Annotated in this window: 56 protein-coding genes and 1 other annotated feature (1 of these 57 running past the window's edge); of the genes, 17 read left to right on the top strand and 39 right to left on the bottom strand. The window is 46.4% G+C overall.

Going from position 1 to position 57,185, the window contains the following annotated elements; translation table 11 throughout:
* Nucleotides 1-62: 62 nt before the first annotated feature.
* Nucleotides 63-1,400 (bottom strand): CitMHS family transporter, encoded by a 1,338-nt coding sequence (locus ACYVD3_RS07845; RefSeq protein ID WP_460641962.1) that lies wholly within the window; start codon nucleotides 1,398-1,400, stop codon nucleotides 63-65.
* Between the two features lie 127 nt (nucleotides 1,401-1,527).
* Entirely contained in the window at nucleotides 1,528-3,735 is a 2,208-nt protein-coding gene (locus ACYVD3_RS07850; protein ID WP_460641963.1) for an ATP-binding protein, read from the bottom strand.
* Nucleotides 3,736-3,817: 82 nt separating this feature from the next.
* Here ACYVD3_RS07850 and ACYVD3_RS07855 point away from each other — a divergent pair, with 82 nt between their 5' ends.
* On the top strand, nucleotides 3,818-4,504 hold the full coding sequence (locus tag ACYVD3_RS07855) for a response regulator transcription factor (RefSeq protein WP_460641964.1): 687 nt from the start codon (nucleotides 3,818-3,820) through the stop codon (nucleotides 4,502-4,504).
* Here ACYVD3_RS07855 and citC read toward each other — a convergent pair.
* The 11 genes from citC to ACYVD3_RS07910 form a co-directional block, all read right to left on the bottom strand.
* On the bottom strand, nucleotides 4,494-5,522 hold the full coding sequence (gene citC, locus ACYVD3_RS07860; protein WP_460641965.1) for a [citrate (pro-3S)-lyase] ligase: 1,029 nt from the start codon (nucleotides 5,520-5,522) through the stop codon (nucleotides 4,494-4,496). The two genes, ACYVD3_RS07855 and citC, sit on opposite strands and share 11 nt — an antisense overlap.
* Complete coding sequence (gene citG, locus ACYVD3_RS07865) at nucleotides 5,489-6,421, bottom strand: triphosphoribosyl-dephospho-CoA synthase CitG (RefSeq protein ID WP_460641966.1); 933 nt, start codon at nucleotides 6,419-6,421, stop codon at nucleotides 5,489-5,491. The genes citC and citG overlap by 34 nt, the downstream gene beginning before the upstream one ends.
* A gap of 3 nt (nucleotides 6,422-6,424) precedes the next feature.
* Nucleotides 6,425-7,987 (bottom strand): citrate lyase subunit alpha, encoded by a 1,563-nt coding sequence (gene citF, locus ACYVD3_RS07870; protein ID WP_460641967.1) that lies wholly within the window; start codon nucleotides 7,985-7,987, stop codon nucleotides 6,425-6,427.
* A gap of 1 nt (nucleotide 7,988) precedes the next feature.
* Nucleotides 7,989-8,888, bottom strand: a complete 900-nt coding sequence (locus ACYVD3_RS07875) for an aldolase/citrate lyase family protein (RefSeq protein ID WP_460641968.1) — start codon at nucleotides 8,886-8,888, stop codon at nucleotides 7,989-7,991.
* Nucleotides 8,885-9,187, bottom strand: coding sequence for a citrate lyase acyl carrier protein (gene citD / locus ACYVD3_RS07880; protein WP_460641969.1), 303 nt, complete (start codon nucleotides 9,185-9,187; stop codon nucleotides 8,885-8,887). Before citD ends, ACYVD3_RS07875 begins: the two co-directional genes overlap by 4 nt.
* Before the next feature lie 105 nt (nucleotides 9,188-9,292).
* Nucleotides 9,293-9,826, bottom strand: a complete 534-nt coding sequence (gene citX, locus ACYVD3_RS07885) for a citrate lyase holo-[acyl-carrier protein] synthase (protein ID WP_460641970.1) — start codon at nucleotides 9,824-9,826, stop codon at nucleotides 9,293-9,295.
* A gap of 151 nt (nucleotides 9,827-9,977) precedes the next feature.
* Entirely contained in the window at nucleotides 9,978-11,201 is a 1,224-nt protein-coding gene (gene tyrS / locus ACYVD3_RS07890; RefSeq protein ID WP_460641971.1) for a tyrosine--tRNA ligase, read from the bottom strand.
* Nucleotides 11,202-11,388: 187 nt separating this feature from the next.
* Nucleotides 11,389-11,644: a binding site (T-box leader), on the bottom strand.
* Between the two features lie 83 nt (nucleotides 11,645-11,727).
* Entirely contained in the window at nucleotides 11,728-13,053 is a 1,326-nt protein-coding gene (locus ACYVD3_RS07895) for a 6-phospho-alpha-glucosidase (RefSeq protein WP_460641972.1), read from the bottom strand.
* A gap of 31 nt (nucleotides 13,054-13,084) precedes the next feature.
* Complete coding sequence (locus tag ACYVD3_RS07900; RefSeq protein ID WP_460641973.1) at nucleotides 13,085-14,677, bottom strand: PTS transporter subunit EIIC; 1,593 nt, start codon at nucleotides 14,675-14,677, stop codon at nucleotides 13,085-13,087.
* A gap of 189 nt (nucleotides 14,678-14,866) precedes the next feature.
* Entirely contained in the window at nucleotides 14,867-15,676 is an 810-nt protein-coding gene (locus ACYVD3_RS07905) for a MurR/RpiR family transcriptional regulator (protein ID WP_460641974.1), read from the bottom strand.
* Between the two features lie 6 nt (nucleotides 15,677-15,682).
* A complete protein-coding gene (locus ACYVD3_RS07910; RefSeq protein ID WP_460641975.1) occupies nucleotides 15,683-15,967 on the bottom strand; it encodes a hypothetical protein in 285 nt (94 codons plus the stop codon).
* 173 nt (nucleotides 15,968-16,140) lie between these two features.
* Between ACYVD3_RS07910 and ACYVD3_RS07915 the strand changes: the two genes are divergently transcribed.
* Both ACYVD3_RS07915 and ACYVD3_RS07920 read left to right on the top strand, forming a co-directional pair.
* Nucleotides 16,141-17,169, top strand: coding sequence for a 3-deoxy-7-phosphoheptulonate synthase (locus ACYVD3_RS07915; RefSeq protein ID WP_460641976.1), 1,029 nt, complete (start codon nucleotides 16,141-16,143; stop codon nucleotides 17,167-17,169).
* A 281-nt stretch (nucleotides 17,170-17,450) separates the two neighbouring features.
* Nucleotides 17,451-17,696 (top strand): HPr family phosphocarrier protein, encoded by a 246-nt coding sequence (locus tag ACYVD3_RS07920; RefSeq protein ID WP_460641977.1) that lies wholly within the window; start codon nucleotides 17,451-17,453, stop codon nucleotides 17,694-17,696.
* A gap of 95 nt (nucleotides 17,697-17,791) precedes the next feature.
* On the opposite strand, the gene ACYVD3_RS07925 is transcribed toward ACYVD3_RS07920, so the two are convergent.
* From ACYVD3_RS07925 to ACYVD3_RS07945, 5 genes are all read right to left on the bottom strand, one after another.
* Complete coding sequence (locus ACYVD3_RS07925; RefSeq protein WP_460641978.1) at nucleotides 17,792-18,625, bottom strand: undecaprenyl-diphosphate phosphatase; 834 nt, start codon at nucleotides 18,623-18,625, stop codon at nucleotides 17,792-17,794.
* 18 nt (nucleotides 18,626-18,643) lie between these two features.
* On the bottom strand, nucleotides 18,644-19,318 hold the full coding sequence (locus ACYVD3_RS07930) for a uracil-DNA glycosylase (protein ID WP_460641979.1): 675 nt from the start codon (nucleotides 19,316-19,318) through the stop codon (nucleotides 18,644-18,646).
* 84 nt (nucleotides 19,319-19,402) lie between these two features.
* Nucleotides 19,403-20,164 carry an imidazole glycerol phosphate synthase subunit HisF gene (gene hisF, locus ACYVD3_RS07935; RefSeq protein WP_460641980.1) on the bottom strand — a complete coding sequence of 254 codons (762 nt, stop codon included), beginning with the start codon at nucleotides 20,162-20,164 and terminating at the stop codon, nucleotides 19,403-19,405.
* A gap of 10 nt (nucleotides 20,165-20,174) precedes the next feature.
* Nucleotides 20,175-20,783, bottom strand: coding sequence for an imidazole glycerol phosphate synthase subunit HisH (gene hisH, locus ACYVD3_RS07940; protein WP_460641981.1), 609 nt, complete (start codon nucleotides 20,781-20,783; stop codon nucleotides 20,175-20,177).
* 71 nt (nucleotides 20,784-20,854) lie between these two features.
* Nucleotides 20,855-21,472, bottom strand: coding sequence for an SIR2 family NAD-dependent protein deacylase (locus ACYVD3_RS07945; RefSeq protein ID WP_460641982.1), 618 nt, complete (start codon nucleotides 21,470-21,472; stop codon nucleotides 20,855-20,857).
* Nucleotides 21,473-21,736: 264 nt separating this feature from the next.
* On the opposite strand from ACYVD3_RS07945, the gene ACYVD3_RS07950 reads away from it, so the two are divergent.
* The 3 genes from ACYVD3_RS07950 to ACYVD3_RS07960 are packed head-to-tail and all read left to right on the top strand — an operon-like array spanning nucleotide 21,737 to nucleotide 23,906.
* The gene (locus ACYVD3_RS07950) at nucleotides 21,737-22,165 is read left to right on the top strand and encodes a DUF4430 domain-containing protein (RefSeq protein ID WP_460641983.1); all 429 of its coding nucleotides are present in this window, start codon (nucleotides 21,737-21,739) and stop codon (nucleotides 22,163-22,165) included.
* Entirely contained in the window at nucleotides 22,165-22,686 is a 522-nt protein-coding gene (locus tag ACYVD3_RS07955; protein ID WP_460641984.1) for a hypothetical protein, read from the top strand. Before ACYVD3_RS07950 ends, ACYVD3_RS07955 begins: the two co-directional genes overlap by 1 nt.
* A 14-nt stretch (nucleotides 22,687-22,700) precedes the next feature.
* Nucleotides 22,701-23,906: a class I SAM-dependent rRNA methyltransferase gene (locus ACYVD3_RS07960; RefSeq protein ID WP_460641985.1), complete on the top strand. Its 1,206-nt coding sequence runs from the start codon at nucleotides 22,701-22,703 to the stop codon at nucleotides 23,904-23,906.
* 185 nt (nucleotides 23,907-24,091) lie between these two features.
* On the opposite strand, the gene ACYVD3_RS07965 is transcribed toward ACYVD3_RS07960, so the two are convergent.
* The 11 genes from ACYVD3_RS07965 to ACYVD3_RS08015 all read right to left on the bottom strand — a co-directional run bounded on the left by ACYVD3_RS07965 (nucleotide 24,092) and on the right by ACYVD3_RS08015 (nucleotide 32,534).
* Entirely contained in the window at nucleotides 24,092-25,243 is a 1,152-nt protein-coding gene (locus ACYVD3_RS07965) for an aldo/keto reductase (protein ID WP_460641986.1), read from the bottom strand.
* A gap of 512 nt (nucleotides 25,244-25,755) precedes the next feature.
* Complete coding sequence (locus ACYVD3_RS07970) at nucleotides 25,756-26,628, bottom strand: hypothetical protein (protein ID WP_460641987.1); 873 nt, start codon at nucleotides 26,626-26,628, stop codon at nucleotides 25,756-25,758.
* 17 nt (nucleotides 26,629-26,645) lie between these two features.
* Nucleotides 26,646-27,353, bottom strand: coding sequence for an ABC transporter ATP-binding protein (locus ACYVD3_RS07975; RefSeq protein ID WP_460641988.1), 708 nt, complete (start codon nucleotides 27,351-27,353; stop codon nucleotides 26,646-26,648).
* Nucleotides 27,350-27,724 carry a GntR family transcriptional regulator gene (locus tag ACYVD3_RS07980; RefSeq protein WP_460641989.1) on the bottom strand — a complete coding sequence of 125 codons (375 nt, stop codon included), beginning with the start codon at nucleotides 27,722-27,724 and terminating at the stop codon, nucleotides 27,350-27,352. Before ACYVD3_RS07980 ends, ACYVD3_RS07975 begins: the two co-directional genes overlap by 4 nt.
* A 116-nt stretch (nucleotides 27,725-27,840) precedes the next feature.
* Nucleotides 27,841-28,044, bottom strand: coding sequence for a hypothetical protein (locus tag ACYVD3_RS07985; RefSeq protein ID WP_460641990.1), 204 nt, complete (start codon nucleotides 28,042-28,044; stop codon nucleotides 27,841-27,843).
* Between the two features lie 44 nt (nucleotides 28,045-28,088).
* Nucleotides 28,089-29,048, bottom strand: a complete 960-nt coding sequence (locus ACYVD3_RS07990; protein WP_460641991.1) for a polysaccharide deacetylase family protein — start codon at nucleotides 29,046-29,048, stop codon at nucleotides 28,089-28,091.
* A 141-nt stretch (nucleotides 29,049-29,189) separates the two neighbouring features.
* A complete protein-coding gene (locus ACYVD3_RS07995) occupies nucleotides 29,190-29,906 on the bottom strand; it encodes a PHP domain-containing protein (RefSeq protein ID WP_460641992.1) in 717 nt (238 codons plus the stop codon).
* Nucleotides 29,887-30,237 carry a hypothetical protein gene (locus ACYVD3_RS08000; RefSeq protein WP_460641993.1) on the bottom strand — a complete coding sequence of 117 codons (351 nt, stop codon included), beginning with the start codon at nucleotides 30,235-30,237 and terminating at the stop codon, nucleotides 29,887-29,889. The genes ACYVD3_RS07995 and ACYVD3_RS08000 overlap by 20 nt, the downstream gene beginning before the upstream one ends.
* Nucleotides 30,215-31,627 (bottom strand): [Fe-Fe] hydrogenase large subunit C-terminal domain-containing protein, encoded by a 1,413-nt coding sequence (locus ACYVD3_RS08005; protein WP_460641994.1) that lies wholly within the window; start codon nucleotides 31,625-31,627, stop codon nucleotides 30,215-30,217. Before ACYVD3_RS08005 ends, ACYVD3_RS08000 begins: the two co-directional genes overlap by 23 nt.
* Nucleotides 31,628-31,764: 137 nt before the next feature.
* Nucleotides 31,765-32,187, bottom strand: coding sequence for an ATP-binding protein (locus tag ACYVD3_RS08010; RefSeq protein WP_460641995.1), 423 nt, complete (start codon nucleotides 32,185-32,187; stop codon nucleotides 31,765-31,767).
* A complete protein-coding gene (locus ACYVD3_RS08015; protein WP_460641996.1) occupies nucleotides 32,187-32,534 on the bottom strand; it encodes a DRTGG domain-containing protein in 348 nt (115 codons plus the stop codon). Before ACYVD3_RS08015 ends, ACYVD3_RS08010 begins: the two co-directional genes overlap by 1 nt.
* Nucleotides 32,535-32,743: 209 nt before the next feature.
* Here ACYVD3_RS08015 and ACYVD3_RS08020 point away from each other — a divergent pair, with 209 nt between their 5' ends.
* The 5 genes from ACYVD3_RS08020 to ACYVD3_RS08040 are packed head-to-tail and all read left to right on the top strand — an operon-like array spanning nucleotide 32,744 to nucleotide 37,780.
* Nucleotides 32,744-33,238, top strand: coding sequence for an NADH-quinone oxidoreductase subunit NuoE family protein (locus tag ACYVD3_RS08020; protein ID WP_460641997.1), 495 nt, complete (start codon nucleotides 32,744-32,746; stop codon nucleotides 33,236-33,238).
* 12 nt (nucleotides 33,239-33,250) lie between these two features.
* On the top strand, nucleotides 33,251-33,808 hold the full coding sequence (locus tag ACYVD3_RS08025) for an ATP-binding protein (protein ID WP_460641998.1): 558 nt from the start codon (nucleotides 33,251-33,253) through the stop codon (nucleotides 33,806-33,808).
* Between the two features lie 31 nt (nucleotides 33,809-33,839).
* The gene (locus ACYVD3_RS08030; protein ID WP_460641999.1) at nucleotides 33,840-34,217 is read left to right on the top strand and encodes a (2Fe-2S) ferredoxin domain-containing protein; all 378 of its coding nucleotides are present in this window, start codon (nucleotides 33,840-33,842) and stop codon (nucleotides 34,215-34,217) included.
* A 12-nt stretch (nucleotides 34,218-34,229) separates the two neighbouring features.
* Nucleotides 34,230-36,017, top strand: coding sequence for an NADH-quinone oxidoreductase subunit NuoF (nuoF, locus tag ACYVD3_RS08035; protein ID WP_460642000.1), 1,788 nt, complete (start codon nucleotides 34,230-34,232; stop codon nucleotides 36,015-36,017).
* A gap of 17 nt (nucleotides 36,018-36,034) precedes the next feature.
* Nucleotides 36,035-37,780, top strand: a complete 1,746-nt coding sequence (locus ACYVD3_RS08040; RefSeq protein WP_460642001.1) for an NADH-dependent [FeFe] hydrogenase, group A6 — start codon at nucleotides 36,035-36,037, stop codon at nucleotides 37,778-37,780.
* Between the two features lie 95 nt (nucleotides 37,781-37,875).
* On the opposite strand, the gene ACYVD3_RS08045 is transcribed toward ACYVD3_RS08040, so the two are convergent.
* The 5 genes from ACYVD3_RS08045 to ACYVD3_RS08065 form a co-directional block, all read right to left on the bottom strand.
* Nucleotides 37,876-39,810, bottom strand: a complete 1,935-nt coding sequence (locus ACYVD3_RS08045; RefSeq protein ID WP_460642002.1) for a DUF2264 domain-containing protein — start codon at nucleotides 39,808-39,810, stop codon at nucleotides 37,876-37,878.
* Between the two features lie 24 nt (nucleotides 39,811-39,834).
* Complete coding sequence (locus ACYVD3_RS08050) at nucleotides 39,835-40,674, bottom strand: sugar phosphate isomerase/epimerase family protein (RefSeq protein WP_460642003.1); 840 nt, start codon at nucleotides 40,672-40,674, stop codon at nucleotides 39,835-39,837.
* A gap of 16 nt (nucleotides 40,675-40,690) precedes the next feature.
* Nucleotides 40,691-41,521 (bottom strand): carbohydrate ABC transporter permease, encoded by an 831-nt coding sequence (locus ACYVD3_RS08055; RefSeq protein ID WP_460642004.1) that lies wholly within the window; start codon nucleotides 41,519-41,521, stop codon nucleotides 40,691-40,693.
* An 11-nt stretch (nucleotides 41,522-41,532) separates the two neighbouring features.
* A complete protein-coding gene (locus ACYVD3_RS08060) occupies nucleotides 41,533-42,423 on the bottom strand; it encodes a carbohydrate ABC transporter permease (RefSeq protein ID WP_460642005.1) in 891 nt (296 codons plus the stop codon).
* Nucleotides 42,424-42,493: 70 nt separating this feature from the next.
* Entirely contained in the window at nucleotides 42,494-43,849 is a 1,356-nt protein-coding gene (locus tag ACYVD3_RS08065) for an ABC transporter substrate-binding protein (RefSeq protein ID WP_460642006.1), read from the bottom strand.
* Nucleotides 43,850-44,176: 327 nt separating this feature from the next.
* Between ACYVD3_RS08065 and ACYVD3_RS08070 the strand changes: the two genes are divergently transcribed.
* The 6 genes from ACYVD3_RS08070 (at nucleotide 44,177) to ACYVD3_RS08095 (ending at nucleotide 50,780) form a co-directional block, all read left to right on the top strand.
* Nucleotides 44,177-45,793 (top strand): sensor histidine kinase, encoded by a 1,617-nt coding sequence (locus ACYVD3_RS08070; RefSeq protein ID WP_460642007.1) that lies wholly within the window; start codon nucleotides 44,177-44,179, stop codon nucleotides 45,791-45,793.
* A 33-nt stretch (nucleotides 45,794-45,826) separates the two neighbouring features.
* Nucleotides 45,827-47,368, top strand: a complete 1,542-nt coding sequence (locus tag ACYVD3_RS08075; RefSeq protein ID WP_460642008.1) for a response regulator transcription factor — start codon at nucleotides 45,827-45,829, stop codon at nucleotides 47,366-47,368.
* Nucleotides 47,369-49,045 (top strand): glycoside hydrolase family 2 protein, encoded by a 1,677-nt coding sequence (locus tag ACYVD3_RS08080; protein ID WP_460642009.1) that lies wholly within the window; start codon nucleotides 47,369-47,371, stop codon nucleotides 49,043-49,045.
* Nucleotides 49,046-49,108: 63 nt separating this feature from the next.
* Nucleotides 49,109-50,206 carry a glycoside hydrolase family 88 protein gene (locus ACYVD3_RS08085; RefSeq protein WP_460642010.1) on the top strand — a complete coding sequence of 366 codons (1,098 nt, stop codon included), beginning with the start codon at nucleotides 49,109-49,111 and terminating at the stop codon, nucleotides 50,204-50,206.
* Nucleotides 50,207-50,347: 141 nt separating this feature from the next.
* Entirely contained in the window at nucleotides 50,348-50,521 is a 174-nt protein-coding gene (locus ACYVD3_RS08090; RefSeq protein ID WP_312446786.1) for a hypothetical protein, read from the top strand.
* A 13-nt stretch (nucleotides 50,522-50,534) separates the two neighbouring features.
* Nucleotides 50,535-50,780: a spore coat protein gene (locus tag ACYVD3_RS08095; RefSeq protein ID WP_460642011.1), complete on the top strand. Its 246-nt coding sequence runs from the start codon at nucleotides 50,535-50,537 to the stop codon at nucleotides 50,778-50,780.
* A 55-nt stretch (nucleotides 50,781-50,835) separates the two neighbouring features.
* Here the strand turns inward: ACYVD3_RS08095 and ACYVD3_RS08100 are convergent, their stop codons facing one another.
* The 5 genes from ACYVD3_RS08100 to ade all read right to left on the bottom strand — a co-directional run.
* On the bottom strand, nucleotides 50,836-52,287 hold the full coding sequence (locus ACYVD3_RS08100; protein ID WP_460642012.1) for a 4Fe-4S dicluster domain-containing protein: 1,452 nt from the start codon (nucleotides 52,285-52,287) through the stop codon (nucleotides 50,836-50,838).
* Between the two features lie 55 nt (nucleotides 52,288-52,342).
* On the bottom strand, nucleotides 52,343-53,524 hold the full coding sequence (locus ACYVD3_RS08105; protein WP_460642013.1) for a SpoIIE family protein phosphatase: 1,182 nt from the start codon (nucleotides 53,522-53,524) through the stop codon (nucleotides 52,343-52,345).
* Nucleotides 53,524-55,257 carry a [Fe-Fe] hydrogenase large subunit C-terminal domain-containing protein gene (locus ACYVD3_RS08110; RefSeq protein WP_460642014.1) on the bottom strand — a complete coding sequence of 578 codons (1,734 nt, stop codon included), beginning with the start codon at nucleotides 55,255-55,257 and terminating at the stop codon, nucleotides 53,524-53,526. The genes ACYVD3_RS08105 and ACYVD3_RS08110 overlap by 1 nt, the downstream gene beginning before the upstream one ends.
* Before the next feature lie 2 nt (nucleotides 55,258-55,259).
* Nucleotides 55,260-55,499, bottom strand: a complete 240-nt coding sequence (locus ACYVD3_RS08115) for a (2Fe-2S) ferredoxin domain-containing protein (RefSeq protein WP_460642015.1) — start codon at nucleotides 55,497-55,499, stop codon at nucleotides 55,260-55,262.
* Nucleotides 55,500-55,607: 108 nt separating this feature from the next.
* Nucleotides 55,608-57,185, bottom strand: the 3' portion of a protein-coding gene (gene ade, locus ACYVD3_RS08120) for an adenine deaminase (RefSeq protein WP_460642016.1). Its footprint extends 174 nt past the window's final position; only the last 1,578 of its 1,752 coding nucleotides appear in the window; the start codon falls outside the window, past its right edge — the gene reads right to left on this strand; its stop codon occupies nucleotides 55,608-55,610.

The following is a 57,185-nucleotide window of genomic DNA, read 5'->3' on the forward strand; positions in this document are numbered from 1 at the left end:
AGAAAAAACGCCGGAATCGGATTCCGGCGTCTTTTCTATTTGGATTTTATTTTAGGATTCTGTTAAACAGTCAGTACACCAAGTAAAAGGCCAGCCACCAGACAAACAAAGCTCACTCCCCATATCCACAGGAAGCAGGTCTTAATATGGTCTTTGATCTCCACACCCGCTAAGCCGATTCCAAGGAAGGTGGCCGGTACAACAGGGCTGATAAAGGTGGCACAGTTTCGGCATACCACCATGGAAATTGCAATATGCACAGGATCTACGCCAAAACTGTTTCCTACACTGATCAGGACCGGAAGAAGTCCATAGAAATAGGAATCTGTACAGAACATCAAGGTCAGGGGCACAGACAGCACTCCGATGATCAGCGGCAAGAAACGGCCCATGGACTGGGGTATGAATGCAGCCAGTATACTGGCCATATGGTTCATGATCTCACTGTCTTCCAGCACTCCCAGAAATACACCGGCAGCAAGAATGGTAGAAGCCATCATAAGTGCAGGGCCTGCATGGGACTTAATGATCTTATTCTGCATTTTTGCACCCGGATAGTTAACCAGAAGCGCAATGACACAGCCGATCATAAACGTATAATAAGACGGCACCGGCAGGAAAACAAGACAAACAATGATAAATAATGTGAGGATTACGTTAAAGGCAAACAGCTTTGGTCTTGCCAGTTCTCCGATTTCAGCGGCAGAAGCGCTTTCTTCCAGCCCCTCAGTATCTTCCATTATCAGGGTGCTGTTGATTCCAGCCCCTCTTTTCTTTTCAATAATTCCCCAGAAAAATGCGGTAAACAGAGCCACTCCGATGCCCACGATCTGCATGGGCAAAAGCTTCATCCACAGGACATTGGCTTCTATTTCCAATACGGAGGCCGCACGCATGGTTGGGCCGCCCCATGGAAGCAGATTCATGACGCCCATGGAGGTGACGCATATTAAAAGCAGGGTTGTGGGGCGCATTTTTAATTTCTTATAAACCGGCAGCATGGCCGGAATGGTGATCAGGAACGTGGAGGCACCCCCTCCATCCAAATGGCCGATGATGGCAATAATGCAGGTCATAAATGCCACTCCCACCACATTGTTCCCCACTTTTTTCATAAGGGCGTTTATGATGCGGTCAAACATTCCTGCATCGGTCATAATTCCGAAAAACAGAACGGAAAATATAAACAGCGCAGCCGTAGAGTGTACCCCGGACACCCCCTTCTTAATAAAATCCCCAACTTCACTGACTGTAAAAGTTCCGGTCAAAACCAGGATCAGGGCACTTACGGTAGATACTCCGATAAATGCCAGAGCCGGAACAGTAACATTTTTCAGCAGCAAAACAATGATCATGATAATGGTTGCAAATCCCAATAATGCAAGCATTGTCTCATTCATGTTTTCTTCCTCCTCTATTCTTTTTATTTATAGGAGCAGTATAAAAGCCCAACCTTACAACCTCCCTCTTTCTCTCTTTCATTTCTTTAAGAGAAAAATTAAAAGTTATTAAGATTCGGCTTTTCTGTTACATTCTTTCCTTACAGTTCTTTACCGCTTTTAAAATAGAGGAATCGGAAACCGGTTTATCTATGTATTCATCGATTATTTTCCGCCTCTTTGCTTCCAGGATTTCCTTTGTCACCCTGTCTGTCATAATGATCCTGATAATATCCGGATATTGGCCCTGGAGGGACATGCAGAAATCCGTTCCACTTTTTCCTCCAATATAATGCTCCGCCACAATGGCATCCATTTCCTGATCTCTTAAAATCCTCCTGGCCTCTTCAAAGTCCATACATGAAACCAAAGGCACATGAAGCCTGCTGAAATTCTTTTCCAGAAGCCTTAATACCTTTGGATTGTCATCGATGACCAGAAGCCTTAAAATATCTCCGCTTTCCTCCTCTGTTTCCTGCTGCCCTTCCTGCTCTTTCTGTTCATTTACAGGAAAGTAAATATGAAAGACGCTGCCCTCTCTCAGCCTGCTTTCCGCGAAAACATATCCTTTGTGGGAATGAACGATCTGTTCCACCAGAGACAGCCCCAGTCCCGTTCCAGTCCCATTTTTCTTTGTGGTGAAAAACGGATCGAAAATCTGCTTTAACACCTCTTTGCTCATTCCTTCCCCGTCATCCCCAATATCAATCCGGATATAGTGGTCCCACTCTTCCGGAACGAAAGAAAGCTTGTACTGCTTTAAGTCCTCCTTCCCTATCCTATTCCCCGTAATGGTTATATTTCCTTCCTTGTGGCCGATTGCGTGGATCGCATTCACGCAGATATTTAAAATGACCTGATTCATCTGGGTTTCGTTACCCAGAAAGCATTCCCCGGATAAGGCAATTTCTTTCTTTAAGTGCACATGAGGCGGACATACGGAACTTACCATTTTTATGGCACGGCCCAGTACCTTTGCGGCATTTATGTTTTTAAAGGCGGTTTCCATATTTTTTCTGCTTAAGGATGAGATCTGCTGGATGATCTCTTTTGCCTTTTGGGAAGCCTCATATATCTCCGATGCGCTGTCATAGCCCTCCGAATTCTTTGGAAGGTCAAGCATCAGCAATTCGGCATATCCCATGATCGGTGTCAGCAGGTTGTTAAACTCATGGGCAATGCCTCCGGTCATGGTTCCCATAACCTGCAGTCTCTGCTGGTGGGCAATTGTTTCTTCACTCTGATGCAGTTCTTCTAAAATTTTATTAAGCTCCCACAAATAGGCGATTTCTTCTGTATCCTTCCTCTTCTGGACCCGCAAATCACCAATATAAAATACCATCCCAAGGACCACTGCAACAATTCCGAAAAAGACCAGGCCCAGTTTGAAAAAACCTGCTGCAACCGGGATATAAATATCATTGTAGTCGATCACCGCACTGACTACCAAAAAACCGTCTCCTATAACAGCCGGAGAATAGGCGCTGATTTTTTTCACTTCCGGAACACCAGGGTCCAGCCACCAGTAGGAATAGTACTCGGAGACTCCTGCCTCTCCTCTGTTCTGCTTTTCTATCATCTGCTCCAGGCTGGTTAAATCCTTATCCGGAAACATCTCCTGCCGGCCTGAAATCACATTGATCCCCCACTGGCTTTCCTGAGGGTGAATGAGGATGATACCTTTTGAATCCTTAACTACCACATACCCATTGGTTCCCAGACGAATATTGGATACCAGTGACTTGTAATAATTCTTTTCATTTAAGACAATGGAAATGGAACTGCCGTTGAAAAGCATTTTCTTTAAAATCAGATACAATTCCCCATTTTCCAGCCTGCACTGCCGAAAGCTTACATCCGGGCTGATCTCTGTGACAGAATAGGTCGACTTAACCCCATAACCATTGATGCTTTCTAACAGCTCTCCGTTTTCATCCTCTAAAATGACATCATAAACAAACCGGCTGTGATAAGTCACATAATCCTGAAGCAGGGACCAATCCTTCCTGCCGGCTTTTTTTAAATTTTCATCTTCCATGGAACACAAGGTGTTTAAATCCGCCTGATAGCCTTCGATAAAAACCTTTAAACTTTCTCCAATGGACTGAGTGGTTAAAATCATCTGTTTCTTCTGATTATCTATGATGGCTTCTTTATATTCCTTCCAGATGCTGAATACAAGACAGCAGAAAATAAGCAGTACGGCTGCCATGGCACAAGACATAAATACCGCTCCATATCTCTTATTCCTGTTTGCTTTGTTCATAAATCCATCCCCTGTCTGCCTGTTCCTCATTGACTTGTCTCCCTGTTAATACTATAATAATTTTAGATTTATTTCGATCTGTTTCTACATAAATATTAATTTGGGGGAAGCTATGTCTGATAAAGTGTTAATTGTAGATGACGATCCGTCTGTTTGTAAGTTATTGGAAAAAGTCATGCACAGCAACGATCTGGAACCCACCATTGCGGACAGCGGACTTGCAGCACTGAATTATCTTAAGAACCACACCTACGATATGATCCTCATGGATGTCATGCTGGGTGATATGGAAGGCTTTGAGGTCATCAAACGGCTGCGCAGCCAAGGCGTCCAGACTCCGGTCATGATCATAAGCGGAAGAAACGAGGATTACGATTCTCTCTACGGTCTGTCTCTGGGTGCAGATGATTACATCACCAAGCCATTCCGCCCTCTGGTCCTGGGAGCCAAGGTAAAGGCGCTGATCCGCCGCAACAAAAATCAGGTGCTGGACAGCTCGGAGCTTCTGGAATGCGGACCTTTTACTTACAATACTTCCACTATGCGGTTTTATAAAAACGGAGAAGAAATTGTTCTTTCTTCCAAAGAAAGCAGTCTGATGCTGTTGTTCTTAAAGCATCCGGGCCAGGTATTTACAAAAGACATGATCTACGAACATGTGTGGGGAAACAGCGTAGCAGTGGACGATAATGCCATTATGGTGTACATTAACCGCCTGCGGGGAAAAATCGAAGAGGACCGGCAAAAGCCGGCCCATATCGTAACGGTCAGAGGCCTGGGATATCGGTTTATCCCGTAGGCCTCCGGCCTTTTTTTCTATTCACCAGATATTCCAGTGTCGTATCAGGTACCAGACCTTTTAACCGTTCAAAATCTTCTTTTTCATAACATTCCCGGACTGCGGATGCACTGATGGCCTCTCCCCGGAAATCCTTCCTCTTGATTTCCTTCACTAAGATTCCATACCGGGGCAGAATCTTCTTCATTTCCTCATTGTAATGACCGGTAACAGCACATACCGGTTCTGTTCCCACAAAGCGCTTTGTAATCCCAAGCGCCGGAGCAATGCGCCTGCCGAAAAGCTCTAAATCCAGACTGCAGCCGGCCTTTTCTGCAACACCCTTTTCCTTCATGAAATAGGTTGGAAAGGTAGCTGCAGATATCACAAAATCAGAAGCCTGATGGACGATGGCCCGAGGCAGATCCCTGATCCCTTCCTTGACCATGAAAAAGCGTTCCTCTGCTCCAAAACTGCTCCGGTTATCGGCAAGAACCAGCACATGGACGTAGTCACAGCAGTTAAGGGCCTGTTCAATCAAATACCGGTGGCCATAAGTAAACGGATTGCAGTTGACAACCATGGAGCCGATGACCATACCTTGCTTCAATGCCTTTGCCGGAGACTCTGAGATCAGGCGGTTCACAAATTCTTCAAACCCGTTTTTCCTGTTTTCCATGAAAAGAACATCATCGGTCATGAGAACCGTATAATACCCAAGATCCTCAAACATTTCTCTGTTTTCAGGCTTTGTGTACATAAGAATATGGGACCTGCCGTTTTCAAACTCATACTGGGTAAGGCAGGAAATGATGGCCCCGGATAAGCCAAGCCCTCGTGCGCTTTCATAAACTGCAATGCATTTTAAGACATTCTGCTCCGCCGAGCCGGAGGCCAGAATCTGGTAATCCTCATCAAGCAGGCATACGCTGTATTCAATTCCCTGGTCATAGTCCAGATCATTTTGGTTTAAAAAATCCTTTAACCGTTCCAGATCTTTTCCTTTTAACGGCCTTCCCTCCAGCTTCCTGAATTCCATAAAGTTCTCCCTTTCCCCGGTCCTTTTACCAGTTCAGCTATGAATATGGCCAAAGCCAGAAGATCCGCACACCCTCCGGCGCTTATATTCTTCTTTATAAAATCCTCATCCATTTGTTTCAGCGTCAACATGCTTTTGTTTGTGTAGGCTCCTCCGGCACGCAGGAAATCCCTTGCAATATTCTGGACCTCCATAAGGACGGTTGGATTGTGTCTTGCAAGAATGTTGGAATCCTCCACCCGGCTCATGAGCACAAACAGGGTTTCCAGCTTGATCCGGTTCCAGTCCTGCCCTTCTCTTAAGCCTTTTTCCATTGTCGGAAGGGCAACTCTTCGTACGGAGGCATAGCCGTTTATGGCTTCCCCCCTGGCACCGGCGGTTCCGTATTGATGCAGATTTTTTTCCCCATTGCTGGTAAATTCCTGCATTTCCTCCACTTCCTTTATCAAGGTCTCTCTTACCATGGCCTGCTCCATTTCCATCAGCCACCTTGGGGTCACGGCCCCATAGGCTTTCATACATGCCCCTGCTGCCGCGCTTAAGATCCCCATGTGAAAGATCAGCCCCTTGTGGGTATTTACCCCGGCCGTGGCCCTGTACATGGCCTGTTCCGCAGACAGGCCGATCCTGCGTATGCGGTCAAACAACAGCTTGGGAGCGTCCGAAAACCTCAGGCCTTCCAGGGCCATGGCGGCAAAATATGGCTCCAGAGCCGCAGCGCTCCGCTCAAAGGAAGCAACATTCATATCCTTATGGGCACCTGCAGAATACAAGTCCACCAGTCCGGGCTTAGGGGAGGTATAAACCTCCTCAAGCATTGCCCGGCAAGCCATGCTGCCGATATGAAAAGCGGTCTTTTCCACTGTCCTTTGGGGATTCATACAAGAAACGGCTGCCATCTTCTATTCTCCTTTAAACTGAAATTCCCTGATCTTACGTACCACATCCATGATGGTTCCATCCCGGCTCTCAATGATTCCCACGATCTTATCATCAAATTGTACCTTTTCCGGCTCTCCTGCGATGGAGTATGCGATATCTCTCAGCTCTTCCATGGTTTTAAACGGCAGGTCCACGTCTTTCATGGATTGGATTAAGTCCTGCCTTCCCGGATTGATGGCAATGCCGTAATCCGTGATCACCGCATCAATGGATTCTCCGGGAGTCGTAACCGTGGTGACTTCCGAGCAGACCACCGGAATCCTTCCCTGCAGCAGCGGAGCGATCACAATGGTGCATTTTGCTCCCGCCGCAGTATCCGGATGCCCTCCCTGGGCACCGGTGATCACGCCGTCAGAACCCACCACCACATTGCAGTTAAAATTCACATCCACTTCCAAAGCTGCAAGGATCACAAAATCCAGTTTGTTCACAACAGCCCCCTTGTTAAAGGGATCGGCATATTCCCCTGCACTGATCCGGAAATGCCTGGGATTGATCACCGATTCCACTGCATCTAAATCAAAATCCTGGGTATCCAAAAGGGCATCAACCTGATCGTTCTCCAATAAGTCGCACAAGGGCTTTGTCAGTCCTCCCACCCCAAAGCGCATTCGCACATTTCTCTCCTTCATGATTTTTGCAAGAGAAATGGTGGAAGCGATGGAAGCTCCGCCTACTCCAGTCTGGTAAGAAAACCCATCCTTAAAATAAGGGGTATTCACAACAAAACGGGTACAATAATCGGCCATCATGAGCTTACGCATGTCCGTGGTCGGCTTTGCGGCACCGGTGGCAATCTTCTCAGGATTTCCGATTTCATCTACAACTACCACATAATCCACCTTTGTCATGGAAATATGGGCGGGGAAGTTGGGGAAGGGAACCAGGCAGTCTGTGACTGCCACCACCTTATCGGCATAGTCTGCATCCACCATGGAATAGGAAAGCACGCCGCAGTCTGATTTTCCGCCGATGCCCCGGCAGTTTCCATAATCATCGCAGGTAGGCGCACCGATAAACGCAATATCGATCCTCACCTCTCCTGTTTCAATGGCGCGGACCCTTCCGCCATGGGAACGCATAACAGCCAGCCCCTTTAATTTACCTTCCGATATGGCCCTGCCGATCTTCCCGCGGACACCGGAGGACTGGATTCCCACAATGGTTCCATCCTCAATGTAATCCACCAGCTTATCATGGGCCTTGCCAAGGGAACTGGCACAGATGGTGATATCCCGGATCCCCATGTTGTGAACCTCCTCCATCACCATATTTACCACATAATCTCCTTCCCGGAAATGATGGTGAAAGCCCAGAGTCATACCATTACGGATCCCACACTTTACCAGGCAATCGTGAATGCTGTCCGCCAGCTTGCTTCCCTGGGAATTGATCACGCACTTGGTGACCGGACCGTCCTTTTTGTACTCATATCCATCAAAATGATGAACTCCCTTAAATGGCTCCTTTCCTGTCAGTTTTAAGATTTCTTCCGGAATCTCTCTCCCTGCTGCATTAATCATCTTACAAATCTCCTTTATACGAACCGGAAGCCTTGGCCAGCTCTATGGTTCTTTTCGCTCCGTCATAGAACGCGATGTCGATCATCTTACCGTCTACGGTAAAAACACCGATTCCCTTTATCCTTTTATCCTCAATTTCCCTAACCACCTTCTCAGCAAAGGTAATGTCCTTTTGCGCAGGTGTAAAAATCTCATGAACAATGGGTATCTGGCGGGGATTGACAATGGATTTCCCGTCAAATCCCATGAAATGAACGGTTTCCACCTCCCGGCGGAAGCCTTCCATATTATCAAGATCGGTATAAACCGTATCAAAGCACTGGACCTTTGCTGCTCTGGCAGCAATGATCATGTTCTGTCTTGCTCCCATCAGTTCGATTCCGGTTCCAGTAATTTGAGTCTGAAGATCCTTTGTGTAATCTCCGCCGGAAAGTGCGATTCCAAATAAACGTTCCGAAGCTTCACAAATATCCAGCGCCTTCATCACCCCTCTTGCGGATTCAATGGCAGCCATAATAAGGGTTCTTCCTTCCGGAATGCCGAAGTCTTCTTCTGCCATCCGGATCTCCTCTTCCACTGCTTTTATATCCTCTGGTCTTTCTGTTTTGGGAATCCGGATGGCATCACAGCCGCCTGCAACCGCACAGCGAATATCCTCCCTCCAATAAGCAGTATCCAGGCCGTTGATCCGGACCACCCGTTCACAGCCTCTGTAATCGATCTCCTGAAGGGCATGATAAAGAGAAAACCGGGCTGCATCCTTCTGATTTTCTGCGACCGCATCCTCTAAATCCAGCAAGAGGGAATCCGGCTTATAAATATACGGATCCTTAATAAGGCCTGGTTTTTGGGCATTTAAAAACATCATGGTTCTTCTGAGCCTTTTCTTATTTAAATTCATGGTTTCCTTTTGTCCCCCCACAGAATATTTTCAAACTGGTCTGTGGAACGTAATACCGCCGCCTCCACACGCGCCTTAATGGTACAGTCCAGCGCGCCCTTATCCACAACCATGATCCTCACATTGTGGATTCCAAGACTCTTAAGGGCCTCCATGACCACCTCCCGGATCCTGTTTCCATATTGGTTTATTACTGCGCTTTCCAGCGTAAAATTAATTTTTCCATCCCCCTGTTCAACGGTTACCTGACAGTCGCTGGATTCCAGTGTACCAGCCATGGCTGGTCTTTTGATCTCCATTTTGCTTAAAGCCTCCCTTTTATGTTTTCATGATTTCATTTTATAGAGAGAACCTTAACCAGGTAAAAAAGGAACCTTAAAATTTATTAAGAAAGCGGCAGAATCTCATCTGCCGCCTTCTTTCAACCAGGAATCTATGATGTTCTCAATACGCCTGCAAAGCTCCTCCACCCCATGGCTGCGGCTGCGGCCGCATAGCTTTGCATCTTTTTCACAAATCAGGCATTTTCGGACAGGAGCCCCCACTTCTTCTCTGCTGATCCCCCTTCCTGCTCCATCGTATACGTCAACGTCCAGCAGCCTCCCCAGGGGATGGGTTTCTTCCATTTGGACCGTTATTTTCTTAACAAATAGATAATCCATGGTTTTCACCGCATACAGCTTTAAATAACCGGCCTTTTCTTTTACTATGGCTTCTTCCATCACAGACAGCCTGTTTTTAAGAAGCAGCCGGCCCAGTTCTTCTCCCCCTGCGGTAAACGCCAAAGAAATACGGGAAGAGGTCTTCCTTGGGCCGGGAACATTCATTCCAAGGGCCACAATCGTGGCTTTTTTATACTTTTTCCCCAGTTCTTCCTGCATGCTTGCCTTTTTTTCACGAAAAAGAAGCATCTCTTCCAATGTTACATTGTCTTCCATTTTGCATCCCTCTCTTCACTCTCTGCAATCATACAGCACTTTTCCTTAAAAAGAAATACGTTAAGGAGACGCTTACTTCTGCTTGTGATCTACTGTAATCCTATTCTCAAATTTGAAAAATCCGGCTGGTTTCAGCCGGATTTTCTTTACATTATTTTGCAATTACTTTTACAAACTTTTTCTTACCCCGTTTTACCACCAGGCCATCTCCGGATAACTGCTCTTTTGTGAAATCAGCCTTTATATCGGTAACGTTTTCACCTTCTACAGTCACTCCTCCCTGCTCCACATTACGCCTTGCTTCGGAACGGGTGGGCGCCAAGCCGGATTTCTGAAGAATGGACAGGATATCAATGGCTCCGTCTGTAAAATCTGCCTCTTCCAGTTCACAGGTGGGCATATCTGCCGCATTGCCGCCGGTAAAAAGTGCTCTGGCGCTCTCTCTGGCTCTTTCTGCTTCCTCTTCCCCGTGTACCAGCTTTGTCAGCTCATAGGCAAGGATCTCCTTTGCCTGGTTCAACTGGCTGCCTTCCCAGCCGTCCATCTCATCGATCTGCTCAATGGGAAGGAATGTGAGCATGCGCAGGCATTTTAACACATCTGCATCAGCAATGTTTCTCCAGTACTGGAAGAAATCAAAGGGAGAAGTCCTTTCCGGGTCAAGCCATACGGCGCCTGACTGGGTTTTTCCCATCTTATTCCCTTCGGAATTTAAAAGCAGGGTGATGGTCATGGCATGGGCGTCCTTTCCCAGCTTCCTGCGGATCAGCTCTGTGCCGCCAAGCATATTGCTCCACTGGTCATCTCCTCCAAACTGCATGTTGCAGCCGTAACGGTTAAACAGCTCATAGAAATCATAGCTCTGCATGATCATGTAGTTGAATTCCAAAAAGCTCAAGCCCTTTTCCATGCGCTGCTTATAGCATTCTGCACTCAGCATGCGGTTGACTGAAAAATGAGGGCCGATTTTCCGGAGAAAATCAATATAATTTAACTCCAGCAGCCAGTCTGCGTTGTTGACCATAAGAGCCTTTCCCTCGGAAAAATCGATGAAACGGCTCATCTGCTTTTTAAAACAGTCACAGTTATGCTGGATCATTTCTACGGTCATCATCTGGCGCATGTCACTTCTTCCGGAAGGATCTCCAACCATACCGGTTCCTCCGCCCAGCAGGGCGATGGGCTTATTGCCTGCCTCCTGAAGGCGTTTCATTAAACACAGGGCCATAAAATGACCTACGTGAAGGCTGTCAGCCGTGGGATCAAATCCAATATAGAATATGGCTTTTCCTTCGTTTACCATTTTACTGATCTCTTCTTCGTTTGTCACCTGGGCGATCAGGCCGCGGGCTCTCAATTCTTCATAGATTGTCATTGCAATTCTCCTTTCGTCTGTTTCGCCCATATTTTTTGGGCATAATGGTATACTTATAAGGTGTTTCGTCTTTCTTGCCTAAAGTTGCAGGGCAGAGCCCACCACGTTTCAGCGCACCCCGCACTATCGGGTGTATCGGGTGTAAGGGCATACCTGATTCATTTCATAAAAATAAGCCCCGTCCTATCAAAAGGACGAGGCTAAAGTCTCGCGTTACCACCTTAAGTTTATAAACAGCTCACGCTGCCTACCTCTTTGAGTACCTGTTCCGATACTCTAGCACAATAACGGGTGCGGGAATCCGTCGCAGCCTACTGGGCTTACAGCCGTTTGGTGCGAAGCTCAAAGATGTATTCACAATCCGTGTTCCACGCGCCTCTCATCTGCCGGCTGCTTTCTGTGTGGTCCATCGCTTTGCTACTTGTTCTTATCAACGCTTTTACTTGTTTTATGAAGTTACTGAATAGTATATGAGGTTTTTCCTTTTTTGTCAAGATCCTTTTTTTATTTCAAAATTAAGGAAATCCTACTTTAATTCCGGCCAGTATTCTTTATTGGCTTCTATGAGATCATCTAAAATCTGCTTTGCAACAGAAGCGCTTGGTACGGTTTTTGATAAGGTCAGGGCCTGCCACAGCTTTAAATAGCTTCCCTCCATCCAGGCTTCCACCACCAGACGTTCCACAGCAAGCTGCTCTTCCATCATTCCCTTTTCAAAGGTGGGAATGTTTCCCTGGCACAAAGGCTCCGGACCTTCATTTCCTACGAGGCAAGGCACTTCCACCATGGCAGTAGGATCAAAATTAGAGATGGCTCCCTTATTTTCCACAATGCAGAGCATCTGCTCACGGGTGTTGAACCCAATGGCACAGGCCAGATCCACTATAAAGGAAGCATGATTGTCTATGGAGAATTCTCCGCCTTTTGCAGTTCCTGCCTGTATGATAGCCCTTGCAGCGCTAAACACCTCTTTTTCTCTTCCTTCCATTACCTCATTGGCCCTGGTATGATCGGGATTGGTGTGCTCCACCACATAATCCGGGTAAAGATAATATTTCAAATAGGTATTTGGAAGAAAATCAGGATCCAGCTTTAATAAATCCGCCGCCTTTTTATGGGTCTGCTGCCAGCTATCATCCATATGCTGAGTCTCCACAGCCTTTTCCGTCAAATATCCGTTTTTAGACACATAATCCAAAAGCTGGGGCATCAGGTCCGTCCCGTCCTTATCCTTTACGCTGGTCCACCAGCCGAAGTGGTTCAGCCCAAAATACTTCACATCCATGTCCTTAGGGTCCCTGCCTACAATGTATCCCATACGCCGCTTGGTACCCACCGGCATGTCGCATATATTTAACACCTTGGAATGAGACCTAAGCACACGGCAGGCCTCTGCCACGATAGAAGCCGGATTGGAGTAATTGAGCATCCAGCAGTCAGGAGAATATCTTTCCATAAAATCAATTAACTCCATCATTCCGCCAATGCTTCTCATCCCGTATGCGATTCCGCCGGGACCACAGGTCTCCTGTCCCACCACATGATATTTCATGGGTATTTTTTCATCCAGCTCCCTCATGGCATATTTGCCCACCCGGATATGAGCCATACAGAAATCCACATCAGTAAAGGCTTCCTCAGGATCTGTTGTATAGGAAAACTCCACCTCCGGCGCAATTTCCTTCATAACGATCCCTATGGCCTTTGCCAGGGTTTCCTGTCGCTCTCCGTCATTGTCGTAAAGCTTTAAAGAACGGATGGGAAACCGGTGCAGATTATCCATCAGCATCATTACAATACCGGGCGTGTAGGTGCTTCCGCCGCCTGCAATTACGATTGAGAATTTTTTCACCTTATTTTACCTCCTTGCTTTGCCTGATTTATCAGTTGCTTTCGCCGTTTCCCAGTTCCTCATCTACTGCTCTTCTTACGGCAGTTACCTTTAAGCCATATATTACCTGAACGTTATTACCCTTTTTCACCACGCCGTTGGCTCCGGTGCCATTTTTCAGCACCTCTTCCTGAACCAGGCCCGGATCTGTGATAATCAGGCGCAGACGGGTGAAACAGTTATCCACTTTTTCAATATTACCGGCACCGCCCAGGGCTTTTATGATCAATGAGGCGTCCACATCATCGCCGTCTTTTCCATCTTTTTCAGAAGCTACCTTTTCCTTGTACTCCGCTTTGGTATGAAGCTTCATTTCCATACCTTCTGTTTCCCGTCCTAAAGTCTTTAAATTCAGTTTTGTAATGAGAAAGCGGAATATGGCGTAATAGACCACAAAAAACATTAGGCCTGTGACAATGTACATGGGCCATCCGGTTTTATGGATTCCCAAAGGCACATTGAAAAGCAGAAAATCCAAAAAGCCGTTGGGACCGATGGCGCGGACGTTTAATACATTGAGAACCACCATGCTCAGTCCGCTTAAGCCTGCGTGAACAGCAAACAGGACCGGAGCCACGAACATAAAGGAAAATTCAATGGGCTCTGTAACCCCTGCAATAAAAGAAGTAAATGCGGCAGGGATCAGGATGGCTTTGATCTTATTGCGGTTTTCCGGTCTGGCCGTATGATACATGGCAAGACAGGCTCCCATAAGACCGAACATCTTGGAAATTCCTCTTGCATCCCAAATAACTGAACGGGACAGGACCTCAATGGAAGGATCTGCGATCTCGGCATAATAAATGTTCCTGGCTCCTTCAAACACCTGCCCTCCTATGGTTTCAATGCCGCCAAGAGAGGTGTATAAAAACGGGGTGTAGACCAGGTGATGAAGACCCGTGGGTATGAGAAGACGTTCCAGCGCACCGTAAATAAAGATTCCAAAGTTACCGGAACGGTTGATGAATCCTCCAAGGCTGGTGATCCCCAACTGGACAAACGGCCAGACATAAGTGAGGAGAACCGCCAGGAAAACGGTCACAGGGATCAATACGATGAATACAAACCTGGAGCCTCCATAAATCTGGAAAGCATTTTGGAATTCTGTTTCACAAAACCGGTTGTGGACCATGGCCGTTACGATTCCAAGAATAATTCCCAGGAATACACCCATGTCCAGGATCTGTACTCCCAGCACCATGGCCTGACCCGTTCCCCTTAAGGACTCCCCTGTAAACAGGATCCCTGTTAAGGTCATAAACTTGTTCATGGCGTTAATGAATACCAGAAACCCTAAAAGAGCAGTAAATCCGGCCTCATATTTTTTCTTATTGGCAAGTCCTGCCGCAAGTCCCACACAAAAGATCAGCCCCAGGTTATTTAAGATAGACACCAGGGAACCTGACAGAATGGTTCCAAAGCCCTTTGTTACCGGATTGTCCAAAAAGGGCAGAAGCTCCAGCAATTTTGCATTGGTAAATAAATTTCCCACAGCGATTAAAATACCTGCAATAGGCAGGATCAAAACCGGGATAAACATTGCTTTTGAAAAGCGCTGCAACTGATCCATCACTTTATCTTTCATTCTCTTTTCCTCCAACTATCAATGATCGGTTTTCTGTTTTTCATTCCACGTGAAATTCATATCCGTATTATAGCCGCCGTCTCGCCCTTTGTATATACTTTGGGAAGGGATAGGAACCTGTTATCCCAAGTAGTAACAGGTTTCAAAAAAAAATCCGGATGCCGCTATTTTTAACGTCATCCGGAACCTTTATTCTTCTTTTTTATCCATATTCTGGAGCACCTTGTGATACTCATAGATCAAAAGCTCCATTAGCATAAACACATTAGGGAAAAATGTGTTTGCCATCATATTTCTGTCATCCAGCTTATTGCTGTCCTCTATGCGAAACTGCATATCCGTTATGGAGCTGACCCGGTTTTCCGCCTCATTGGTAAAGGACACGGTAAAAATGCCGTTCTCCCTGGCAGTTTTCACCCGGTCCGCCACCCAGTCTGTTTCTCCTGACCTGGAAACTACAACGAGCATTTTCATGCTCTCCAGATTGTTTTCAAAAACGCCGATGGAATCCATTCCATTGGAATAAATGCATTTTATCCCAAGGACAAGAAGCTTTTTTGTTAAGTATTCCACAGGTATGGCGGAAAAGCCAGTAGCGTACAAAAATACATAGCCCCCGTCCAGACGGCCCAGCCGTCTGGCAAATTCCCGGATATCTTGGTAGGAATTATACTTTAAAAGAGAGTTGGAGCAAAAGCTGTTAATAAACTGCATTCCGGCATCTTCATTGTCCGTAGCCCGGTTTACAAGGGGCAGCAGCTTGTAATACATATCCACAAACCCGCTGTAGCCCAGCTTTTTTGTCAGGCGCATGATGGTAGAAGTGGAGGTGAAATTTTCCTTTGCAACTCCCCGCACTCCCATTTTAAGCATGGAATCCATGTGTTCAATAATGTAACGGAGAACACTGTCCTCCACCTCTGTCAGGTTTTTTCCCGCTGTCAGCTTGCTTAAATCCACCATTCCCGCCATCCTTCTTCCCTCATTATCATCTCTCATCCATTATTAAAAATCCTCATACCCCTGAATCAGGGGATAAGGAGCGCAGTCCTTGAAAGGTGCCGTTATGGTCCCCTTCACATAAGTGCTGAACCCTGTGCGGCGAAAATCTTCCTTATTCTTATTTTTAATCAGCCGGCTGCCTCTGCCCACTTCTCCGATGTAATTCCCGTTCTGGTCATAGATTTCCTTTCCATAGAATTTCCCAAGAATCCTTCCGTCACAGGCCGCCAAATAATCCCTCTGCCTTACACCGATATAGTTTCCTTGCCAATTCCAGTATCGTTCCATTGAAATCCATCCTCCCTCTTTTCATTCTCTGTAATCATACACCATTTTTCCTTAAAAAGAAACACTTTAGGGAGGCACATTGCTAAATTTTCAATGAATGCTGGATTTTTCACAGGTTCTGTTATATAATCAACAGAAAAAATACAGAATAATCACATACACAGGAGGATGCCATGGGATTTCAATATGTAAACAATCTGCCAAGTCCGGAAGAGATCAAGGAACGCTTTCCGCTTCCGGCAGAATTAAAAGCCCTTAAAATAGAACGAGATCAGGCCATCAGCGATGTACTCACCGGAAAAAGCGATAAATTTCTCGTTATTATCGGTCCCTGCTCCGCTGACAATGAGGAGTCTGTTTCTAATTATGTAAACCGGCTTGTTGCGGTACAGGAAAAAACAAAAGACCGTCTGATCCTCATCCCAAGAATTTATACCAACAAGCCCAGAACCACAGGCGAAGGATACAAGGGAATGTTTCACCAGCCTGACCCGGAAAAAAAGCCGGACATGCACGAAGGCCTCATCGCCATCCGCCGGATGCACATGAATGTGTTCTTAGAAACCGGTTTATCCACAGCCGATGAGATGCTGTATCCGGAAAACCTGGGATATTTAGACGATATTATGTCCTACATTGCCATTGGCGCCCGTTCCGTGGAAAACCAGCAGCACCGGCTGACTTCCAGCGCCTGTGACGTTGCCGTTGGCATGAAAAATCCTACCAGCGGAGACTTGTCTGTTATGCTTAACTCCGTTGTGGCCGCACAGCAGGCCCACGATTTCACCTACAGGGGCTGGGAAGTGAGGAGCAAGGGCAACCCATTGGCCCACACCATCTTAAGGGGCGCGGTCAACAAACACGGCCAGTGCATCCCCAACTACCACTTTGAAGATTTATTCCTTCTTCATGAAATGTACAGCCGCCGCAATCTCCAGAACCCGGCCTGCATCGTGGACGCCAACCACTCCAATTCCAACAAAAAATATAAGGAACAGATCCGTATTTCCAAGGAAGTCCTTCACAGCAGAAAGCATTCCCCTGAGATCCGTTCTCTGATCAAGGGTCTGATGATTGAAAGCTACATTGAACCAGGCTGCCAGAAGGTGGGAGAAGGCTTCTACGGAAAATCCATCACTGATCCCTGTCTGGGCTGGGAAGATTCTGAACGCCTGATTTATGAAATCGCTGAAAATGTATAAATAACCGTTCTTTATTTAAGATCCTGCCGGAGCATTCCAGAATGCATCCGGCAGGTTTTTTGTTTAATATTTCTCTTCTCTTCTGTTTGTTATTGGCATTCTGCCCTCTTTTCAACTATTTTTCAATTTTCTCTTGTTTTTCTAATAAGAGATGGTAAAATATAATTGTAGTCAGCCATATGACTCTTCATCCTGTTGATGCCTCTATAACCCCATATGTAGTTGTTGACACGTTTAAACCGGACTTATTTATCCGGCTATCAGGAAAAGGAGGTATGGGTATGCGGACCATTGAAGTCGATATCCAACTGCGTTACACCCCCATTCCCCTCGCACTTTTAATCAACACCGCTAATGCCTTTGACTGCGACATCTATATTGACTACGGTTTAGTAAAGGTAAATGTCAAGGACTACGACGAGATGAAAAAAGGGCTTAACACGCAGAATCGGAACCTGCAATTTAATTTCGACGGCATTGATGAACAAGCCGCCGAAGGACGGATCGAGATGCTGTTCCAGCCGTGATCTGTCAGAAAGGAACCATTATGAATTATCATCCAAAAGAGAGTTGACATTAGCATAATGCTGATGATCAACTCTCTTTTCTTTTATTCATTCCTTTAGCCAAGGAAGGCCGTAATGATAAAGTATAAAAACACCACTGCTCCCAAAACAATTCTGTAATATCCGAAGAATTTAAAATCATGCTGTCTGATATATCCCATTAAAAACTTAATAGAATAAACGGAAACCACAAATGCCACCACCATGCCTAAAACCAAATAGAATATCTGAGGACCTGTAAAACTCAGTCCATATTTCACGATCTTTAAAAAGCTGGCTCCAAACATAATGGGAATCCCAAGGAAAAAGGAAAACTCAGCAGAAGCTGCCCTGGAACAACCTAAGATCATGGCTCCCAGAATGGTGGAACCGGAACGGGAGGTGCCGGGAATCAGGGACAAAAGCTGGAACAAGCCGATCCAAAGGGCCGTCTGGTAGGAAATATCCCCCACCTTCTGTACATCAAAACTCCGATACTTGTTTCGGTTCTCAATAATGATAAACAACACGCCATAGAGGATCAGGGTCGTTGCCACCACATAACCGTTCATCAGATATTCATCAAGGATGTCATCCACCAGAAACCCGATCACAGCGGCCGGAATACAGGCCAAAATGATCTTGGACCAGAGAACCAGGGTGGCCTGCTTCTGGGCGGTCTTTTTCCTGGCGGAAAAAGGATTGAGCTTATCAAAATACAGAACCAGTACCGCCAGGATGGCCCCAAGCTGGATCACCACCAAAAACATGTTTTTAAAAGCGGTCGGCTGATTCAAGTGTATGATTTCATCCACCAGGATCATGTGCCCCGTACTGCTTATGGGAAGCCACTCCGTAAAGCCCTCCACAATTCCCAGAACAATTACTTTTAAAATCTCAATGATATTCATTCCTTTACCCCTGTCTTTTTATATATTTTCAATCTGCCAGTCAATAGGCTCCAACCCATTGTCCTTTAAATAGGCATTGGTCCTGCTAAAGTGTTTACAGCCAAAAAATCCCCGGTAAGCGGAAAGAGGGCTGGGGTGAGGCGCTTCCAGGATTAAGTGCCTGGGGTTTGTGAGCATGGCCTTCTTATTCTGGGCCGGACGTCCCCATAAAAGGAATACCATGGGCCGATCCTGCTCATTTAAGATCTTAATGGCAGCATCCGTAAAGGTCTCCCAGCCCATCCCCTGATGGGAATTGGCCGCATGGGCGCGCACAGTAAGGACCGTATTAAGCAGCATGATCCCCTGATCCGCCCATTTTTTCAAATACCCGTTATTGGGGATCTCACATCCCAAATCCTCCTTAAGCTCCTGATAAATGTTCACAAGAGAAGGAGGTGTCTCCACATCAGGCTTTACGGAAAAACACAGCCCGTGGGCCTGCCCATTATTATGATAAGGATCCTGCCCCAGAATCACTACCTTCACTTTGGAAAGGGGCGTGAACTGAAACGCATTAAAAATGTCGTTTGGGTCCGGAAAGACCTGAGTTGTTTCATATTCATGCTTCACCTTCTGATAAAGTTCCCTGTAATATGGCTTTTTAAACTCTCCGTTTAAGGGTTCCAGCCAATCATTCTCAATTGCTCCCATTTTTCTCTCTCCTTTATCTTTTTTGGGGAAATCCCCATTTTTGTATACAGATGAATCAAGGGAAAAGATGTTTTTCTTTCAGCCTTAAATTCTCACCGGTACTCCCATTTCGTTCAAATACCGTTTTAATTCCATGATCTCCAGCTCCTTGTAATGGAACAGGGAAGCAGCCAAGGCCGCATCAGCCTTTCCTTTTGTCAGGGCACTGCAAAAGTGCTCCATAGTGCCTGCCCCTCCTGAAGCGATCACCGGAACGGAAACATGCTCCGCGATGATCCGGTTCAGCTCATCATCATATCCGGCCTTTGTTCCGTCGCAGTCCATGCTGGTAAGCAGGATCTCCCCTGCTCCAAGGCTGTCTGCCTTCATGGCCCATTCCACCGCATCAAGTCCTGTATCGATCCGGCCTCCGTTCTTAAATACGTTCCAGCCCTTTCCATCCCCTCTCCTTCTGGCATCAATGGCAACCACCACGCACTGGCGCCCGAATTTGCCGGCAGCATCGGAAATCAACTGGGGGGTATTGATGGCCGAGGAATTAATGGATATCTTATCCGCGCCTTCCCTTAAAAGCATTTTAAAATCCTCTACCGTACGGATCCCGCCGCCAACGGTAAAGGGGATAAACACCTTCTCCGCCACCCGGCGCACCATCTCCACCACTGTATTCCGGTTATCGGAAGATGCGGTGATATCAAGGAACACCACCTCGTCGGCACCTGCCTTATCATAAGCGGCAGCAATCTCCACCGGGTCCCCGGCATCCTTTAAATTCACGAAATTAACGCCCTTTACCACCCTTCCGTCCATTACATCCAGGCATGGAATGATCCTCTTCGTAAGCATCCGGCACCTCCTAAGTAAGTTGAATGAAATTTTTTAAAATCTTTAATCCAGTATCGCTGCTCTTCTCCGGATGGAATTGGCAGGCAAAAAGGTTCCCCTGTTCCACCGATGCCCCGAACCGGACGCCGTACTCCGCAGATGCGGCCACATGGTCTTCCCTGTCTGCTTCTAAATAATATGAATGGACAAAATACACATATGCCCCGGAATCAATCCCTTTGAAAAGTCTTGCGTCAGGCTTTATATCCAGACGGTTCCATCCCATGTGCGGGACTTTAAGACCCGGTATATCCGGGAATCTCACAATCCTTCCTGGAAGCAGGGACAGCCCCTTGACCCCCTGGCATTCTTCGCTGCTTTCAAAGAAAAGCTGAAGCCCTAAGCATATCCCAAGAAAGGGCGTTCCCTTTGAAACCACCTGGTGGATCACATCCACCAGCCCATATTGATGGAGCTTTTCCATTGCATCTCCAAAGGAACCTACCCCAGGCAGGATCACCTTGTCTGCAGAAAGCAGAATCTCCTTGTCCCGGCTTACCACCGGCATTTCCCCCAGTGAGGTCAGGGCTTTCTCCACACTCTTCAAGTTTCCAGCATCGTAGTCGATTATTGCAATCATGGCTGTCACCTCTTTACGCCTTTTTTCAACATTTTAACACAGCGGCATACAATGTACAACGCAAAATATGACTATAATTTCCTAAGAAATTCCAAAGAATTTCCCGAAACACCATCAGCCTTCCCCTTCACAGCCTCAGGAATCTGGGAAAAGCTTTCGTGAATCCGGTACATATGGGCCTTTTTGTTTATTGACACAGTCTTCTCAAAAGGCCATCGGATGACTGTTGGAGTCTTAAAGCCAACTCCCAGTTCCAAAACCAGCAGCCTTTTGTTAAGGGTCCCGGCCAGCCATGTTGTATAGGCCTTCCACTGGGGAAGGTAGCCTTCTTCTATGTAGTTCTTTAATTCTATGGTATTGCCCGTAAGGGGAGCATTGCAATGGGGACAGACATCCTCTGGAATCTCATCCGGCTCCCAGATATCCTTTGTACAGGATTTGGAGCACTGCCTCCATGTCACATTCCCGCAGGGCGCTACCAACCGGCTTTTTTCCAGGGGTGACTTAAATATCTCCCCATCGGTGACTGTGGTCACAATAAAATAATCCTTACCCTTAATGAGCCTGTCCAGCTTTTCATACAGACTTCCAATATCCGGTATGTTTTCTGCCTTCCATTCCTCTCCGATTCCGATCAAAAGCTTTTCACAAACTTCTATTTCTCCTAAAATCTGTTCCTTCTCAGCCATATTCATCCACCTTTTTATTCATACAATTCTCTTTAATTATACATCAAAGGGTATTTTATGAAAAGATGGAAATTCTGTCCTTGCGGCCTACTATGGATATATGCTATACTAATTCATGCATTTAGTCAAATACCCCACATCAGGATGTGAGGTATTTGCTCCTTGCAGCATTTGCCAGATACAGGTTTGTGAACCAACTGGATATGCAAGCATATCCTCTTGATTCATTAGGAGACAAATAATGAAAAAGGAAGTCAGCAGATCATGAATAAGTTTAAAAGGCTTTCTCCCTTTTTGGGAGGCTGCGCTGCCATTGCGCTCCTGGCGCTGCTGTTGCTCATATATACCCTGACAAAACCGGTTCCCATGGCGGGAACAAAAAACATTTCCATTGATGTGGTATATGAAAACGGAGTAAAGGACCACTACCAGATCACCACGGAAGCACAGTTTCTGTTAGAAGCACTTAAATCCGTACCGAATCTTCAAATTGAAGGAACCACTACCGAAGAACTGGGCCTCATGGTCAATAAGATTAACGGAAAACGGGCAGACTATCAGAAGGATGGCGCTTACTGGGCTCTTCTGTGCAACGGGGACCCCTGCAGCTATGGAGTGAGCCAGCAGGCCATCAAGGATGGCGAGCACTACACCTTTCAGTATACCCTGTCCTCTGAGGAAAACAAAAAATAATGAAAAACCATTCCCTGCTTACCACCAGGGAGCTGGTATTAGACGCATTGCTTTCAGCCCTTTTATTTGTCAGCCAGGTGAGTTTGTCATGGCTGCCTAATGTAGAATTGGTATCCCTGCTTCTAATTTTATACACCCTGGTATTCCGCAAACACGTATGGCTCATCCTGTACGTGTTTGTTATATTGGAAGGGCTTGTATACGGCTTTGGCCTCTGGTGGTTTTCCTATTTATATGTGTGGCCCATTCTTCCGGCCGCCGTATTTCTCATCTACAAAAACAAAATGCCAACGCCCTTTGGCATATCCCTGCTTTCCGGAATCTTTGGGATGCTGTTCGGATTCTTCTGCGCCGGATTCTACCTCATTGCCGGAGGCCCCGGCGGGGCCCTCACCTGGTGGACGGCTGGAATCCCATACGATATCGTCCACGGAACCGGCAATTTTTTTCTGTCCCTCATTTTGTTTCAGCCGTTATACCGGCTGCTCACCTCATTAAAACGAGGTCTAATTCAGCGATAAAGGAGTGTATGCTTATGGAATCAGCAATCGTAAGATTGAAAAAAGGAGAAGGCCGTTCTTTAAAGGCCGGCGGCCTGTGGATCTATGACAATGAAATTGATACCATCACCGGAGATTATACCAACGGGGACATGATTCTTGTGGAAGACTTTGACGGCTATTTCCTGGGCCATGGCTTCATCAATACCAGTTCCAAGCTCACCGTCCGCATCATGTCCCGAAAAAAAGACACCACAGTAGACGAAAGCTTCCTGGAAATGCGGGTCCGCAATGCATGGGAATACCGGAAAGCCACAGTGGATACCTCCTGCTGCCGCCTGATTTTCGGGGAGGCAGACTTCCTTCCCGGAATCGTGGTTGACAAGTTCGGCCATGTCCTTGTGGTGGAATCCCTGGCCCTTGGCATTGACCGGCTAAAGCCTGTGATCCTGGAAAAGCTCATAAAAGTACTGGAAGAGGATGGCATAAAGATCCGGGGGATTTACGAGCGGAGCGATGCCAAGGTCCGTCTCCAGGAAGGCATGGAACGCTTTAAGGGCTTCATTGGTCCCTCTTTTGACACCAAGGTGGAGATCTTGGAAAATGGAGTCAAATACTTAGTCGATGTTCAGGATGGCCAGAAAACCGGATTTTTCCTTGACCAGAAATACAACCGCCTTGCCATTCAGCGCCTATGCAAAGACAAGAAGGTCTTGGACTGCTTCACCCACACCGGCTCATTTGCCTTAAATGCCGGCATTGCGGGAGCAAGGGAGGTCCTTGGCGTGGATGCCTCTGAGCTTGGCATCGCCCAGGCAAAAGAAAATGCTGAATTAAACGGCTTATCCCACCGGGTAACCTTTCAGTGCGCCGATGTTTTTGAGCTTCTTCCTGAGCTTGAGAAAAACGGGGAAAAATTCGATGTGGTCATCCTGGACCCCCCGGCCTTCACCAAATCCAGAAACTCCGTAAAGAACGCGGTTAAAGGCTACCGGGAGATTAATCTCCGGGGCATGAAACTGATCAGGGATGGCGGCTACTTAGCCACCTGCTCCTGCTCCCATTTCATGACTCCAGAGCTTTTCACCAAAACCATCCGGGAAGCAGCCGCAAACGTCCACAAGCGCCTCCGACAGGTAGAATACAGGACCCAGGCTGCGGACCACCCCATCTTGTGGGCGGGAGAAGAAACCTCCTATTACCTGAAATTTTACATTTTCCAGGTCTGCGACGAGAAATAACCGGAATTCACCAGACGTTCTATCATTCAAAATCCAGCAAGAGAGGGCATCCCAAAAGGAATTTTAAATTCAACTTTTGGGATGCCCTCGTTTAATTTCCTTGATTTGACAGCCAGTTCCTCCAACAACTCCATATAATTGTGGATTCGGTCAGGTTTTATGCCCCGGCTTTGCGCTTTTCATCATCATTCGCTCCTTCTGCCCAGCAGCGAGTCGGCTTCCATCATATTTTTAATGACTGGAACCCCAAATGGACAACGCGCTTCGCAACTGCCACAGGCGATACACTCATCCCCGCCATGAAGAAGGCTTTGATAATGAGAACGTATGGATGGTGGTACAGCGTTCTTATCAAGCCGAGCAATGTCCAAGTATTTGTTGACAGCGGCAATATCTATTTCAGAAGGACATGGCTGGCAATGTCCGCAATACACGCAATTTCCTTCGAAAGCACTATGCACTTCGTTAAAAATCCAAGCGTAATCCTTGTCAGTATCGGCTGCCGAAAGATAACTCATGTTGTCATTGACTTCAGCCCGTGTTTTACAGCCTGTCAGCACACTGGCCACTGCCGGCCTTGAAAGTGCGTAATGGATACACTGCGGCGAAGTCATGGGTTTGCTGTAAGGCGTATGTTCCGGCGAGAGCAGTTTGCCGCCGCCAAAGGTTTTCATCACAGTAATACCAACTTGTTTTTGTGTACACAGCTTGTATAATTCCGCTCGCTTGGGATCAATTCCGTTAAAAACCCCTGCCTGGAAGCCATTATCAAGGCAATCGAAAATGCTCGCTTTAGATGAGAGCATGTCAAATGCAGGATTAATGCTAAACATCATCATCTCTGGCACTCCTGTGTGAATGACCTTCATTGCTGTTTCAGGATTGTGGGAGCTAAAACCAATATGCCGGATGTCGCCTTGTTGTTTCAGCCGCTCCACATATGTGACAAAGTCTGTCTCAAAAACATTTTTATAGTCCTGCTCCGAGTCAATAAAAAACATCATGCCAAAATCTATGTAGCCGAAGATCCGCAGCAGTTCTTCAAAATACTGCTTAACCACAGGCATGTCCCGACTGATATCGTACTGCATGTTTATATTCGTGGAACCGATATGCCCTTGCAGCATCACCTGGTCACGCTTGCTGCCAAGGGCTTTTCCGATGTTTTCACGCACTTCCGTGCCTGGCATAAAAACATCCAAAAGATTAACGCCATGCTCAAGTGCTGCATCAATGGTTTCCTTTACTTGCTCATATGACTTGCCGTCAAGGTGTTCGCAGCCAAGGCCAATAACGCTTGCATGTTTGCCGGTTTTCCCAACCTCTCTGTATTCCATATTATTACCCCCTGAACTTAAATATCTATTAATATTAATTATTCCTCCGCTGAAGTAATTGCATCAAGACTTCTCTTAAATTATATCAGCCTTTTTCAGTCCATCTTTTAACCATTCCATATAATTCTTCGAGTTTCACCCTTGTTGATTCTTCTAAATGCAGGCAGAGTCTTTCATTCTATCGCCCCTTTGTATTATTATAACTGTTATACCAACGCTTGTAAACAAAGAGGTCAAGACATTATTGGGGGATAAGAAACAAAAATGAAAAGGGTATTGCTGAAACGCCTCAGAATGAATAAATTGCTGCAATTCCTGAAGAAAACGTTATAAGTTGAATGAGGCAAATTCATAAAAAATACCTCACAATTAATTAGTTTATAATCAATTGCGAGGCAATATTTTTTGTTTTTTCTCAAGTCTTGTTTGATTTCTTTATAAAGTTTTCAACTTGACAACATTGATTTTTCAGCACTCTCTTTTGTTGCTTTTTTATTTAAATTTGTTTTCTGCTACTCCAGATTAAGGCGCTTTGACAGGATACGTTCCGTACCGAAAAAGAATATGGCAAGCTGAATCCCACTGTAAATAATCGAACCAATAAAGGCCAGGTGCAGGGCATAGGACACCCCCTGTGTGTCAGGCATGGTTTCAATCATGCGGGAAAACGATTTCAGGGATGGTACACTTGCAAGTATGATCATTGCAAATCCGCTGATAAAGCTAATAAGCATAGAGATTGCAATAAAGGCCACAACGGACATCATCACGCGGTGTTTGTTTGACAAATGCCCCAGTGCCATGGAAAAGTACATGTGGTAAAGCTTAACCAGTCCGCTGACAATTGTCAGAATAATCAGCTCAAACACAAGCAGAGGCCAGGACGGAACCTGAGCAATCCCACGGTTGAAGACAGCCCATATCTGAGGATCGGAAATTGCTGTAAAAACTTTGGCAGGACCTACGGTACCCAGCACCAGAATAAAAATGGATACAAAAGCCGTCAGAACGCTTGCCAGGGACATGACAAATGCTACCGTGCCCTTTGCTGCAATCAACTGCCAGGGCTTTACCGGAAGGGTAAACATCAAATAGCCTTCATCGCATAGAAGGCCCTTATAAAACCGCTGAATGACGATGATCAGGGTCAGTACACTCAGCGCAACCAGAACGCCGAAGTAGGCGATCACGGAGATCGTCTGAATCAGGCTTAGAAGGCCGTGGCCAAAGCTGAAGCCAGACATCAGGCCGTCATAATATCCATTGGACAGCGAGCCTACACCCATAAATGCATTAAGAATGGATATGGCGATAACCGCCAGATAAATGGGCGCAAGAGTGCGCACAATGGATTTAAATTCGTATTTGCAAAGTTTGCCAAACATCTTATTTCCTCCTTTTATTAGCTGCTGTAGGCGAAGATTTCGCGGAACAGTTGATCGACTGACTTGCCTTCCTGCTCGCGGATGTTATCCACAGTATCGTGGCGCACAACCTTGCCGTTTTGCAGGAAAATGGCTTCGTCCAACACGCGCTCAATATCGGAAATCAGGTGTGTGGAAAGCATGACAGTACCATTTTCGTTATAGTTGGTCAGAATCGTGTTCAGAATGAAGTCACGTGCTGCCGGGTCAACGCCGCCGATGGGCTCGTCAAGCAGATAAAGCTGTGCTTTACGGCTCATGATGAGCGCAAGCTGTACCTTTTCTTTGGTGCCCTTAGACATGGTCTTCAGCCGGTCATTGGGCTGGATGCCAAGGGCTGCGAACATTTCCATTGCCTTTGGACGGTCAAAATCCCCATAAAAATCAGCAAAAAAATCAGTCAGATCGCAGGTTTTCATCCAGTCGGCAAAGTACATGCGATCTGGCAGATAAGAGATGACTGACTTGGTTTCCACTCCAGGCCCATTGCCGTTTACCTCCAGTGTGCCGGAGGTTGGCTGCAAGAGTCCGCACAGAAGCTTGATAAAGGTGGTCTTGCCAGAGCCGTTTGGACCCAAAAGGCCGATAATACGGCCCCGGCCCACTGCCAGATCAATATGGTCAAGGGCGGGCTTTGTACCGTAGAGCTTAGTCAGGCCGCGCGCTGTGATGAGTTCCTGATTCATATATGTTCCTCCTTTTTATTCCACGCTGCGAGCAGGTCGCGGGTTTGTTCATCGGTATAGCCCAGGGCACGCATGGACGCAAGAAATTCATCCATTCGCGTATAGGCAAACTCCTCCCGCACTCTGTGGATGAGTGACAGATCCTCTGTAACCATCCGTCCTGCTGTGCGGCGCGTTTCTACCAGCCCCCTGCTTTCCAGTTCCGCCAGTGCGCGCTGCATAGTGTTTGGGTTGACACTCGCCTCACTGGCCAGCGCCCGCACCGTTGGCACAGCCGCGCCGGATGCATATATGCCGGACACGATGCGCAAAGTGAGCTGATCCACAAGCTGTATCCAGATGGGCCGGTCATCGGTCAGTTTCCAGGTCATGATACCGCCTCCTTTTTGTATTGTTCTGCTGTTGTATTAATCACATAATACAATAATACAGTCATTTCCCATTTGTGTCAACAGATATTTCAAAAATACAGTTTTCCAAAACGTGCTTATGGCATACTCCATTCATTCATCTGGCCGATAACCGTGCCGTCATCTGGAAGATTAAATTGGTTTTCCCATATACCGGAAGGCTGCCTCATGGCCGTGTATTCCTTATCTATAAACTTATCCGTCTTGTTAATAATGGCATTGGAAATAACGGTCAGCACCTGTATGATAAAAAAGTTTGAGCACCCATGCAGGGGGCTCAAACTTTTTCAGTTCCTTATTAAATCTCTACCATTCCATTCATCCTTTATGGATAAAAGTGAGAATAAACGCCTCCTGGGGCAACTCCTCCCCGCAAGGCGGCCATCTCGCTTACCGTAACCAACTGATACCCTGCCTCCGAAAGCCTTGGAATGATTTCAAGGGCAGCAGCCCCGCTTTGGGAATAAAGCTCATGCATGAGAACGATATCTCCGTCACGGACCTGGCTCATTACCGCATTTACCGTCTTTGCCGCATTTCTCGTCTTCCAGTCCCGGGTATCAATGCTCCACATGATGACAGGCGCCTGGGCATTTGCAAGGACCGCAGCATTTTTTGCCCCTCCCGGAGGCCTTACCAGGGCAGGCCTGACACCGCAGGCAGCCTGTACCGCGTCATTGCATAAGTTGATCTGTCTCTGGATCTGAGCTCCGTTTAATTTGGTCAGGTTTTTATGCTCATAGGTGTGATTGCCGATTTCATGCCCTTCTGCGGCCATGCGCTGCATTTCCGCCCCATAAGAGGGAACCCGGCTGCCCACCACGAAAAACGTGGCCTTTCCTCCATACTGGGCCAGACAATCCATAATCTGATTTCCCACAGGAGCAAAAGGCCCGTCGTCAAATGTCAAAGCCACCATTGGCTTTGAAGGGTCGATCTGGCGTCCTGCAGGAGCCTGCTCCTGACTTTCCTGGGAAGCAGCCTCCTGCTGCCCTTCCGCCTCTGTTCCTGCATTTACATCCTGGGCCTGGGAGTTGTCCTGCCCCTCGTTACCAGTTTCTTCTTCCTCTTGTTTTCCCGGCTGCTCTGAAACATTTCCATTCTCGTCTACCCACCTGGCCACACCTGGCCCCAGGTTTTCATCTATCCAGCCATTTCGTACTTCCGATGCCTCCTGGGCCGATGCCGTTTCATCCGCCATGGAAGGAAACGGTGTAGCCGGTACGAACGCTGTCACAAGTGCCACGGTCATCAGGCCGAAGCCCCATTGTAATAATTTTTTCATGTTACATTTCTCCTTTCCCCATTTTTGCCCATGCTTTCTGGGCATATAGGTATACCCGCAGGGTGTTTCCCTGTTGCTAACCACTACTATACAGGAAACAGGAAGAAATTGGAAGGAAATTTACTAACTTAATAAAAATTCCTATTTATGCAAAAGCGCCCGGACCACTGCTTCCCTGGTCTTTTCCTCAGCCTCTATGGTAAGCCTTGGCTCATGGATGTCTGCCAGATAATGGGCATCGGAATTGCTTATGATCCGGCACTCCTCCAGATATGGGTTCCTTTTCCTAAGCTCGTGAAGCTTTGTAATATCTTTTACCTCAGCCGTGGCAAACTGGCTGTCAGGAGGCACAAATCCCAGGTTGGAGATCAGGCTGTTGGCGGACTTGTCTATATGGGCCGGAAACATGACACCTCCATAGGACCGGACCAGATCCCATAACTCATCAAAGGAGATATCCACGCTGTTAATAAGAAGATTGGGCACTGTTCCCCATACCACATCTTCCTTATTATATAGCTGCTGTTTTCCAAATATTTCCTCCTTATTAGGGAAGGGCATCAGCCGTTCATATACATATTCATCAAACTCCATGGCCTTATGAAGGCTTGGAAACAGGCACACCGCATGTACTTCCTCCGATGTACAGATTTCCATTCCAGGCACTGCAAGTATCCCGTATTCCTCTGCAAAATGAAGCACAGCCGGACAGTTTTTACAGGAGTTGTGATCCGTCACCGCAATCACATCTAGCCCTTTTAAGGCGGCCATCCCTGCAATATTGGCCGGTGTCATATCATCATCCCCGCACGGTGATAGGCAGGAATGAATGTGAAGGTCATAGGTGAGATTCATCATGAGGCAGCTTTTGATAGATCAGCAGGGCGGCTTCAAAGATGGGCAGTTCTGTTTTAAAAACCGTGATCTCCTGATCCACCGCCTTTTTCACGGCCGCTTCGTCAAGAATTGCCCCCTCTGCCATGATCACACAGGCAGCATCGGCAAGAGAGGCAACTGCAAGGGTATTCATGTTTCCCATCACCGTCACCCATGCGCACCCCTCGGTTGCCCTTCCCATTGCTATGCTTAATAAATCGCAGCAAAACGGCTTTTTGATCTCACGGTCAAGCCCTTCTCCTGCATTTACCACTTCAAATAAATTGCTGTCAATCAATTCCCTTATCGTCATTTCGTTTCCTCCCTTCTTTTCTGTCAAGCTGAGTCATTTCATCGGATATTCTTTGGATATACTTTGATATGACCTTGAATTTCTCATAGCTGTCCCTGTCGCCTTCCACAATATCGGCTGCCAGCCTGGAAACCTCCTCCGACAGCTTATGCACATTGTCCCTGAGGAAATACACGCAGTCCGATTCCACCGCTTCTCCCCGGACGATATCCTCTGCCAGAGCCTTGCAGGTAGGTGCGCCGCAGGAGCCGCAGTCTAAGCCGGGAAGCTTCTTTAAAAGCCGTTCCACCTGATTAAGCCTTGCAAAGCTTTCCATCATGGTTTCCCCTAAATTGAACACCGGCTCGTACTGGACCTCCTTGGTCCACTTCACCAGCTCCTCGGCTCCTGCCTGCATATGGCTTCTTGCCACCGGCATGTACTTCCGGAGCCGTTTTAGCTTTACCTCCGCCACGTACGGGTTTTCCACCGTGAGCACGCCGCCCACACAGCCGCCGTTGCAGGCATTAAGCTCCACAAATTTTAAATTGGTAAATTTCTGGTCCTCCATATCCTCAAGAACCCGGATCACATTTTCAATGCCATCCGCCGCCAGGTAATCCTCGGTAAACAGGCCGCTTGCCTCTCCTCCGCTCCGGCCCCAACTGACTCCGATTTTCCCTGAGGTCCCGATCTCCGGCGGATCCTCTCCCACCGCCTTCATACAGGACAAAAGCCGGGGATATAAATCCTTTATGGCAAGCACCTTGTCCACCTCACTGTGCTCCGTTCCAAGGGGAGACTTTACATAGGTGACCTTTGAGGGACAGGGAGAAATAAAAATGATCCCGATCTTTTCCCTTTCAAGTCCGGTCTTTTCCATGGCTTTCTGGGCTGCCAGAATGGCCGCTACCTCCACCGGAGGGTTTAAGGGCAGCAGATTGGGGATCAGGTTGGGGAACTTGACCCGGATGAGCCGCACCACAGAAGGACAGGCAGTGCTGATGGCCGGAAGTTTGTCCGGATTTTCGCTTAAATACTCCCTGGTGGCCTCGCTTACCAGTTCCGCTGCTGCGCTTACCTCAAATACATCATCAAATCCCATCATAAGAAGGGCGTTTAAAACAATATTCACATCATCCAGATTGTTAAACTGGCTGTAAAGGGATGGGGGCGGCAAGGCCACCGTATATTCATACTGTTTTAAAACCTCCAGTTTATCATATGTGGCATGTTTTGCATGATGAGGACATACCCGGATGCACTCCCCGCAGTCAATGCAGAATTTACTGTTGATCTGTGCCTTCCCGTTTCTCACCCTGATGGCCTGGGTAGGGCACCGTTTGATGCAATTGATACATCCCATGCAAAGTTCTTCATCAAGCCTTACCGAATGATAAAATTTATCCACCTTTTCACCTCATTTCCGTGTTATTGCCCACGCTCTTTGGGCAGAGCCCACCCCGCTTTATCGGGTGTAAAGGTATACCCGAAGGGTATTTCCGCTCACCGCACAATTCGGCGCCGCTTCTTTAAGAAAGAAGCCTTTTATATATTCACCACCATACGAATGGTGGTTCCTTTTCCTATCACCGTGTCGATCTCCATATCATCTGAATACTTTTTCATATTGGGAAGCCCCATTCCGGCTCCAAAGCCAAGAGAACGAACCGCGTCCGGCGCAGTGGAGTATCCCGCCTGCATGGCAAGACCGATATCCGGTATTCCCGGGCCTACGTCATCCAGAAGCATCTCGATCTGGTCCGGAGTTATGTTGACGGTTATCTCCCCGCCTTTTGCATGGATCACCATGTTGATCTCTCCCTCATACATGGCAATGGCAACCTTACGCACCGCTTCCGGGGTGACCCCCATCTTTTTCAGCTTGCTTTTCACATCACTGCTGGCTTCTCCCGCCCTTGTAAAATCATCGGGAGAAATGCTGTAATGAAGTGTTATCATATCCGTCATCAGATGGCACCTCCATGAAGCCCTGCCTCGTAAAGCATGCCGCAGGCCGAGAACATCCGGTGCCCTGTGGACAGGAGGATAATGCCTCGCTCCTCTGCCATCTGCAGCATGGACTCATCGGGCTTTTTCCCCCTGACAAACACAATACAGACAATGTCCAGCATCTCTGCCGTACGGATCACCTGAGGGTTACACAGACCCGTAAGAAGGACCGAATGATCCTTGGAAAACGCCAGCACGTCGCTCATCATATCGGAACCGCAGGCGCTCCGGACCTCCTCATCCAGATGGTCCTCACCTGCCAGAACCCGGGCACCCAATATATCTTTCACATCTCTTACTGTCATATTGACGCTCTCCTTTCCTTCATTCACTCTATTCAAACAATTCGCATCATTATTGATGATTATACCACAAATAGGCCTTCAGGTATAGAAATATTACACGGAAGGTTTGTTATTTTTTTGTCGAATGTTGATTAAACTATAGATTTTTTCTCAATAACATGTTAAAATATCAGATACATTGCATAAGCAACATTTAAGGAGGTTATCAAATGGCTTGTAAAACACAAGGCGTCCAGTTTAACGGGACAAAAGAGCAGGAAGCTGCTTTAAAAGAAGCGATTTCCCTGCTAGGAGACACAAAAGGATCTCTAATGCCTATCATGCAAAAGGCGCAGGAGATTTATGGCTATCTTCCAATCGAAGTCCAGACCATGATTTCTGACGAAACGGGCATACCGCTTGAGAAAATTTATGGTGTTGCAACCTTTTATTCCCAGTTCGCGCTTCAGCCAAAAGGCAAATACCAGATATCTGTCTGTCTTGGAACTGCATGCTATGTAAAGGGTTCCGGAGACATCTTCCATAAGCTTGAAGAAATCCTCGGAATTACCAACGGCGAATGTACAGCGGACGGAAAGTATTCCCTTGACTCCTGCCGCTGCGTAGGTGCCTGCGGCCTGGCTCCCGTCATGATGGTGAACGGGGAGGTTTACGGAAGGCTGAGCGCTGATGACGTTTCTGATATTCTTGCTAAATATGAATAAAAAATCACGCTTATGATGACAGAGATTTCTTTAAATATTCTGGATGTGGCGGAAAATTCCACACGGGCAGGTGCTGCCCTGATTACCATTGTCGTTTCCGTTGATATGGCGGCAGACAAGCTGACTGTTACCATTGAAGATAACGGCTGCGGAATGACAAAGGAACAGGTGCTTCAGGTAACGGATCCGTTTTTTACCACCAGAGGAACCAGAAAGGTGGGCCTTGGCGTCCCTTTCTTTAAATATGCGGCGGAAAGCACAGGCGGAAGCTTTTCCATTGAGTCAGAGCCTGGAACCGGAACAGTAGTGACTGCTGTTTTTGGACTGTCCCACATTGACCGCATGCCCCTTGGTGATATAAACAGTACCGTTGAAACCCTTATCACCTGTCATCCGGACACAGACTTTCTCTATATCTATCGTTATAACCAAGCGTCATTTGAGCTGGATACCAGAAGCTTCCGTGAGATTTTAGGGGATATCCCCTTTGACACTCCGGAGGTATCGGCTTACATAAAAGAATATCTCCGTGAAAACAAATTGGAAACAGACGGAGGCGCGGCCATTTAGGCCCGTCAACATGCAAAATTGGAGGAATAACATGAAGACTCTTGAAGAATTAAAAGCAATTCGTGAAAAGATGCAGGGTCAGGTCAGCATGCGCGGTGAAGATCATGGACGCACACGCATTCTGGTCGGCATGGCTACATGCGGAATTGCCAGTGGGGCAAGACCTGTTCTTAATACATTGTCAAACCTGATTCAGGAAAATCAGATGACAGACCGTTTTTCCGTTACCCAGACCGGCTGCATCGGCTTATGCCAGTATGAACCCATCGTTGAGATTCTGGAACCTGGAAAAGAAAAAATCACCTATATCAATATGACCTCAGAAAAAGCGGAAGACGTTTACAAAGAGCATTTACTGGGTGGTCATGTACTTCAAAACTATACGTTAGCTTCTGCTGACATCAAATAAGGAGGAAACAGGATGTATCGTTCACATGTATTAGTTTGCGGCGGCACAGGGTGTACTTCCTCCGGAAGCCAGCAGATTATGGTTAAATTAAGAGATGAATTAAAGGAACAGGGGCTGGATCAGGAAGTATCCGTTGTACAAACAGGCTGCCATGGCCTTTGTGCCTTAGGCCCTATCATGATCATTTATCCGGATGCCACCTTCTATGCAATGGTAAAGGAAGAGGATATTTCCGAAATTGTATCCGAACACTTATTAAAAGGACGTCCAGTGGAAAGACTGCTTTATGATGAGACTGTGACTCCGGCAGGCATCAAGGCCTTAAGTGATACGGATTTCTATAAAAAACAGCACCGGATCGCTCTGCGCAACTGCGGTGTTATCAATCCGGAAGAAATTGAAGAATACATCGGTACAGGCGGATATCAGGCTCTTGGCAAGGTTCTTACAGAGATGACTCCTGACCAAGTGATCCAGGATCTTTTAGACAGCGGATTAAGAGGACGAGGCGGCGCAGGTTTCCCAACCGGCCTTAAGTGGAAGCTGGCCAGACAAAATGATGCGGACCAGAAGTATGTCTGCTGTAACGCAGATGAGGGCGACCCAGGCGCGTTCATGGACCGTTCCGTTTTAGAGGGTGATCCTCATGCACTTTTAGAATCCATGACCATTGCAGGCTACGCCATCGGCGCTTCCCAGGGCTATATCTACGTACGTGCCGAATATCCCATTGCCGTACAGCGTTTAAAAATCGCCATTGACCAGGCTAGAGAGATGGAGCTTTTAGGCGACGATATCTTTGGATCAGGATTCTCCTTTAACATTGACCTTCGTTTAGGTGCAGGCGCATTTGTATGCGGCGAAGAGACCGCTCTCATGGTTTCCATCGAGGGCAACCGCGGGGAGCCAAGGCCGCGTCCTCCTTTCCCGGCACAAAAAGGTCTGTTCGGCAAACCAACCATCTTAAATAACGTTGAAACTTATGCAAATATCCCTCAGATCATCTTAAACGGCCCGGAATGGTTCGCTTCCATGGGTACGGAGAAGTCCAAGGGAACAAAGGTATTCGCTTTAGGCGGCAAAATCCACAACACCGGACTGGTGGAAGTTCCTATGGGAACCACCCTTCGGGAGATTATTGAAGAGATCGGCGGCGGCATTCCAAACGGTAAAAAATTCAAGGCTGCCCAGACCGGAGGACCATCCGGCGGCTGTATCCCTGTCCAGCACTACGACATTCCCATTGATTATGATAACCTGATTTCAATCGGTTCCATGATGGGCTCCGGCGGTCTGATCGTTATGGATGAAACCGACTGTATGGTTGACATTGCCAAGTTCTTCCTGGAATTCACGGTTGAAGAATCCTGCGGCAAATGTACCCCATGCCGTATCGGTACAAAGCGTATGCACGAAATCCTTGACAAGATCACCAAGGGACAGGCAACGCTGGAAGACTTAGACCGTCTGGAAGAGCTTTGCTATTACGTGAAAGAAAACTCTGCCTGCGGCCTTGGACAGACAGCACCAAACCCGGTTCTGTCAACCCTTAAGTTCTTCCGTGACGAATACAATGCCCATATTATTGACAAGACATGTCCTTCCGGTGTGTGCAAAGCGCTGCTCTCCTACTATATTGATGCTGAGAAATGTAAGGGCTGCACCCTTTGTGCCAGAAACTGTCCGGTAAACGCCATCTCCGGTTCCGTTAAGAACCCACATGTCATTGATCCTGAGAAGTGTATCAAGTGCGGCGTATGTATGGAGAAATGTAAGTTTGACGCTGTCTACAAGAAATAATGGAGGGAAATTGGATCATGGAGAATATCACAATAAAAATCAATGGCATGGAAGTAAGCGCTCCGGCTGGCTCCACCATTTTGGAAGCCGCCAGACTGGCCCATGTTGAGATACCGACTTTATGCTTTTTAAAAGATTTGAATGAAATCGCTGCCTGCCGAATCTGTACTGTGGAGATCAACGGCGGCAGACTGGCTGCTTCCTGTGTATACCCTATCAACCCGGGCATGGAAGTATTGACCAACACGCCGAAGCTGCGTGACTACAGAAAGAAAACCCTTCAGCTCATCCTTTCCAATCACGACCGCTCCTGTTTATCCTGTATCCGCAGCGGAAACTGCGAATTACAGACCTTATGCAAGGAACTGGGCGTTGATGTGGATGATTATTATGATGGCGATAAAACCCCTTCCACCCCTGACGAAAGTTCAGCCCATATGGTCCGGGACAACAGCAAATGTATCCTGTGCCGCCGCTGTTCCGCTGTCTGTGAAAAGGTTCAGGGAATCGGCGTGATCGGGCCCAATGAGCGCGGCTTTGCCACCATCATCGGCTCTGCCTTTGACAAGGGACTTGGGGAAACAAGCTGTGTATCCTGCGGACAGTGTATTGCAGTCTGCCCCACCGGTGCTCTCTATGAGAAGAGCAGCATTGACGAAGTGGCTGCTGCCATTGCAGACCGGTCAAAGCATGTAATCATTCAGACCGCTCCCGCTGTTCGTGCAGGACTTGGCGAAGAATTCGGTTATCCCATCGGAACCAATGTGGAAGGAAAAATGGCGGCCGCTTTAAGAAGACTTGGTTTTGACAAGGTATTTGATACCAACTTCAGCGCCGACTTAACCATCATGGAAGAAGCCCATGAATTCATTGACCGGGTTCAAAACGGAGGAGTCCTTCCCATGATCACCTCCTGTTCTCCCGGATGGATCAAATACTGTGAACACTACTTCCCGGATATGACAGAGAATTTATCTTCCTGTAAATCCCCGCAGCAGATGTTCGGCGCCATTGCAAAATCCTACTATGCGGAAAAAATGGACTTAAAGCCGGAGGATATCGTATCCGTCAGCGTAATGCCATGTACCGCTAAGAAATTCGAGATCGGAAGAGACGACCAGGATGCCAACGGCTCTCCTGACGTAGATTATTCCATGACCACCAGAGAGCTGGCCAGAATGATCAAACAGGCCGGCATCCGGTTCACAGAGCTTCCTGATGAAGATTTTGACACTCCTTTAGGCCTTGGTACCGGCGCAGCCGTTATCTTCGGAGCCACCGGCGGTGTTATGGAAGCAGCCTTAAGAACCGCTGTGGAAAGCCTGACAGGGGAAGAGCTTGAAAGACCTGACTTTGCCGATGTTCGTGGAACAGCGGGAATCAAGGAAGCCTCCTACCGTGTCGGTGATATGGATGTAAATGTTGCAGTCGCTTCCGGACTTGGCAATGCAAGAGAACTCCTTAACAGGGTAAAATCCGGAGAAGCAAACTATCACTTCATCGAGATCATGGGATGCCCCGGCGGTTGTGTAAACGGCGGCGGCCAGCCTCAACAGCCTGGCTCTGTGCGCAATACAACCGATATCCGCAGCCTCCGTGCAAAAGTCCTTTATGACGAAGATGCTGCCAAGACCATCCGTAAGTCTCATGAAAATCCTGCAATCAAGGAATTGTACGAGACCTATCTTGGAGAGCCGGGAAGCAAAAAGGCTCACCACCTGCTGCACACAACCTATGTGAAGAGAAAAATAAACGAAATGTAAACCAAAGACATAAAATGAGCTTTGATCGGTCTTAAAAACCATTCAAAGCTCATTTTTTATGCCATAAATATTATTTTCCTGTTTTCCCTTTTCTCCTAAAGACATACGAAACCGTCGATACCGGTAAAGTCAACCCTTTCTCTTCCGTCAAATGCAGATAATTCCTCCGGGCAAAAGTCTGAATCCGCAGCTTTTGTAAGATATAAAGCGATTAAGTATTCTGATTTATCATAGAATTTTTCTCTTGTATACGAAGCATATAATAAACAGGATTTTTTCGACACCGCACTTACGTCCTCCCTGAAACAATAGGAAAGTTTCTGCCAGCCCGAATACAAAACAATTGCTGTCTGGAATTTTTTCGATTTCCCGATTATGTAAGGAAGACTTCGTTTTTCATATTCAACAATTCCTTCCTTCACTTCCAAAATCCCATCTTCTGCGGGAAGTCCGAAATGCCCTAAAGTCAAAGTAAAAGGTCTGTCATTTACCCTTACCCTGTCTACCCGGAGCGTACCGAAAGGAACTTCCATATCCGCCATATCAACTTTCCTGGTCCTGCTTTTCATGATATCAAAAAAAGCTGTTCTGTACAAAATACCCGCCTCGTTTTTACAAAAAGCAAAGGATGTGGGCACTTCCTTTTCATTTAATTTGTATGCCATCGCTTCCGCCGGGGTTTTCGTCATTTTCTCCCATGGAAGTGCGGAAGAAAAAGCAACTCTTGCATAGGCGGGAAGGTAGTCTGACGACCCGTCAAACATAAATTTGGCGGTTTTTATTTCCGTAATGCCGCTTTCTTTGTGGTTTACGCACCTGATGCCCGGCGCCTCCAGGGTACGGACAAAGTCCTTTGTCTGATCCCAGGGATTTTCCTCTCTCCCCGTCCAGAAAGGATGTTCTTTTTCAAGGTTTAAGCACAAAAAAGCTTTGCTGCACCAAAACGGACTGCTCACACAGGAATAAGACTGAACCATAGGCAAAAACGGACCATAAAAGCCGAGACAGGGAACCGAATTTACAAACATTTCTTCTTTTGTGATAAATTGCAGAAGATTTCCGGACATAAGGCGGCGGGCAGAAGGAAAACTGAAATCAGGAGAGCTGTCATAATTCTTTAAAAATCCGCCTGCACAAAGGGCGGACGACGCACAAAAACGGTAGATCCCGCTCCGCCCCCACAGGATACTTTCGCCTTTTTCACTGAACATTCTCCAATAGGCCGACAAAAATAAACTGATATTCTTTTCAAATACAGCCGCGGCTTTCTCTTCGTATTTATAACCGTAATATTTACACCAAAGCGCCGCATCCAGGATAAATTCCCAGGCACTGTAATAATCAAAGAGATTTCCATCCCGGTACCAGCCTTCCCCCGCATACAAAGAGAGCAGGTATTCCAGGTGCTCCTTATACAGCACTTCGTCTACCTCATAGCCTTCCGTTTTCAAAAACGTAAGCGCCAGTAAGTTAAAAAAGCGCCAGTTGGAATCATATGTTTGATAATGCCCGTATTCGGATAAATATTTTGCCACAACATCCTTCTCTTCCTGCGTATATCTGTCCCAGATCACAGGTTTGGAAATGAGAAGGCTGATCCCCATGATCCCGCATTCCACAGTTTGCTGAAAAGGGCCAGGGCCGCCCTTTTCTTCTATCAGTTCTTGCAAAGTCCCAAACCCTGTTTCAGCCCCCGCTGTCATTCCCTCCACGATTTGACGAGCGTAATAATCGCGTACATTGATTCCGTTTAAAGTCAGGTTTTCCTCTTCCATTATCAGCGGAACCGCCAGACACAAGGATCTTGCCAGACCTTCAAATCGTGCCGCGCCTATGCGCCCCCTCTTATCTCCGGGAGAGGGATAACTTATTTTTTCTTCGCTTCTTGGGGGACATACCGGATCGTCTATGGATTTTATATGGGAAAACAAACCTCCAAGAAGAAACTTTCCCGCTTCCATCCAATGGCTCCGGTCCATTCCGCTGAAAGGGCTTTGTTCATAATTCGGATTTACAACTTCAAATTTCATAAAAACCCTCATCCTTCATTTTCTTCATTGACCGACGATCTCTTTTATGAAAATAAGATTATTTTTAAGCTTCTCATCCGAGCTTTCTTTGCCTGAAAAATCCTCAAAAGTCACATAACCCTCATAGCCTACGGCTTTTAAAGCTTTAAAAAATTTGGAAAAATCCGCATATCCATCGGAAAAGGACGCCCAGTCTGCTTCGTATCTCTCTCCCTTTTTCAGCCAGCAGGCGTTTTTAATATGAACAAGGTCTAAGTATTCCCCCAGGATTTCCAGAGCCATCTGGTATTCTTCCAGGCCTTCGTATATGATATTTCCCGTATCATAGATAACGCCGATATAGTTTGAATCAAAGTTTTTAGCAAGGGCGTAAGCCGCAGACGCGGAAGGAGTGATTGTTCCGTGGTGCATTTCAAAATGTGCTTTTATTCCTGTTTCCTTTGCTTTTTCCTCTACTCTCTGAAAGCCCCGGAGTGTTTCTTCAAACACCTGCTGATAGCCCTTTTCAGGATCATACTTGGAGGCGTTCACACGGATTCTCCCGGCTCCCATCTTTTTGGCAGCCCTCATAACGGAGGCGATTTTATCAATGTCGTCCGTACAAGTAAGATAGGAAGCAAGGGCATTGATCTCTAAACCGTATTTGTCCGTCAACGCCTTTAACTCCTCCGCCTTTTCCTCCACCGTGTTTATATCCACGGTACAGTAATTATTTCTCCAGTAAGACGGTGGTTCCTCTGCAAACTCCTGTTTTATTTCCGTTACCCTGAAATCCACACCGTCATACCCGTACTCCTTCATTTTTTTAAGAGCTTCCTCTATGGTCATTTCAGGAAGGCCCACAGTAAACACAGAATATTTCATGTTTTTCTCCTTTCTTCTAGCCCTTCAGGCCGCTGGTAGCAACCCCCTGCACAAAATACTTCTGCAGCGCAATAAAAATAATAAACACAGGAACAAGTGCAATCACCGCTGCCGCCATCATCCAGGCGTAATTTGTGGAATACATGGTGTTAAAGAGCCTTATCATAAGCTGTATCGTCTTCTTTTCGGTGGTACTTAAATAAATGAGGGGCCCCATAAAGTCATTCCATTCGAAAACAAAAGAAGTAATCGCCATGGTGGCAATCGCGGGTTTTGAAAGGGGCAGCATGATCCGGGCTAAAATCCCGTATTCACTAAGCCCGTCTATTCTGGCCGCCTCTAAAAGCTCATTGGGGATCCCCATATAAAACTGCCGGATCAGGAAAACGCCCATGGCCGTAAACGCATGCATCAATATAATTCCTATATGGCTGTCTACCAGGTGAAATTTACTCATCATAATGTATTGCGGAACCATATAGACCTGCCACGGAATCGCAATCGTAGTAACATAGGCCATAAAGAGCGTGTTCCGGCCCTTAAAATCAAGCTTGGCAAATGCGTACGCAGCAGCCGAAGACGTGGTGATCTGCAAAATCATAGTAGCAAAAGTGAGTTTAAAAGAATTGATAAAGCCTATGGACAAAGGGAATTTTTCCCAGATAACGGTGTAGTTTGACCATACGGGATTTTTCGGTATCCACTTAATCGGATAGGCAAACACGTCTTTTTCCAGTTTTAAAGAAGCAGAAATCATCCAGGCAAAAGGCGTAAGCATAATGAGGGCACAAAAAATCAAAAGTCCATAGATGATAACCAGTTTCATCCCACCTGCGTATTTTTTCATATTCCCACCTCCTATAAGTCGTTGGTGAACTTTTTCTCTACCTTAAATTGCAGCAGGGTAAAGGCAAGCACGATCAGAAACAGAACCATGGAAAGTGCGGAAGCATATCCGAATGCGTTATCTTTAAACGCTTTGTTGTATATGTGGTAGGCCAGGACCTTTGTCGCCGTACCTGGACCGCCCTGAGTTGTGATATACATAATGTCATATGACTTAAAAGTGGAAATGGTAAGCATCATAACCACAAAGAACGTCGTGGGGGTAACCGTAGGCCAGGTAACATTGGTAAACTGCTGGAATCTGGAAGCTCCATCGATCCTGGCCGCCTCGTAAAGTTCCCCGGGTACCCCCTGCAAAGCCGCAAGGTAAACGATCATATAATAGCCTACGCCTTTCCAGACCGTAAGACCGATGATGGTGGGCATAGCCCAGTGTTTATCTGCCGCCCAGCGGGGGGGATTGGCTATTCCTATGGAGCGAAGCACCGAGTTTACCGGACCTGACTGGGGGGAAAACAGAGCCATCCACACGATAGCAATCGCCACTAAGGAAGCCACATAGGGGAAGAAAAGGACCGAGCGGAAAAACACTCTTCCTTTCAGATTCGTATTCATGAGCATGGCCAGAAGCAAAGAAAAAAGCATAGTTACAGGGACTGTGACCACGGTATAATAAATGGTATTTATAAGAACCAGAGAAAATTGGGAATCCTTCGTGAACATCTGTATAAAATTCTTAAGACCTACAAAATTTACAGTCTGACCAAAGTTCCATTCACATAAACTCATAACAAAAGTCAGAATGATGGGGATGAAAGTCAAGATAAAATAGCCTATAAAATTCGGCAGGATAAAAGAGTAAGCCACCAGGTTTTTCTTTCGTCTGTAACTTTTTTTGAGCATAAGCGATACCTCCGTCCGTATTTTTGAAAATGGCGGTCAGGTTTTGACCGCCATTTCATTCTTTCTAATTTCACTTCGCTCCGGCCTCTTTTGCCCTTTCCATGGCAGTTGCAATACCGTCGTCGATGGAAATGCTGTTGGTCATGATATCAGAATGCATTTCTTCTATTACCGTATTGATCGCTTTTGCGTTGGGGTCCATCGGCTGTTCCACAACATAATTGGGAGGTGTCAGGAACTTTGAAAGTCCTTCCGGTGCATTGGGGAAATTCTCCGGTAATTTGTCAAATATGTCCAATATGGACTGACCCTTCCAGCCGGGAACGATTCCCCGCTCCGCAATTACTTTTGCCCCTTCTTCCCCGCAAACATAGCTTAAAAATTCCCAGGCCTCTTCCGGGTGTTCCGAATATGCGCCGATGGAACAGGGGGTGATCCCGCCTATCATATTTTCATATGTATATCCTTTTGAATTAGGCATGGTCACTGCGTCCCATTTAAAATAGTGTTCACTTTCAGGTGTTACATTGCCGGTAAGCATTTCAATATACCAGGAGCCGATTTGAAGCATTGCAACCTGTTCATTGTAAAAAACGCCTGAATAATGGATATTTCCTGTCTTTAATTCCCCGTAATCCTGAATAGACTTATCTTCATTCTGCATTCCCAGGATGGTTTCATAATAAGGCTTCAGTGCTTCATAGGTTGATGTATGCAGATAATTAAATTCATCAATGAACCTGGAATACTGATAAACATTTGACGGCCATGTATGCACATGGGAACCATACACTTTTTCCGCGCCTTCGCCGGAAGTCATTTTCTTTGCAAGATCTCTGTATTCCTCCATCGTCATACCGTCTTTGGGATATTGTACTCCTGCTTTGTCAAATAAATCTTTGTTATAGAAAATCATATTGTTGTCTGTCCGGAAAGGAAGACCGTAGACAACGCCGTCCAGACTTAAAGACTTTTCCGCACCGCCGTATGGCTTCATATCGAAACCGGTGACTCTGTCTGTCAAAGGCTGCAGATGCCCTCCCGCGATCAAAGCGCTCATTTCAGGCAGACCCTTCATAAAAACCACATCATATTTTTCTTTTGCCCCCATCTTGACAACGATGGTATCTGAATATTCTGCGGCAGAAAATTCAACAATGTCAACCTTGATATTGGGATGAGACTTTTCAAACGCTTCCACCATGATGGGATAATACGCTGTGTTTGAATAATCCCAAAGTGAAACTTTAATTGTCACCGGTTCAGCGCCTGCCGCCGTATTCGTCTGCCCTGCAGCAGCCGTAGTGCCCGCCGCCGCAGTACCTGCTGCCGTAGTGCCGGCAGAACCTGAGCTGCCCCCGCAGGCTGCCAGGCTGGCCGCCATAATCCCTGCAAGACCCAATGCTGCAATTTTTCTCAACTTCATAAAACTCCTCCTTTAAATTTTATTGCATTATGTATGCTATCCCACTGATCGCTAAGATTATATTAGTATATTTGCACAATACATTCAAGGCAAAATATTACGATTTTGTGCAAAATCTTACCAAGACAACTCCCATATACTTGACATTTTTTATTACAATCCTATAATAAAGATATGAAAAAGAATAATTTATTTTATAAAACGCTTACATTTAAATTGCTGCTGTATTGTTTTTGTTTGGTTTTGCTTCTGACTTCTGTTTTTTCCTGGCTATTTTATTCTTCTGCAAAAGAAAAATACGAAAGGGAAGTAAAGGAAAGCGTTCTTATGCTCCATACCAATGCCAATTATGGCATAGAAAATAACTTAGCCCAGGTTTCTGCTTTAAATACCGTCCTTTCCGCTAATACAAAAATCACCGCTTTTCTCTCCGATAACGGAAAAGACAACATACGCAATATGTCTTATGCGCTCTCGGCGGTTACCGAAGCAAAGATGCTCTTAAACACGACTTCCATCTCCGGCTACGTCCCCAAAATGCTTCTTACATCGGATCGGAACTCAAGGTACATACAAATCGGTCTTTTTTACGGTCAGATTACCGACAGGGCTGCTTTTGAAAAATTATGCCCCGAAGAATTGGCCGGGCCCTCCTTTCCTTATCCCATAACAGTGAATCCCTTTAATCCGGAATTCTACGGTCAGTACAAACCGGAACAGATACTTCCCCTCCGGTTTCCCGTAAGCAGCTATGCAACAAACCAAAAAATAGGAACTTTTTATATAATCTTAGATACCGCCATACTTGGGGATCCGCTGAAAGGCCTGGAAGAATCCTTTATTCTTCTGGGCGATCAGCTTTATAAAATTGGAAACGCACATTTTTCACCGCTGGATTTTGATGTAAAGCGATTTGATGCTTTGGCTCCAAACTCTCATTTAGTGTCAAAGGAATACAAGGACCTTTATAACGGTACGGTATTCCTTACAAAATCCAAGTCAGGCGTGGTTTTGATAAGCCCTTTAAATGCCCTTCATGGCGATATATTCGTACCTGATTTCAACTTTTTTCTTCCCGCTTTTTCATTGCTTTTCCTTCTGGTGTTTTTCTGGTATCTTTTATTAAACAAACTTGTCAATAAACCGGTGAAGATTATTTACAATCAGGTGTCAAAAATGATAAAAGCAGATTATGAGGTTTCACCTGCATTTACGGGCATTTGGGAATTTGAAGAAATAAGCACTCATATCAACGAACTGGCAGGCGCTTTTCAATTGGCTTTAAATCAGCTAAAGGAGGAAGAAACGCTGAAAAGGAATTATAAATTCCGCCTTTTACAGAACCAGATCCATCCTCACTTCATTTACAACACCTTAAACTCCATCCGTTGGCTGGGGCAGATGAACTCTGTTCCGCCCATTGTGGATATGACAACCTCTCTTTCCAATATGATGAGAGCCGTTTTTAAGAACAATTCCGAATGGTTCCGCGTGGAAGAAGAACTGAACTTTATAAAAGAATACATACATTTGCAATCCTTCCGGTATGCAGATATGTTTACTCCCATATTTGACATTCCGGATCCGGAAGTTTTAAGCGCCTCTGTTTTAAGATTTACCTTGCAGCCTTTAGTGGAAAATGCGCTTTTTCACGGCATAGGACCTGCCGGCAGGAAATGTGAACTGCTGATAGGGGTATATAGGGAAAGTGAAGACCTGATTTTCCTGGTAAAAGACAACGGAGTAGGCCTTACGGTCCGGTCTTTGGATGAAATCACAAGGGAAACAGCAAAAACGGACAGACTTTCCGGCATAGGAATTCAAAACATACACCAGAGAATACAAATGGAATTCGGTGACCAATACGGACTGAACATAGAAAGCATTCTCGGTGAATTTACAAAAGTTACCGTAAAAATGCCTCTGATCTATAAAAAACCGTAAAAGAATATGATTCGTTTATGAAAGAGGAAGAATATGAAATATAAGACCCTGATTGTTGACGATGAACCTTTAGCCCGCATAGGGCTTTCTGGCCTTGTTTGTGAGAACTTCCCTGATTTTGAGATAACCTCTACTGCCGCAAACGGCAACGAGGCAATAGAAATTTTAAAAAAAGAGTCTTTTGATCTGGTCATAACAGACATAAAAATGCCTGCGGCGGACGGATTTGACATTTTAACATACATTCAAAACACAGGAGATAAAAATTCTCCTTTGTGTATCCTCTTATCCAGCTTTGAAGAATTTGAATATGCCCGAACTGCCATGAAATTAAATGCCTTTGATTATCTTGTAAAAATGGAACTGAACAAAGAAATCCTTGAAAAAACTTTAAGCAAGGCAAAAAAAGTTCTGGCTGAGAGAAACACAGAAACCGGCAGGAATGGGCAGGATATTAATCTGTTCACAAACCGTTTTCTCTACCACCTGGTAAGCAGCGGCTACACTTCCGAAGAAGAAATTCTGGATTTCATAAAAATGTACGATCTGGATTTAAAAGCGGAGTTTTATCAGCCTCTGACCGTAGACATACATTTTGAAAAGGAAAACTTAAACAACGGAGCTTACTCCACCTATTTAAATATTTTAAATACTGTAAAGGAGTGCATCGGCCGTTACACAAAAAGCACGGTGATTGCGTACAACCATCAAAGGATCGCATGTATCCTTCTCTTTCATAAAGCAGATGAAATCAATGCCCTGACCAATACGGTTTCAGAAGACATCCGACGGCTTATTAAAATTTTTTTCAGTATCAGCGCTTCCATAAAACCGGGAAAAACGGCCTCTTCCCTTAACGAGATCCACCTTTGTTTTGAATTTAACAAGGAAGAAGCCCCATCCCTTTGTAAGACCTTTGACCTGAATGTTTTCAACAAAAAACTCATAGAATCCCTGGAAAACTTTAATCTTGCCCTTTTTGACCAGACAGTCAGAGTTATGGAAAGCGCCATAGATACCCTGGCATTTGAAGAACTGGTCAATATTGTGTCCTTTATGATACATCTGGTAATGAACTGTATTTATGACGGAGAAAAAATACTTTCGGAAAGCTACAAAAAAGAGGCAAAATCCTATCAGGTTTTATATACCTATCACAAAAAGGCTGAAATCATTAAATATCTGGATGTATTTAAAACTGCAGTAAAAAGCGCAATGCAAAACCAGTTGAACGATCCGAAATACAAGCTGGTCATTCAGGCAAAAGATTATATCAAAAATCATATTTTTATGAAAATAAGTTTGGCGGACACCGCTTCTTTTATAAACGTCAGCCCCAATTACTTATCCGCTCTTTTCAGACAATATTCGGATCTTGGCTTTTCCGAATACATCAATAAGATGAAAGTTAAAAAAGCCCAGGAGCTGCTTGCAAAAAGCAACTTGAAGATTTACCAGGTCAGTGAAGAACTGGGATTTGACAACCCCCAGTATTTTTCAAGAGTCTTTAAAAAATATACGGGACACACCCCTACGGATATGGGGAGATGTGCCCTGAAACAGGAGGAAAATTAAATGATACGCAGCTTTCAAACGAATTCAGTCAGAAAAATTTCAGAACTTTCCGGAAAACTTTGGGACTTCACCCCCTTAGACGGAAAAAACAAGACCTTCCCGGTACCTGTCCCAAGTGCCTGGGAGACTTATCCGGGATACGAAGCTTACAGGGGAGAAGGGAACTATTCCACTTCCTTTACGGCAGGAGGAAACTTACGGCTTCTGTTGAAAGGCGTAAGCCACACCGCAAAAGTTTTAGTAGACGGGACCATGAGAGGAACCCATTACAACGCCTACACACCTTTTGAAATTTTCCTGAAAGGATTGCCCCCAGGAGAACATTTACTTGAAGTCATAGCGGATAACCGGTTTTCAGAAGAAAGCTCCCTGCATATTCCCAACGATTATATGAGTTACGGCGGTATTACCAGAGGTGTGGTTTTAGAAGAGCTTACCTGTGCATACATAAAATGGATCCATATCACGCCTGAAAAACAGGGCGAAACCTGGAAGGCTGGCCTTGCACTTTGTATATCCAATATTTCTGATGAAGATATCACCTTAGATGCAAAAATAACGATACATAAAACAGATTTAAAACTCCCGGACATTACCGTAAAAGCAAATACGGAATCTTTGATACAAACAGAAGTAACCGTATCAGAGGTGGAAGAATGGAGCATGGAAACCCCAAAATTATATGAGGCAGAAGTTACGCTCTTAAAAGACGGTGCAGCCATAGACGACTTAACAGAGAGAATCGGCTTCCGGGAAGTGAAAATAGAAAACAACTCTATCCTCTTAAACGGCAAAGCCGTCCTTATAAAAGGGATCTGCCGCCATGAAGACCATCCCGCATACGGCTGTGCTATCCCCTTTTCTCAAATTGCGTCGGATTTGCAGACAATCAAAGACCTGGGTGCGAATTCCATAAGATGCGTGCATTATCCCAATGATGAAATATTCCTGGATCTATGTGACGAACTGGGAATTTTGATCTGGGAAGAAAACCACGCAAGAGGGCTTTCCGAAGAAGATATGAGGAATCCTAATTTTGAGAGACAGGCAGAAGAAGTGATCCGTGAAATGATCACTTATCACTATAATCACCCCAGCATCTATATCTGGGGCATCTTAAATGAATGCGCCAGCGAAACACCCTACGGCAGGGAATGTTATGAAAAGCAGTATGACCTTATGAGGCAGTTGGATCCTTCCCGCCCCCGTTCCAGTGCAAGCTGCAAATTTAAAACAGATATTTGCTTTGACTTTCCGGAAGTGGTCTCCTACAACATTTATCCGAAATGGTATCACGACGCCCCTGTCCGGGAATATTTAGATGATCTGTACCAATGGGTGCAAACAGAAACCCCTGGAAAAGGCAAGCCCTTCCTGATTACGGAAGTAGGCGCAGGTGCTATTTACGGTTACAGAAGCCCCTCAAAGGTCAAGTGGACGGAAGAATATCAGGCGGACACGCTGGGAGAACAGCTTACTGCCATCTTAGAACACCCCGGTGCGTCGGGGCTGTACATCTGGCAATTCTGCGATGTCAGGATCAGCGAAGAATGGTTCCACAGCCGTCCAAGGACGATGAATAATAAGGGAATCGTGGACGAATACAGAAGGCACAAGCTTTCTTACCAGGTTGTGAAAGAAATTTATACAAGTTATGGAAATTATAAAGAATCATGAGGGGGTTTCAATGCAGATCATGGAACAGTGGATAGAGGAAGTCATAAAAAATATAAGAAAAAAATGGATTGGGTCAGTGATAAAAACAAAGACATCATCCCTTACACCTGCGCAGCAGACGGTTCTTATATGGATATGAGCAAAAAAGACCCCCGGGATCCGAAAAGCGAAGGGATAAACTGGTGGACCAACGGCTTTTGGGGCGGCCTCCTGTGGCTTTTATATGAAGACACAAAAGACGAAAAGTATAAAGAATATGCAAGAATTTCCGAAAAAAAATTAGAAGAATGCTTTGTTGAATACAAGGGGCTTCATCATGATGTTGGATTTATGTATATGCTTACGGCAGTTGCTGATTATAAAATCACCGGCAATCCCCACTCCCGTGAAATCGGTTTGCATGCCGCAAATTTACTGGCCGGGCGCTTTAATATAAAGGGAAACTTTATCCGGGCCTGGAACTGCTGGGATGGAGAACCCCACACAGGCTGGGCGATTATAGACTGTATGATGAACCTCTCTTTGCTCTACTGGGCTTATGAAGAGGATCACGACCCGCGGTATCTTCACATAGCAAACGCCCACGGGGACACGGTCCTGGAAAATTTCATAAGGGAAGACGGCTCCTGCGAACATATCGTGGAATTTGACCCGGTAAGCGGCAGGAGGGTAACTTCTTATGGCGGCCAAGGTTATGAAAAAGGCTCCGCCTGGAGCAGGGGGCAGGCCTGGGCAGTGTACGGCTTTACCATCAGTTACAGCCATACCAAAGAAGAAAAATATTTGGAGGCCGCAAAAAAAGCGGCGGATTATTGCATCTCCCAGATTCCTGAAAACGGCATTATACCCATTGATTTTAAACAGCCAAAGGTTCCTGCCCTGGAAGATTCCTGCGGTGCGGCCATTCTGGCATCAGGCCTTATAGAGCTTTCCAGGCAAATACCTCCAGGCCAAAGTACCAGGTATGGGGACGCGGCACTCTTACTGCTGCAAACACTGGCAGAGAATAGAAGTGACTTTACAAAAAAATGCGACGCCATTTTGAAAAACTGCTCCGCTTCCTATCATGAAAAAACACACCATATCCCTATGGTCTATGCAGATTATTTCTTTGTAGAAGCTATATATAAATTAAATGAGACAGGACGGTTTATGTGGTGAGATAAAACCGTGTCAAGGAGTGTGTTCTCTTTTATTGAATTCTTTCCTCTGTTATGCATGAATTTCCATGAAACGTCCATATTAATACTGTCCTCCGGGAAAAAACACCGGAAGATAGTATAATAATGGAGGGAATAATATATGAGCCCAAAGGAATTAACTTATATTGAAGATGCTCTTGGCCATGAGAACTTTTTAAAAACCCAGTGCCAGGAAGCAGCACAGAATCTGCAGGATCCGGAATTAAAAGCTTGCGCACAGCAGCTTCTTCAGAAACACCAGCAGATTTTTGACAGCTTCTATAACTTAGTGTAAGGAGGAATCACATATGGATGACAAGTGTATTATGGAAAACCTGCTCCACACTACAAAGGGAGTGTGCGACTTATACCTGCATGGGACCATCGAATCCCCAACTATGAACGTGCATCAGACATTTGACGGCGCATTAAACGACAGCCTGTGCATGCAGAGCGATATTTACAAGAAAATGTCCGCAAAGGGATGGTACACCACAGATCAGGCAGAGCAGCAGAAAATTTCCAAAGTTAAAAACCAGTTTGCCGGGATGTAACAAAAAGGCTATGGGTGTTCCCGATCAGGGATCATCCATAGCTTTTACTTTGTTCTTAATGTCTGTGCATAGGTACTTCCTGAAGCCCCTGGCTCTTTAAGTTTTCATGAACTTCCCTTTTATCTGCCTGACCGATGAGTAGATCCCGGGCTTTCTTCGCCTCGTTCTCCCCCTTATACCTGCTGGGACCGCCTACACAGCCTCCCACACATGCCATGCCTTCTATAAAATCTCCTGGAAGCCTTCCCACCTTAAGCAGCATGAGGGCCTTCTTGCATTCAATTGCCCCATTGCATTTTAAGACTTCTATATCCGTATTTCCTCCAGACTCCTTTAAGCATTCCAGAACAGCCGCCGTTACACCGCCGCCATTACCAAAACGTTTTCCAAAGATGGATCCTGCCTGGTAAGCGTTTTCCTCCGGCTCAAGTTTCACGCCCTTTGCCTCCATCATTGCATCAACCTCTCCCAGGGTCAGGGCATAATCTGCATTGTTCTTAATATTCAAATCCAGGGTCTCGCTTTTCTTGGCAATACACGGTCCAATGAATACGGTGACCGCCTCAGGGTTCTTTTCCTTAATCATCCTGGATACGCCGCACATGGGGGATACTGTGGTGGACATATTGTCAAGGAGCATGGGATAATGCTGCTTGATCATATTCACAAATGCCGGACAGCAGGAAGTCGTCATTTTCTTGCCTTCCTTATGGGCTTGTGCCCATTCTTCCGCTTCTGCGGCAGCGGTTAAATCGCCGCCTAATGCAAGTTCAACCATATCCTGGAAACCGATCTTCTTTAAAGCCGTTCTCCAGCTTGCCATGGTGATTTCCGGGCCGTACTGGCCTTCTGTCGAAGGAGCGACCATGGCAACCACAGGTTTCCCGGCATTAATGAGGTTGATGACATCTACTAAAAATGTCTTGGAATCAATGGCTCCAAAGGGACAGCCATGAATGCAGGCTCCGCACTGGATGCATTTGCTCTCGTCAATGACCACAATGCCGTTTTCATCCATTGTGATTGCATCTACAGGACAGCTTTTCTTGCAGGGACGGGTTAAATCAGCAATGGCGTTATAAGGACATGCCTGAGTACATTTTCCGCATTCCTTGCATTTATCAGGATCAATATAGGCACGGTCACGTCCCATGCTGATGGCACCGAAATTGCAGGACCCCTGGCACGCCTTGCCCATACATAACTGACAGTTATCAGTTACCACATACCGGGTAATAGGACAGTCTTCGCAGGCAGAACTGATGACCTGAACCACGTTTTTCGTGTCCTTTCCGCTGGGACAGAGGCCTTCCGCCAGGCGGATTCTCTCTCTGATGATTTCCCGTTCCCTGTAAATGCAGCAGCGAAACTGGGCCTTAGGGCCTGGAATGATCTGATAAGGGATCTCATTCCTTTTTTCCTCCAATTTTCCTTCCCATGCAAGCTCCGCCACTTCATTTAATACCTGATGCTTTATGCGAAGTAATGTTGCATCATTAGTTGCCATATTTTTCCTCCTTGTAACTTCCACGTTCTGTGGCCGTGTGAATATCTGCCCCGATTTAATAATAGGTTACCGTAACCCTTTTCCCCATTTCTTCCACTACGTGCTTTAATTGCTCCACAAGATTCTGGCGGATCCCTAAGTCAAAGGGCAGGCCAGGGTTCTGATAAGCGCTGTTAATGGCCTTTCCCACGTACAATTGAAGCTCCGTACAATCCTCAATGATCATCTTTGCTACCATGGAAGCCCCGTTTGGCTTATCCAGCTCCAGGAAAAACTCTTCTGTAACGGATTCATTCTTTACATAACGCCTTAAAAGCTTTAAGACCCTGTTTAAGGTCAAAACGCCTTCCGTAACCAGTTCAACTCCATCGATATGAGCAATGGGCGGAATATCCGGATCATCGTAATCCAGAGAAACAGTCAGATTCTTTTCCGTCACTCTGGAAACAATATTGGCACTGGTCCCGCCGCAGACGATCTTCTTGATGGTATCGTCTCCTGACAGGAAATCCTTCACCATCTCGCTGTCATCCTCCGGCTTCCTTGGAGGGCCTGTCATCAAATGCACCGGCTTTCGGTCAATGATCCTCATGACGGCAACCGTAGTATCATCACCAGGCTGGTACTGGTACAGTTCGTCACAGGCACGGCTTAAAACAGCGGCAAGCCGTACTGCGGATATGGTCAGGCGGTACTGCTTTACCGCATAGGAAGCAATATCATCCCACAGCCAGCCAAAGTTTAAAAGCCGGCCCACTCCCGCATGGATGGTCCCGTCGCTCATAAGGATCAGGGCATCCCCTTTTTTTACCTTGAAGCGGTATTCATTGATACTCTTATCCCGGATAACCCTGGTGTTGTTTGGGATGGGAACCAGGTTCCCGTCCCGGATAAAGACACAGCCTGGATTATCAAATTCCACCAGATAGGCTTCTCCGTCATGAAATACCTGAAGGATGCTGAAGGTGGAATAGGCCACCTGGCGCACCTGGCATACAGGAAGCGTCTCTACAATGGTCTCCACACACTCTTCCAGGGTCGCACCGTTTAGGAACATGGTCCCAAGAATCTTGGAAGTCATGGTCGCCAGAATGTTGGCCTTTACTCCGCTGCCCATGCCGTCGGCCAGAATCATGATATTGGAGTCCTCTGTCTGCAAAAGTTCTACCTTATCTCCGCACAGCACTTCCTTGAATTTATTCAGGCTTTTGTATGCAACATCAACGGTTACTCCCATCACTTGACCTCACTTTCACTTCCCTCATCCAATAAGGATTTGCAAAGTTTTGTCAGCGTGGTCTTGGTCTCCGCCGTTGTTTCTCCTAAAAGACCTGCAATCTCCTGGGCCACCATCATCTGCTTGTGGATGACCTTCTGAGCCAGATCAATGGTTTCCAGCTTCTTTTCGTACTCTTGTCTGGCCTGCTCTTCCTCTTTGGTAATGTCTATGAAGGTGGCTAATACCACGTCTTCCTTTTCAATGTAAATGATATTCTGAAGAGTGGAAAAACGGTATTCCCCATAAGTCACCTTTTTTCCATGGATCTTCTGATGGGTTTCATAAACCCACTGGAAATCCGAAGGATCAATGAGCTCATATAAATACATGGCCAAAGCTTCCTGCCTGGTTTTTCCAAAATACCGTTCTCCCACTGCAGAATACTCTAATATTTTCATATCTTTATCAACAATAAAAACAATATTAGGAGAGGTTTCCATCACCAGATTGGATAAGGATTCCGCCTTTTCATGCATAAACGGAATGCACATGTTAAGCTCCGCCTTTTTCTGGAAAACCGCTATGGCCTTTTCCCTGCAGGTGGAATAGCCGCAGGCGCCGCAGTTTAACTCATCCTCCGGCCTGATCTTACTTGTCATTTTCAATATCTGCTGGATCTGGGCTTCTGTTGGAAGCACATCTCTGGGGGCCCGGTCCAGGAACCGCTTTCCAAAGGAAATTCGTTCCATGACAGGGTCCAGCTCTTCCCATGGCACCGGTTCCTTTTCTATGGCATCTTCCATATCCAGCTTGATTTTGAATCTGGATACGGTTTCATCTTCCACAGTAGGGCCCTTGATACAGCCCCCGGAGCACATATTCATCTCAATAAAGCAGCCCTTGATCCCTCCCCGCATCATGCTTTCGCACAGATCTATGCAGTTACGGCATCCATGGACATAAAACTTCCGGTATGTGTCCCGCCCCTCTTCCGTGGCAAGAACAGAATTTACCACTCCGTTGGTAACCGGATAAAGGCGGTTGACTCTTGGGTTTCTGTTGGTAAAGGGAATATCCTCGCAATCTTCAATGGTGATTTCCTCTTCGGAAAGCCATCTGGAAATATCATTGAAATTCAGGACAGCATCAATATAGCCGTCGTGGCGGGGATCACCGGCTTCCTTTTTCTTTGCTATGCACGGCCCCAGGAAAACCACCTTTACCTCACGTCCCAGCTCTTCTTTTAACATCTTTCCATGGGCAATCATAGGAGATACCACAGGAGCCATATGAGGAATAAGCTGGGGATAATAGATCTCAATCAAATCGTTGACGCTGGGACAGCAGGTGGTGATGATGTTTTCCATCTCCCCCTCCATTAAAAGCCTTGCATATTCCGCCGTTACCACAGCCGCTCCCTCGGAAGTCTCCCTTACGTCAGCAAATCCCAGCTTCCTAAGGGCCCCGTTTACCTGGCCGATGGATTTATAGCTTAACAGACCCATATAAGAAGGAGCAAGGGAAATGACCGTGGGGATGCCTGCGTCAATATACCCCCTTACCAGTTCCAAATCACTTATGAGAGTCTTTGCAGACTGGGGACAGACCTGCATGCATTTTCCGCACAGCACGCATTTATCCGGCATAATCTCAGCCCGCTCATCCTTAATCATGACTGCCTTGACTTCGCAGTTACGGATACACTTATAGCAATGCTTGCACTTTGTAGCCTTGAAATCAATGATTCCCATGATTACAGCCTCCCCATGATCTCTTTGTCAAAAAACTCCTTTGTATCTTCCGGTTTTAAGGAGTATAATTGACCCTCCACGGTTACACAGACACCGTTTACGCAGTCACCGCAGCAAAAGGAACCGTTTAGATCTACCTTACCATCCAGGTGGTTTTCCTTTACAAGGGTCTGCAACTGGGCGATAATTTCTCTGGAACCCTTTAAATGGCATGCGCTCCCTATACATATCGTTACTCTCATGAATATTCTCCCTCCAAATTTGTACCTTGCATTTGATTGCCCTTTTGGGATATTATCGCATATCGTTATATTTTTATCAATATTTTTTTACCGATTTCCTGTACTTTTTCAAATACAGGAAATTATTGTCTCCACGATCTCCTGCTTCTCTACATCAATGAGGCCATATGTATTCAGGCGCAGCTTGGGAATCACCGGAAGGCTGGCAAAGGCAAGGGTCATGAAAGGGTCGATGCTGTCTCCGATTCCAAGATCCCTTGTCTGGGCCTTCAGCTCTTCCAGTTTTTCATCCACCCATTCTGCCGGCTCCTCACTCATGAGGCCTGCAATGGGAAGGGACAGTTCTCCCAAAACCGTTCCGTCCGCCACAACCGCCAGTCCGCCCCTGTTCTTTCTCACGGTATTGGCGGCAAGAGCCATATCCTCGTCATTGGTTCCTGCTACAATGAGATTATGGGAATCATGGGCAATACTGGTTGCCACTGCTCCCCGCTTTAAGCCATATCCCCCTAAAAAACCAAGTCCCATATGTCCGGTGTTGTGATGCCGTTCCAGAACAGCCATTTTCACAATGTCCTGTTCTATGCTGACGCCGGGAGCAACTCCCGGGTTTTCCACCCACGGGGCCAGATGCTCCGACGTAGTCAGCTCACCGGGAGTTAGACAAAGCACCCGGATGGTGCTGCCCTTTTTCTCCACACGGAAATCTTCCGGCCGGATCTTGTTTAAATGGAAAGAATCTCCCACCCGGGCAGGCGTTTCCACGCTCCGCTGTTCCGCCGCCAGGATTTCCTCCTTCATCACTCCGTTTTCTGCCACCAGCTTTCCGTTTTTATATACCTGCTTTACATGAAATTCCTTAAGATCGGAAACAACCATGAAATTCGCCTTATATCCCGGCGCAACGGCTCCCACCTCACGAAGCCCGAAATACATGGCAGGATGGAAAGAGGCCATCATCACCGCATGGACCGGATCGGCCCCCAGGCTTATGGCCTTTCTTATGATATAGTCCAGATGGCCCAGACGGATTAAGTCCCCGGGATGCTTATCATCGGTGACCAGCATGCAGCGGTGATAATAGGGCTCTTGGAACAAAGGCATCAGAGCGTTAAGATTCCTGGCCGCAGTCCCTTCCCGTATCATGATCCACTGGCCTCTCTTAAGCTTTTCCACGGCCTCTCCTGCATCAGAGCATTCATGGTCCGACTGGACCCCTGCGGTCACATAGGCATTCAGCTCCCTGCCGGAAAGCCCTGGGGCGTGTCCGTCGATCAGTAAGTTCCTGTTCCTGGCCTCTTCCACCTTTTCAAGGATCCCCCTGTCTGCCCTTACGGTTCCATAGGAGTTCATAAGCTCCGCAAGGCCCAGCACCCGTTCTTCCTCATAAAGGGGGGCAAGGGCTTCCGCTCCCAGGACGGCCCCTGATTCATCAAGTCCTGTAGCCGGAACGCAGGAGGGGAGCATGAAATACACATCAAGGGTAAGCCCCTTGGTCCGCTCCATCATAAAACGGATTCCTTCCGTTCCTGCCACATTGGCAATCTCGTGAGGATCCGTAATGACTGCCTGAGTCCCATGAGGCACCACAGAACGCTCAAACTCTCCCGGTGCAACCATGGAGCTTTCCAGATGGATATGGCCGTCAATCAGACTGGGACAAACCACCGCTCCCCCCAGCTCGAT

The organism is Lacrimispora brassicae, from assembly GCF_054772055.1.

Bases quoted from the DNA above. Each gene is read 5' to 3' on its own strand.
- ACYVD3_RS07900 (WP_460641973.1), bottom strand. From the start codon at position 14,677: ATGAAAGATAAAGTGATGGATCAGTTGCAGCGCTTTTCAAAAGCAATG.
- ACYVD3_RS07925 (WP_460641978.1), bottom strand. From the start codon at position 18,625: ATGAATATCATTGAGATTTTAAAAGTAATTGTTCTGGGAATTGTGGAG.
- ACYVD3_RS08095 (WP_460642011.1), top strand. From the start codon at position 50,535: ATGGATGACAAGTGTATTATGGAAAACCTGCTCCACACTACAAAGGGA.
- ACYVD3_RS08100 (WP_460642012.1), bottom strand. From the start codon at position 52,287: ATGGCAACTAATGATGCAACATTACTTCGCATAAAGCATCAGGTATTA.
- ACYVD3_RS08075 (WP_460642008.1), top strand. From the start codon at position 45,827: ATGAAATATAAGACCCTGATTGTTGACGATGAACCTTTAGCCCGCATA.
- citG (WP_460641966.1), bottom strand. From the start codon at position 6,421: ATGGCAGCCGTTTCTTGTATGAATCCCCAAAGGACAGTGGAAAAGACC.
- ACYVD3_RS07990 (WP_460641991.1), bottom strand. From the start codon at position 29,048: ATGAAAAAATTATTACAATGGGGCTTCGGCCTGATGACCGTGGCACTT.
- ACYVD3_RS08080 (WP_460642009.1), top strand. From the start codon at position 47,369: ATGATACGCAGCTTTCAAACGAATTCAGTCAGAAAAATTTCAGAACTT.
- ACYVD3_RS08020 (WP_460641997.1), top strand. From the start codon at position 32,744: ATGGCTTGTAAAACACAAGGCGTCCAGTTTAACGGGACAAAAGAGCAG.
- ACYVD3_RS07845 (WP_460641962.1), bottom strand. From the start codon at position 1,400: ATGAATGAGACAATGCTTGCATTATTGGGATTTGCAACCATTATCATG.
- tyrS (WP_460641971.1), bottom strand. From the start codon at position 11,201: ATGACAATCTATGAAGAATTGAGAGCCCGCGGCCTGATCGCCCAGGTG.
- ACYVD3_RS07915 (WP_460641976.1), top strand. From the start codon at position 16,141: ATGGGATTTCAATATGTAAACAATCTGCCAAGTCCGGAAGAGATCAAG.
- ACYVD3_RS08030 (WP_460641999.1), top strand. From the start codon at position 33,840: ATGAAGACTCTTGAAGAATTAAAAGCAATTCGTGAAAAGATGCAGGGT.
- ACYVD3_RS08015 (WP_460641996.1), bottom strand. From the start codon at position 32,534: ATGACAGTAAGAGATGTGAAAGATATATTGGGTGCCCGGGTTCTGGCA.
- ACYVD3_RS08050 (WP_460642003.1), bottom strand. From the start codon at position 40,674: ATGAAATATTCTGTGTTTACTGTGGGCCTTCCTGAAATGACCATAGAG.
- ACYVD3_RS07875 (WP_460641968.1), bottom strand. From the start codon at position 8,888: ATGAATTTAAATAAGAAAAGGCTCAGAAGAACCATGATGTTTTTAAAT.
- ACYVD3_RS08115 (WP_460642015.1), bottom strand. From the start codon at position 55,499: ATGAGAGTAACGATATGTATAGGGAGCGCATGCCATTTAAAGGGTTCC.
- citD (WP_460641969.1), bottom strand. From the start codon at position 9,187: ATGGAGATCAAAAGACCAGCCATGGCTGGTACACTGGAATCCAGCGAC.
- ACYVD3_RS07855 (WP_460641964.1), top strand. From the start codon at position 3,818: ATGTCTGATAAAGTGTTAATTGTAGATGACGATCCGTCTGTTTGTAAG.
- ACYVD3_RS07905 (WP_460641974.1), bottom strand. From the start codon at position 15,676: ATGAGAGATGATAATGAGGGAAGAAGGATGGCGGGAATGGTGGATTTA.
- ACYVD3_RS07980 (WP_460641989.1), bottom strand. From the start codon at position 27,724: ATGACCTGGAAACTGACCGATGACCGGCCCATCTGGATACAGCTTGTG.
- citC (WP_460641965.1), bottom strand. From the start codon at position 5,522: ATGGAATTCAGGAAGCTGGAGGGAAGGCCGTTAAAAGGAAAAGATCTG.
- ACYVD3_RS08040 (WP_460642001.1), top strand. From the start codon at position 36,035: ATGGAGAATATCACAATAAAAATCAATGGCATGGAAGTAAGCGCTCCG.
- ACYVD3_RS08090 (WP_312446786.1), top strand. From the start codon at position 50,348: ATGAGCCCAAAGGAATTAACTTATATTGAAGATGCTCTTGGCCATGAG.
- nuoF (WP_460642000.1), top strand. From the start codon at position 34,230: ATGTATCGTTCACATGTATTAGTTTGCGGCGGCACAGGGTGTACTTCC.
- citF (WP_460641967.1), bottom strand. From the start codon at position 7,987: ATGATTAATGCAGCAGGGAGAGAGATTCCGGAAGAAATCTTAAAACTG.
- ACYVD3_RS08105 (WP_460642013.1), bottom strand. From the start codon at position 53,524: ATGGGAGTAACCGTTGATGTTGCATACAAAAGCCTGAATAAATTCAAG.
- ACYVD3_RS07850 (WP_460641963.1), bottom strand. From the start codon at position 3,735: ATGAGGAACAGGCAGACAGGGGATGGATTTATGAACAAAGCAAACAGG.
- hisH (WP_460641981.1), bottom strand. From the start codon at position 20,783: ATGATTGCAATAATCGACTACGATGCTGGAAACTTGAAGAGTGTGGAG.
- ACYVD3_RS07945 (WP_460641982.1), bottom strand. From the start codon at position 21,472: ATGGCTGAGAAGGAACAGATTTTAGGAGAAATAGAAGTTTGTGAAAAG.
- hisF (WP_460641980.1), bottom strand. From the start codon at position 20,164: ATGCTTACGAAGAGGATCATTCCATGCCTGGATGTAATGGACGGAAGG.
- ACYVD3_RS07950 (WP_460641983.1), top strand. From the start codon at position 21,737: ATGAATAAGTTTAAAAGGCTTTCTCCCTTTTTGGGAGGCTGCGCTGCC.
- ACYVD3_RS08025 (WP_460641998.1), top strand. From the start codon at position 33,251: ATGATGACAGAGATTTCTTTAAATATTCTGGATGTGGCGGAAAATTCC.
- ACYVD3_RS07960 (WP_460641985.1), top strand. From the start codon at position 22,701: ATGGAATCAGCAATCGTAAGATTGAAAAAAGGAGAAGGCCGTTCTTTA.
- ACYVD3_RS07930 (WP_460641979.1), bottom strand. From the start codon at position 19,318: ATGGGAGCAATTGAGAATGATTGGCTGGAACCCTTAAACGGAGAGTTT.
- ACYVD3_RS08085 (WP_460642010.1), top strand. From the start codon at position 49,109: ATGGATTGGGTCAGTGATAAAAACAAAGACATCATCCCTTACACCTGC.
- ACYVD3_RS07910 (WP_460641975.1), bottom strand. From the start codon at position 15,967: ATGGAACGATACTGGAATTGGCAAGGAAACTATATCGGTGTAAGGCAG.
- ACYVD3_RS07975 (WP_460641988.1), bottom strand. From the start codon at position 27,353: ATGAATCAGGAACTCATCACAGCGCGCGGCCTGACTAAGCTCTACGGT.
- ACYVD3_RS07965 (WP_460641986.1), bottom strand. From the start codon at position 25,243: ATGGAATACAGAGAGGTTGGGAAAACCGGCAAACATGCAAGCGTTATT.
- ACYVD3_RS08010 (WP_460641995.1), bottom strand. From the start codon at position 32,187: ATGACGGATATGATAACACTTCATTACAGCATTTCTCCCGATGATTTT.
- ACYVD3_RS08045 (WP_460642002.1), bottom strand. From the start codon at position 39,810: ATGAAATTTGAAGTTGTAAATCCGAATTATGAACAAAGCCCTTTCAGC.
- ACYVD3_RS07920 (WP_460641977.1), top strand. From the start codon at position 17,451: ATGCGGACCATTGAAGTCGATATCCAACTGCGTTACACCCCCATTCCC.
- ACYVD3_RS08110 (WP_460642014.1), bottom strand. From the start codon at position 55,257: ATGGGAATCATTGATTTCAAGGCTACAAAGTGCAAGCATTGCTATAAG.
- ACYVD3_RS08070 (WP_460642007.1), top strand. From the start codon at position 44,177: ATGCTCCATACCAATGCCAATTATGGCATAGAAAATAACTTAGCCCAG.
- ACYVD3_RS08060 (WP_460642005.1), bottom strand. From the start codon at position 42,423: ATGCTCAAAAAAAGTTACAGACGAAAGAAAAACCTGGTGGCTTACTCT.
- ACYVD3_RS07970 (WP_460641987.1), bottom strand. From the start codon at position 26,628: ATGTTTGGCAAACTTTGCAAATACGAATTTAAATCCATTGTGCGCACT.
- ACYVD3_RS07995 (WP_460641992.1), bottom strand. From the start codon at position 29,906: ATGATGAATCTCACCTATGACCTTCACATTCATTCCTGCCTATCACCG.
- ACYVD3_RS08055 (WP_460642004.1), bottom strand. From the start codon at position 41,521: ATGAAAAAATACGCAGGTGGGATGAAACTGGTTATCATCTATGGACTT.
- ACYVD3_RS07955 (WP_460641984.1), top strand. From the start codon at position 22,165: ATGAAAAACCATTCCCTGCTTACCACCAGGGAGCTGGTATTAGACGCA.
- ACYVD3_RS08065 (WP_460642006.1), bottom strand. From the start codon at position 43,849: ATGAAGTTGAGAAAAATTGCAGCATTGGGTCTTGCAGGGATTATGGCG.
- ACYVD3_RS08000 (WP_460641993.1), bottom strand. From the start codon at position 30,237: ATGACGATAAGGGAATTGATTGACAGCAATTTATTTGAAGTGGTAAAT.
- citX (WP_460641970.1), bottom strand. From the start codon at position 9,826: ATGGAAGACAATGTAACATTGGAAGAGATGCTTCTTTTTCGTGAAAAA.